Origin of the sequence: Paraburkholderia susongensis (assembly GCF_900177725.1) — a bacterium.
GTDB lineage: Bacteria > Pseudomonadota > Gammaproteobacteria > Burkholderiales > Burkholderiaceae > Paraburkholderia > Paraburkholderia susongensis.
Genome location: NZ_FXAT01000018.1, coordinates 1 through 56,640, shown reverse-complemented (window position 1 = coordinate 56,640; position 56,640 = coordinate 1). Strand labels below are relative to the sequence as shown.

Genomic DNA, 56,640 nt, shown 5'->3' with positions numbered 1-56,640 from the left:
TTTTTTTATCCGGAGATTCCGCGCGTTTTTCTCAAGCCGGAAAATCCGTGCGGCCAACAGGTCTTGAATGACGTAAGAATTACGCCGCATAAAAAGAAACCCGGCGCGAAGCCGGGTTTCAAAAAGGACGGGTAACGAACCGATTCAGACGGGTGCCTGAATGTTCGATGCCTGTTTGCCTTTCGGGCCTTGCACGACCTCGAAGGTGACCTTCTGGCCTTCCTTGAGCGTCTTGAAGCCATTCATCTGGATCGCCGAGAAGTGTGCAAACAGGTCCTCGCCACCCTCGTCAGGCGTGATGAATCCGAAACCCTTTGCGTCGTTAAACCATTTGACCGTACCAGTTGCCATTTCCAACTTCCCCTGTAACTCATGTCACTACCACGAGCCCTCGAAAAGCCACGACCGCGTGAAGCAGCCGCTCCCTCCTCACAAGCTCACCATCGGCATTTTTTCGAAATTATGGCTTGGTGAAAAAAGTGCCAGCTTGATTGTTGGGGCTCTTTATTCGAGTGTCAAGAAAATTTTGAGATGCCGTTGCCGCGTTGCAAACAGGCCGCTTTCCAGGGTTTTTCCCGCTTCCGTTATGTGCGGTTGCGCAAGCGGCGCGTCTTGAAAAGTCGCATAATCGACCCACATGCCGGACTGTGGGCGAGCCGCCGGAACCGGCCGCGGCGAGCGCTCCCAACCGGCTGCGGCAGGTTATGCGATACTCGATCCGACCGCGGTGCAACACGCACCGCGCAGCATGACAGGATAGGGGCCGGCTCCGCAATCGGCCCGTCGAAAACGCGCGGGCCCGGGCATTCATGACCATGTCGTGACTGACCGGCCGCAGCGAACGGGCTCATCGGCCGCGGGCCGGGTTTTGACAGGATTGCGGGCCTGTCCTAGTTGTTTAGAATGGGTGTATGGCGATTATCCCGGACAAGCAGGACGGCACCGTACTGGAGCGGCAGGAGCAGAAACTCAAGCCGCCGTCCATGTACAAGGTAGTGCTGCTGAATGACGACTTCACGCCGATGGAATTTGTCGTGATGATCGTGCAGGAATACTTCAATAAAGATCGTGAAACCGCAACGCAGGTTATGTTGAAGGTACATCGCGAAGGCAGGGGAGTTTGTGGGGTCTATACGCGGGACATCGCGTCGACCAAAGTCGAGCAAGTCGTTACCCACGCACGGCAGGCCGGGCATCCGCTGCAGTGTGTGATGGAGGAAGCATGATTGCCCAGGAACTGGAAGTCAGCCTGCACATGGCGTTCATGGAAGCGCGCCAGGCAAGGCACGAGTTCATAACGGTCGAACATCTTTTGCTCGCCCTGTTGGATAACCCGACGGCGGCGGAGGTGTTGCGTGCATGCGCGGCCAATATCGAGGATCTGCGCCAGAACCTGCGCAACTTCATTCATGACAACACGCCGACCGTGCCGGGCACGGACGACGTCGACACGCAGCCCACGCTTGGTTTCCAGCGTGTGATCCAGCGCGCGATCATGCATGTGCAGTCCACCTCGAATGGCAAGAAGGAAGTGACCGGCGCCAACGTGCTGGTTGCGATCTTCGGCGAGAAGGATTCGCATGCGGTGTACTACCTGCAGCAGCAGGGCGTCACGCGTCTGGACGTGGTCAATTTCATCTCGCATGGCATCGCCAAGACGAGCAGCACCGACCCCGCGAAGGCGAGCGACGCGAATGCCGAGGCCGACGAGGCCGCCGCGCAGAAAGAAACGCCGCTCGCCCAGTTCACGCAGAATCTGAACCAGATGGCGAAGGACGGCCGCATCGATCCGCTGATCGGGCGCGAGTCGGAAGTCGAGCGCGTGGTGCAGGTGCTGTGCCGCCGGCGCAAGAACAATCCGCTGCTGGTCGGCGAGGCGGGAGTGGGCAAGACCGCGATCGCCGAAGGGCTCGCCTGGCGCATCACGCGCGGCGAAGTGCCGGACATTCTCGCGGATGCGCAGGTGTACTCGCTCGACATGGGCGCGCTGCTCGCCGGCACCAAGTATCGCGGCGACTTCGAACAGCGCCTGAAGACGGTCCTGAAGGAGTTGAAGGAGCGTCCGCACGCGATCCTGTTCATCGACGAAATCCATACGCTGATCGGCGCGGGCGCCGCATCGGGCGGCACGCTTGATGCGTCGAACCTGCTCAAGCCGGCGCTCTCGTCGGGCACGCTCAAGTGCATCGGCGCGACCACCTTCACCGAATATCGCGGCATCTTCGAAAAAGACGCGGCACTCTCGCGCCGGTTCCAGAAGGTCGACGTGACCGAGCCGACCGTCGAGCAGACAGTGGCGATCCTGCGCGGCCTGAAGTCGCGCTTCGAGGAGCACCACGGCGTCAAGTATTCGTCGGGTGCGCTGTCGGCGGCGGCTGAGCTGTCGGCGCGCTTCATCACGGACCGTCACTTGCCGGACAAGGCGATCGACGTGATCGACGAAGCGGGCGCGGCGCAGCGCATTCTGCCGAAGTCGAAGCAGAAGAAGACCATCGGCAAGAACGAGATCGAGGAAATCATCTCGAAGATCGCGCGCGTGCCGCCGCAAAGCGTGTCGCAAGACGATCGCAGCAAGCTGCAAACGCTCGACCGCGACCTCAAGAGCGTGGTGTTCGGGCAGGACCCGGCGATCGACGCGCTGTCGGCCGCGATCAAGATGGCGCGCGCGGGCCTCGGCAAGCTCGACAAGCCGATCGGCGCGTTCCTGTTCTCCGGGCCCACGGGTGTCGGCAAGACGGAAGTGGCGAAGCAGCTCGCGTTCACGCTCGGCATCGAGCTGATCCGCTTCGACATGTCGGAATACATGGAGCGTCACGCGGTGAGCCGGCTGATCGGCGCGCCGCCGGGCTACGTCGGTTTCGACCAGGGCGGCTTGCTGACCGAAGCCGTCACGAAGAAGCCGCACTGCGTGCTGCTGCTCGACGAAATCGAGAAGGCACATCCGGACATCTTCAACGTGCTGCTGCAGGTGATGGACCACGGCACGCTGACGGACAACAACGGCCGCAAGGCGGATTTCCGCAACGTCATCATCATCATGACGACGAACGCGGGCGCCGAGGCGATGGGCAAGTCGGTGATCGGCTTCACGAACCGCCGCGAGGTGGGCGACGAGATGGTCGACATCAAGCGCATGTTCACGCCGGAGTTCCGTAACCGTCTCGACGCGACGATCAGCTTCCGTGCGCTCGATGAAGAAATCATCATGCGCGTGGTCGACAAGTTCCTGATGCAGCTGGAAGATCAACTGCACGAGAAGAAGGTCGACGCGCTCTTCACCGACGCGCTGCGCAAGCATCTCGCCAAGCACGGCTTCGATCCGCTGATGGGCGCGCGGCCGATGCAGCGCCTGATCCAGGACACGATCCGTCGCGCGCTCGCCGACGAGCTGCTGTTCGGCAAGCTCATGAACGGCGGTCGCGTCACGGTCGACGTCGATGCGGAAGACAAGGTGCAGTTGACGTTCGACGAACATCCGGCGCCGCGCAATCCGAATCCGGAAGCGGTGGAAGTCGAGTAAGACGTGAGGGCGGCGTTGCTTGATGCCGCTTGATGTCGCTTAAGACCAGCTTGATGCTGGTCGAACCGGAAGCAGAACGGCGCGGGTTTTATCCCGCGCCGTTTTTTTTACGCTTTGGTTTTCCGCTGGCGGTGCGCGCTAAAAAACGCAGCCGCCGCCGAAGCAAACCATCAATGCTTGCCGGTGCTGCCAAACCCGCCCGCACCGCGCACACTTTCCTCGAAGTCATCGACGATATTGAACTCGGCCTGCACGACCGGCACGATCACGAGTTGCGCGAGGCGTTCCATCGGATTCAGCACGAACGTCGTTTCGCCGCGATTCCATGTCGAAATCATCAATTGCCCCTGGTAATCGGAATCGATCAGGCCGACCAGATTGCCGAGCACGATCCCATGCTTATGGCCGAGGCCCGAGCGCGGCAGAATCATCGCGGCATAACTGGGATCGCCGACGTGAATCGCAAGACCGGTCGGCACCAGCGCTGTTTCGCCGGGCTTGAGCGTCAACGGTTCGTCGAGGCAGGCGCGCAGATCGAGGCCGGCGCTGCCGGTCGTCGCATAAGCCGGGAGCTGTTCGCGCATGCGTTGATCGAGAATCTTCAGGTCGAGTTTCATTCAGGTTCGGTAGTTGGGTTGGGGTAGTCGTTGGAGCGGGCGGCGCGCCGGCAAAGGCGCCGTCAGGCCGCCGTATTCGAGCCGAGCTGGAACGCCTCGGCGAGAAGTTCATAGGAGCGCAGCCGCGCGCGATAGCTGCCGGCGACCGTGAGCACCATCAGTTCGTCGGCCTGGAACTGCTCCTGCAAGGCCGTGAGCCGCTCGACGACGCTCCCCGGCGTGCCGATGATGCTGCGCGGTTTTTCCCGATCGATCACGAGTTGCTCACGCTCGCCGTATTCCTGTGCGACGCCCTGTTCGATCGTCGGAATCGGCTCGTTGAGGCCGTACGCCATCTGCACGCGACGCAGATCGACGGCTTTTTCGAGGTCGGCCGCTTCCTGCTCGGTATCCGCGCAGATCACGAAAACCGCCGCGGCGAGATACGGTTGCGACGCTTCCTGGCTCGGCTGGAAACGCTCGCGATACGCGAGCGCGACCTGCTTGCCGAAATGCGCGTTGATGAAATGCGCGAACGAAAAGCGCAGGCCGAGCTGTGCCGCAAGCAGGCCGCCGAATTCGCTGGAGCCGAGCACCCACAACTGCGGGTGCGTGTCGATTTGCGGTTGCAGCAGCACGCCTTGCGCGAGGTGGTCGGCGGGGAGCGCGCCGTGCATGAGCCCGAGCAGATCGGCCACCTGTTGCGGGAAAATTTCGCCGCGATTGTAGGCGCCGGCGGCCACCGCCTGCGCGGTGCGCATGTCGCCGCCCGGCGCGCGTCCGACACCGAGGTCGATGCGGTTCGGGAACAGCGCCTCGAGCATCATGAACTGCTCGGCGACCTTGAACGGGCTGTAGTACGGCAGCATCACGCCGCCGGAGCCGAGGCGAATGCGTTTGGTCACGCTGCCGAGGCGCGCGAGCATCACTTCGGGGCAGGGGTTCGACACGCCACGCAGGCCGTGGTGCTCGGCGCACCAGTAGCGCGTGTAGCCAAGGTCGTCGGCGAGTTGCGCGAGGTCGACGGTGGCGGCGATTGCGTCCACCACCGAATGCCCGGCGATCACCGGCGTTTGATCGAGCACGGAAAGCAGCGTCATGTCAGTAGTGCTCCGGATGATTCCGTTCGCAAGACAACGTGGGCGGTGGCCGTGAGAGCACGCCGCCTGCTTTAGCGAAACGGACTGGTGTCGGGCAGGCGCTTGGCGATTTCGGCGATCAGCGTGCGCGCGAGCGTCTGCTTGTCGGCGCGCGGTAGCTTCGTGGTGCTGCCTGCTTCGAACAGGATCACTTCGTTGTCGTCGAGCCCAAAGGTGAGTGGGCCCAGATTGCCGATCAGGAGCGGCACGTTCTTGCGCGCGCGCTTTTCCTCGCCGTGGATTTCGAGGTTGTCGCTTTCCGCCGCGAAGCCGACCGCGAACGGCCGCTTCGGCAGCTTCGCGACCGCGGCGAGGATGTCCGGATTCTCGACGAACGAGAAGCCTGGCAGCGTGCGCTCGGCGGTCTTCTTGATCTTCTGCTCGCTGACGTGATCGACGCGCCAGTCGGCCACCGCCGCGACGCCGATAAAGACGTCCGTGCCGGCGACCGCGCGCATCACCGCATCGTGCATCTGCTGCGCGGTTTGCACGTCCTCGCGGACCACGCCCCAAGGCGTTTCGAGCGCGACGGGGCCGGCGACCAGATGCACCTCGGCGCCGGCCTGCTGCGCGGCGCGCGCGAGCGCGAAGCCCATCTTGCCGCTCGAACGGTTCGTGATGCCGCGCACCGGGTCGAGCGGTTCGAAGGTCGGCCCGGCGGTCAGCAGCACGCGCCGGCCGGACAGGATCTTCGGCGCGAAGAACGACGCGATCGCTTCATAAGTCGCCGCCGCTTCGAGCATGCGCCCGTCGCCGATTTCGCCGCAGGCCTGCGGGCCCGAATCGGGGCCGAGCACGGCAATGCCGTCCGCGCGCAATTGCGCGACGTTGCGCTGCGTCGCCGGGTTCTGCCACATCTGCCGGTTCATCGCCGGCACGACGAGCAGCGGACAGTCGCGCGCGACGCACAGCGTCGAGAGCAGGTCGTCGGCCATGCCGTGCGCGAGTTTGGCGAGGAAGTCGGTGGAGGCGGGCGCGATCACGATCGCATCGGCTTCACGCGACAGATCGATATGCGCCATGTTGTTCGGCACACGCCCGTCCCACTGGCTCGTGTAGACGGGACGGCCCGAGAGCGCCTGCATCGTGATGGGGGTGATGAACTGCGTGGCCGCTTCGGTCATGACGACCTGCACGGTTGCGCCCGCCTTGGTCAGCAGACGCGTGAGTTCGGCGATCTTGTAGCAGGCGATGCCGCCCGTCATGCCGAGGACGAGGTGTTTGCCTGCGAGTTCAGCGGTTGCCAACGAAAGCCTCCGACAAAGCATGGTGGCGCGCGACGGCGCGAGGGCGTTGCACCTCACCGCCGCGCCTTTCAGGCCGGACGCGAGGCGCGGCTTTCGGGACCGCGGCAGCGCCTCACATCAGGGACGCCGGCGACGTCAGCGTGTTCCGCGTACGCGCCGCAACTCGTCGAGCACGAGCAGGATCGCGCCGATCGTGATCGCGCTGTCGGCGAGATTGAACGCCGGCCAGTGCCAGCCGCCCACGTGAAAATCGAGGAAGTCGATCACGTGGCCGTACATGAGTCGGTCGATCACATTGCCGAGCGCGCCGCCGAGAATCAGCGCAAGCGCCGTGCAGAACATCTTCTGCCCGCTGTGGCGCTTGAGCAGATAGCAGATCACCAGCGCGGCGACCACGCCGAGCGCGGTGAACGCCCAGCGCTGCCAGCCGCCCGCCATCGCGAGGAAGCTGAACGCGGCGCCGCGGTTGTACACGACGATCAGGTTGAAAAACGGCGTGATCTCGTGCGGCACACCGTAGGCAAACACCTTGCGGACCGCGATTTTCGTCAACTGGTCGAACAGGATGACGATCAGCGCGATGCCGAGCCAGGGTGCCAGCGAGCTGCTTCGGGCCGATGTTTTCGACATGCTTCCCGCCATTATGCCGCGCTCCTCGTTTCGCCATTGCCGAACAGATTGCTGAAGCAGCGGCCGCACAGCGACGGATGCTCGGCGTTCGCGCCGACGTCCGCACGGTAGTGCCAGCAGCGCTCGCACTTCAGATACTTCGAGGCGATCACTTCGACGCCTTCGTCCGCTTCGCTGTCGACCTTTGCGACGCTCGCCGCGGAAGTAATCAGCACGAACTTGAGGTCGTCGCCGAGGCTCGCGAGGGCGTCGTAACGCGCGCCGCTCGCGCGGATTTCGACCTCCGCCTGCAACGACGAGCCGATCAGGTTCGCGACGCGTGCTTCTTCGAGCGCCTTGGTCACGTCGCCGCGAACCGCGCGCAGGAGCGTCCACTTGTCGAGCAGCGCGCCCGCGTCCGGCACGGCCGGGTACGCGTGGTACGTCTCGGTGAAGATCGTCTCGCTGTTGGGCTGGAACACCTTCCACGCTTCTTCCGCGGTGAACGACAGGAACGGCGCCATCACGCGCAGCAGGCCGTGCGCGATGTGATAGAGCGCGGTCTGCGCCGAGCGGCGCGCGACCGAATCCGCAGCCGTGGTGTACAGGCGGTCCTTCAGCACGTCGAGATAGAAGCCGCCGAGGTCTTCCGAGCAGAACGTCTGCAGCTTCGCGACGACCGGGTGGAACTCGTACTTCTCGTAGTGCGCGAGGATGTCGTTCTGCAGGTTCGCCGACAGCGCCACTGCATAGCGGTCGATCTCGAGCCAGTCTTCAACCGGACGGGCATGCTGCGCGAAGTCGAAGTCCGACAGGTTCGCGAGCAGGAAGCGCAGCGTATTGCGGATCCGGCGATAACCCTCCGTCACGCGCTTGAGAATTTCCTCGGAAATCGCGAGTTCGCCCGAGTAATCGGTCGAGGCAATCCACAGGCGGATGATTTCCGCGCCGAGGCGGTTCGCCACTTCATGCGGATCGATGCCGTTGCCGAGCGACTTGCTCATCTTGCGGCCCTCACCGTCGACGGTGAAGCCGTGGGTGAGCAGCGCGTTGTAGGGCGGGCGGCCGTCGAGCATCGACGCGGTCAGCAGCGACGAGTGGAACCAGCCGCGGTGCTGGTCCGAGCCTTCGAGGTACAGGTCGGCGGGGAACTGCAGTTCGTCCTTGTGCGAGCCGCGCAACACGTGCCAGTGCGTCGTGCCCGAGTCGAACCACACGTCGAGCGTGTCGCGGTTCTTTTCATACATATTGGCGTCGTCGCCGATCAGCTCGCGCGGATCGAGCGTTTGCCACGCCTCGATGCCTTCCTTCCCGACGCGCTGCGCGACCTGTTCGAGCAGCTCCAGCGTGCGCGGATGCAGCTCGCCGGTTTCCTTGTGCACGAAGAACGCCATCGGCACGCCCCATTGGCGCTGGCGCGACAGCGTCCAGTCCGGGCGGTTCGCGATCATGCTGAAGAGGCGTTGCTTGCCCCACGACGGATAGAACGCGGTGTTCTCGATGCCTTCGAGCGCGGTTTCGCGCAGTGTCTTGTCGCTGTCGTTGGGCTTCACGTCCATGCCGGCGAACCACTGTGACGTCGCGCGGTAGATGATCGGCGTCTTGTGGCGCCAGCAGTGCATGTAGCTGTGCGTGTACTTCTCGGTGCGCAGGAGCGAGCCCGCGCCTTGCAGCGCCTCGATGATCTGCGGATTGGCGGCCCAGATCGACAGGCCGCCGAACAGCGCGAGCGATTCGATGTAGCGGCCGTCGCCCATCACCGGATTGATGATGTCCGAGTCCGACATGCCGTGCGCCTTGCACGACACGAAGTCTTCCACGCCGTACGCGGGCGACGAGTGCACGACGCCCGTGCCGGTTTCGGTCGTCACGTAGTCGCCGAGATAAACCGGCGCGGTGCGCTTGTAGGCCGGATGCGCGGACGCGAGCGGGTGGTTGAAGCGCAGGTTCACGAGCTTTTCGCCCGGCGTCGTGGCGACGACCGTGCCTTCGAGGCCGTACAGCTTCAGGCAGGCTTCGACGCGTTCCTCGGCGAGGATCAGGAGGCCGCGCGGCGTATCGACGAGCGCGTAGACGATTTCCGGGTGCAGGTTCAGCGCCTGGTTGGCGGGGATCGTCCACGGCGTGGTGGTCCAGATCACGATGCCGCCTTCGTTGCGCGGCAGCGCGGCGAGGCCGAAGGCCTGCGCGGTCTTCTCCGGCTCGGCGAAGCCGAACAGCACGTCGATGGTCGGATCGGTCTTGTCCTTGTACTCGACTTCCGCTTCAGCGAGCGCCGAGCCGCAGTCGAAACACCAGTTGACCGGCTTCAGGCCGCGGAACACGTAGCCCTTTTCCATGATCTTCGCGAGCGCGCGGATTTCTCCGGCTTCGTTCGCGAAGTTCATCGTCTTGTACGGATTGTCCCAGTCGCCGAGCACGCCGAGACGCCGGAAGCCGACCTTCTGCTTCTCGATCTGCTCGGTCGCGTAGGCGCGCGCCTTTTGCATCACTTCGGCGGCGGGCAGCGACTTGCCGAACTGCTTTTCGATCTGGATTTCGATCGGCATGCCGTGACAGTCCCAGCCCGGCACGTAGACCGCGTCGAAGCCCGCGAGGTTGCGCGCCTTTACGATCATGTCCTTCAGGATCTTGTTCACCGCGTGGCCGAGGTGGATGTCGCCGTTCGCATAGGGCGGGCCGTCGTGCAGGATGAACTTCTTGCGGCCCTTCGAGGCGGCGCGGATCTTCTCGTAGACCTTGCGTTCCTGCCATTCCTTGACCCATTGCGGCTCGCGCTTGGGCAGGTCGCCGCGCATCGGGAACGGCGTGTCGAGCAGGTTGACCGGGTAGCGTGACTGCGGTTTCGAATCGGCTTTCTTGTTGCTCATGATGTGGATGGCGGTGAATTCGTTCTATGCGCAGCGAGGGCGCGGATTGCGCGCGATGCGCGAGGAGCGTGGGACGCGCCCGGCAGGCAGCTCGCGTGAGTCACGCAACGCCTTTCGATGCGCGCGGCGACGGTTCATGCGGCGCTCAGCACGCTCGCGTGGACCGCGGCGGTTATCTAATTCGGTCGGTGGCCGACGTGGCGAAACCGGTGGAACGGCTGCCCGGCGTGCCGGCGCCGACTGCGGCGAACCACGCGCGCGCATTGGCGACGTCGCGCGCGATCGCGGCGGTCAGCGTTTCGAGGTCGATGTACTTCTCCTCGTCGCGCAGCTTCTTCAGAAATTCGACGCGCACGAGTTTGCCATACGCGTCGCCGTGCCAGTCGAGCAGATGCACTTCGAGCAGCACGCGGCCGGAATCGTCGACGGTGGGACGCAGCCCGAGGCTCGCGACGCCCGGCAGCGGCTCGTTGGCGAGGCCATGCACCTGCACGACGAAAATGCCGCCGAGCGCCGGGCGCTTGTGCGCGATCGGCAGATTGAGCGTGGGAAAGCCGAGATCGCGGCCGAGCTTCATGCCGTGCACGACATGGCCGCTGATCAGATAGTCGCGGCCGAGCGCGGCGCGCGCCGAATCGAGGTCGCCCGCGACGAGCGCCGCGCGCACGCCCGAGCTGGAGATGCGCGCGCCCGACGGGTCGGCGACCGTCGCCATCTGTTCGACTTCGAAGCCGTACTGCTGGCCGGCGGCCTTCAGCGACGCGAAATCGCCGGCGCGCTTCGCGCCGTAGCGGAAGTCGTCGCCGATCATGACCCAGCGCGCGTGCAGCCCGTTGACGATGATCCGCTCGACGAACGCATCCGGTGACTGGCTCGCGAACGTGTGATTGAAGTGCTCGACGACGACCCGGTCGACCCCGTTGGTGCGCAGCGCCTCGAGCTTGTCTCGCAGCATCGCGATGCGGGGCGGCGCGCCGGCCGGATTGAAGAACTCGCGCGGGTGTGGCTCGAAGGTCATCACGCAGACGGGCAGGCCGCGTGCGTTTGCGGCTGCGCGCACGTGGGCGAGCAGAGCCTGGTGGCCGCGGTGGACACCGTCGAAGTTGCCGATGGTCAGCGCGCAGGGCGCGCGGCTCTCGGCATTGGGAAGACCGCGGAAGACTCTCACGATAGCGGGTTGCAGCGGCTGCTGCGGTTGCAATAGGGGCGCGGCCGGGATGCCGCAAAACACTCGATTATAAACGCTTGGCGCAACAGACGGCTGCGCCGTCGCTGTCCGCCTGTGGCCGAATGATAAAATCCGCGCATGAAAAAACTCGTCATCCTGATTTCCGGGCGGGGCAGCAATATGGAAGCCATCGTGCGCGCCTGTGCGAGCGAAGGCTGGCCGGCGCAGGTCGCCGCCGTGATTGCCAACCGTCCCGATGCCGCGGGGCTTGCGTTCGCGGCGTCGCGCGGTATCGCCACGGCGGTGGTCGATCACCGCCAGTTTCCGGATCGCGACAGCTTCGACGCCGCGCTCGCCGAGCAGATCGACATTTTCGGGCCGGACCTCGTGACGCTCGCGGGCTTCATGCGAGTGCTCACGGCGCGTTTCGTCGACCATTACGCCGGGCGGATGCTGAACGTGCATCCGTCGCTGCTGCCGAGCTTTCCGGGCCTCAAAACCCACCAGCAGGCGCTCGACGCCGGCGTGCGTCTGCACGGCGCGTCGGTGCATTTTGTCACGTCACAGCTCGATCACGGGCCGATCGTCGCGCAGTCGGCGGTGCCGGTCGTGGCGGGCGACACCGCGGCGACGCTCGCCGCACGCGTGCTCGCCACCGAGCACATCATTTATCCACGCGCGGTGCGCTGGTTCGTCGAAGGGCGTCTCGCCCTCGAGGACTCGCGCGTCACGCTTACGCCGCCGGAGCCGCAATGGCTCTTTGCCGGTCACACCGCCGGAGAGGGCGCATGAGATTGCATGGTTTCCTGATTGGACAAACTGAAACGCTGCTGGCCGAAGTGCTGCGGCTGAACGGTCCCGCCGACGCCACCACGAGCCGCTTTTTCCGCGCGCATCCGAAGCTCGGGCACGGCGAGCGCGGCGTGATCGCCGAGGCGGTGTTCGCGGCGCTGCGCCGCCGGATGGAATTCGCCCACCTCGCCGAAAGCGGCTCCGGCAGCCCGGCGCGGCGCATGGCGCTGCTCGGTCTGATGCAGACGGCCGGGCGCAACGCGCTCAAGCCGTTCATCACCGAAGCCGAGGCGACGTGGCTCGAGCACGTGTCGAAGATCGACCCGGAAAGCCTGCCGCTGCGGATTCGCCTGAATCTGCCCGACTGGATCTGCCAGGCGCTCAGCACGCAATTCGAGGCCGCCGAGCTCGCGCAACTGGCCGCCGCGCTGAACTATCCGGCGCCGCTCGACTTGCGCGCGAACCCGATCAAGGCGAGCCGCGACGACGTGCTCGGCGCGCTCTCGAAAGCCGGCATCGAGGCCGGCGCGACACCGTTCGCGCCGCTCGGCGTGCGCGTGGTCGGCAAGCCGGCGTTGACGAAACTCGACGCGTTCCAGCAGGGCTGGCTCGAAGTGCAGGACGAGGGCAGCCAGCTGCTGTGCTCGCTGGTCGCGCCGCGGCGCGGCGAGATGATCGTCGATTTCTGCGCGGGCGCGGGCGGCAAGACGCTCGCGCTCGGCGCGGCGATGCGCTCCACCGGCCGGCTCTACGCATTCGACGTCTCCGAGCGGCGCCTCGCCAAGCTCAAGCCGCGCCTTGCGCGCAGCGGCCTGTCGAACGTGAATCCGGTGCTGATCGACAGCGAGCACGATGCGAAGATCAAGCGTCTGGCCGGCAAGATCGACCGCGTGCTCGTCGATGCGCCGTGCAGCGGCCTCGGCACGCTGCGCCGCAATCCGGACCTGAAGTGGCGCCAGTCGCCGGAGTCGGTTGCCGAGCTGGCGCCGAAGCAGGCGTCGATTCTGGCGAGCGCGGCGCGTCTCGTGAAGAAGGGCGGGCGTCTTGTCTACGCAACCTGTTCGATCCTCGAAGCGGAAAACGAGACGGTCGTGCAGCAGTTCCTCGCCGACCATCCGGACTTCGCGCTCGTACCGGCGCGCGACGTGCTCGCCGAGCAGCGCATCGAACTCGAAATGGGCGACTATCTGAAGCTGTGGCCGCACCGCCACGCCACGGACGGCTTCTTCGCCGCCGTGCTGGAGCGCCACAGCTAGGCGCAACCGGCTTCACACTGGCGCGTGGGTTCGTTTGCGGGCCCGGCGCGCCGGCCATTTCGGCGAGATCACACACACGAGTCTTCCTCTCGTCGGGCCGGCGGGCGGCACAATGCCGCATGCGGCAACAATGACCGATTCCAATGCCGTGCCCGCTTTCCCGTCCGCTTCCTTGCCCGACACCGCGCTCGGGCAGGCGGGCGGCACCTCGAACGGTGTTCGCTGACAGGCAGGACGCACCGCCGCAGGAGCCGAAAGTGTTCTGCGGCGGTGCCATCCTCTTGATATCACACAAAAAATCCCTATTTGTTACAAACACTTGGAACGCTTCGAGTAGAATATCGTCCAACCTCGCGATATGCTTTCACTTTCTTGACACACGCGGTGCGTGTGCTCCGTGTCTCTCGTTCTGCAGGTAACTTACCTTGTTGAATTCTTTGCTCGATTTTCTTGCCCACGGCCTGTTGCACTTCTCATGGTGGCAACTCGTCGTGTACACGCTCATCGTGACGCACATCACGATTATCGGCGTGACCGTCTATCTGCATCGCTGCCAGGCGCACCGCGCGCTGGAGCTGCATCCCATTGCGAGTCATTTTTTCCGCTTCTGGCTGTGGATGACCACCGGCATGCTGACCGGCCAGTGGGCCGCGATTCACCGCAAACACCACGCGAAGTGCGAGACCGAGGAAGATCCGCACAGCCCGCAGACGCGCGGCATCTGGAAGGTGCTGCTCGAAGGCGCGGAACTGTATCGCACCGAAGCGAAGAACGAAGAAACGATGCGCAAGTTCAGCCACGGCACGCCGAACGACTGGATGGAGCGCAACGTCTACACGAAATACCCGATTCTCGGCGTGAGCCTGATGATGGTGCTCAACGTCGCGCTGTTCGGCGTCGTCGGCCTGACCATCTGGGCGGTGCAGATGATCTGGATTCCGTTCTGGGCGGCAGGCGTGGTCAACGGCCTCGCGCACTTCTGGGGCTATCGCAATTTCAATTCGTCGGATGCGAGCACCAACATCTTCCCGTGGGGCATCATCATCGGTGGCGAAGAGCTGCATAACAACCACCACACCTACGCGACGTCGGCCAAGCTGTCGAACAAGTGGTACGAGTTCGACATCGGCTGGATGTATATCCGCATCATGTCGGCGTTCCGTCTCGCCAAGGTGAAGAAGGTCGCGCCCACGCCGCGTCTGACCACCGGCAAGCTCGTGCTCGATCAGGACACGCTGCAGGCCGTGCTCGCGAACCGCTATGAAGTGATGGCGCGTTACGGCAAGGCGCTCAAGCGCGCGTATCGCCAGGAGCTTGCGCATCTGAAGGAAGTCGGCTCGCGCGAAAAGTATCAACTGATGCGCGGTGCGCGCAGCTGGTTCCACAAGGAGGAAGCGGGCCTGAACGAGCCGCAGAAACGCCAGTTGCCGCAGATTTTCGCGAACAGCCAGAAGCTGAAGACCTACATCGACATGCGCAACGAACTCGCGTCAATGTGGGAGCGCTCCAACGCATCGCGCGAACAACTGCTCGCGCAATTGCAGGACTGGTGCCACCGCGCGGAGCAGAGCGGCATCAAGGCGCTGCACGATTTCGCGATGCGACTGCGTCGCTATGCTTGAGCGCGAAGAAATCCATTAAAATTTAGGAACGTCACAAAACCCCGCGTTGGCGGGGTTTTGCTTTTTGGGGCCGCGAAAAGCAGTAGTGCGGTAGCGAATGTAGTGCGCGACCGGCAATCTGTGGCGGCCAAGCGAGGACAGAGGAGATCATGGAGCAGCAGGCGATCAGGACCGTCGAATACGACCGGCCGCAGGCACAAGGCACGACATGCGGGATCGGGCAGGCATGGGCGAAGGTGCCCGAGATGCCGTCGGCGGCAGAAAAGGTGGCGCTGAAGGCACGCATTCGCGTGTTACTCGAACGCGAGAAGGCGGTGCTCGTTGCGCACTATTATGTCGACGCAGAATTGCAGGAGCTTGCCGACGAAACCGGCGGCTGCGTGGCCGATTCGCTGGAAATGGCGCGCTTCGGGCGCGATCACGATGCGCAAACGCTCGTGGTGGCCGGGGTGCGCTTCATGGGCGAGACGGCGAAAATCTTGAGTCCCGACAAGCGCATTCTGATGCCGGATCTGGACGCGACCTGTTCGCTCGATCTCGGCTGCCCGGTCGGCGAGTTCTCGGCTTTCTGTGACGCGCACCCGGAGCGCACGGTGGTCGTGTACGCGAACACGAGCGCGGCAGTGAAGGCGCGCGCCGACTGGATGGTGACGTCGTCGATCGGACTCGAGATCGTTGCCGACCTGCACGCGCGCGGCGAAAAAATCATCTGGGCGCCGGATCGTCATCTCGGCAGCTATATCCAGAACAAGACCGGCGCGGACATGCTGATGTGGCAAGGCTCGTGCCTCGTGCACGACGAATTCAAAGGCATCGAACTCGATCTGCTGCGCGCCGACTATCCACACGCGAAGGTGCTCGTGCATCCGGAGTCGCCGGCCAATGTAGTCGCGCAGGCGGACGTGGTCGGCTCGACCACGCAGTTGATCGACGCCGCGCAGAAGCTCGACGCCACGCATTTCATCGTCGCGACCGACCTCGGCATCCTGCACAAGATGCAGCTCGCCGCGCCGGGCAAGACGTTGATCGCCGCGCCCACGGCCGGCAACAGCGCGACCTGCAAGAGCTGCGCGCATTGCCCGTGGATGGCGATGAACGGCCTCGCGAATCTGGCCGACGTGCTCGAGCGCGGGCACAACGAGATTTTCGTCGATCGTGCGATCGGCGAACGCGCGCGCTTGCCGATCGATCGCATGCTGGACTTCGCGGCGCGTCACAAGAAGCGTGTGCAGGCGAGTGGCGATCTTGCGCGCGATACGCAACTGTATTCGAACGTGGGGGCAGCGTAATGACAGCGGTTGAAAACGCGCCTGAGCAGGCAGTGGAGCGCGAGCGCTTCGAGGCGGTGTCGCCGCTCTTCGCGGAGATTCGCGCGCAATACGGCACCGCGTTCGATGCGGCTCTCGCGCGCAACGTCGCCGATGCGCTCGCGGAAGACATCGGCACCGGCGATCAGACTGGCCGCCTCGTTCCCGCCGACGATATCCGCAACGCGCGCATCATCGTGCGCGAGGATGCGGTGCTGTGCGGCGTGCCGTGGTTCAACGCGGTGATGCGCGAAGTCGATCCGCGTATCGAGGTTGCATGGCGTTACCACGAAGGTGAGCGCATGAGCGCGGACACGCCGGTGTGCGATCTGCGCGGGCCGGTGCGTGCGTTGCTGACCGCGGAGCGCAACGCGATGAATTTCCTGCAACTGCTGTCGGGCGTAGCGAGCGCGACGCGCCGTTATGTCGACGCGATCGCTCATACGCGTACGCGCGTGCTCGACACGCGCAAGACGCTGCCGGGCTTGCGGCTCGCGCAGAAATACGCGGTGCGCGTGGGCGGCGGCGCGAATCAGCGGCTTGCGTTGTACGACGGGATTCTGATCAAGGAAAACCACATTGCCGCCGCGGGCGGCGTTGGCGCCGCGATGGATGCGGCGCTCGCGCTGAATGCGGGCGTGCCGATCCAGATCGAAGTCGAAACGCTCGAGCAACTCGAAACCGCACTGGCACACCGTGCGCAGTCCATTCTGCTCGACAACTTTTCGTTCGACATGATGCGCGCCGCGGTTCGTATGACGGCGGGGCGGGCGGTGCTCGAGGTGTCCGGCGGCGTGAACTTCGAAACCGTGTGCACGATTGCGGAAACGGGCGTCGATCGCGTGTCGATCGGCGCGCTGACCAAGGACGTGCGCGCGACGGATTACTCGATGCGGCTCATCTGACGCGAGCGCCCCAACGTATCAGCGCTTGCGACTGCAGAACGAGGCCATTGCCGGAGGTTTGCGGCAATGGCCTCGTCGCTTTCGCCTGCTTTTGCCTGCTCTCGCTTTCACTGTAGCGATCGCCTCAGTTGCTGGTTAAGTGAGCGCTCCGGCGCTCGCTCACGTGTTGCGCTTGCGCACATACTCAGGCGAAAGTACCGTCGGCAGCGCTTTGGGGAGAGTAGCCGGCCAGTCGCGGCTGAAATGCAGCCCGCGGCTTTCGCGCCGCAAGCGCGCGCCTTCGACGATCAGCGACGCGACGTCGACCAGATTGCGCAGCTCCAGCAGATCGCGGCTCACCTTGAAGTTCGCGTAGTACTCGTGGATCTCGTCGCGCAGCAGCGTAAGCCGGTGCCTGGCGCGTTCGAGCCGCTTGTCGGTGCGCACGATGCCCACGTAATTCCACATCAGCCGGCGCAGTTCGTCCCAGTTGTGCGCGACCACGACTTCCTCGTCCGGATCGGACACGCGGCTCTCGTCCCAATCCGGCAGCGGCGCATGCACGGCGGCGCCAAAGCCTTCCGCTTCGATCGCTTCGGCGGCCGACCGGCCGATCACGAGGCACTCGAGCAGAGAGTTGCTGGCAAGCCGGTTCGCGCCGTGCAGGCCTGTGCAGGATGTCTCGCCGACGGCATAGAGTCCCGCGAGATCGGTGCGGCCCGCGAGATCGGTGACGACGCCGCCGCATGTGTAGTGCGCGGCCGGCACGACCGGAATCGGCTCTTTGGTGATGTCGATGCCGAATTCGAGGCAGCGGGCAAGGATGGTCGGAAAGTGCTCGTGCAGGAACTCAGGCGATTGATGGCTGATGTCGAGATACACGCAATCGATGCCGCGCTTCTTGATCTCGAAGTCGATCGCGCGGGCGACGATATCGCGCGGCGCCAGTTCCGCGCGCTCGTCGTGGTTCGGCATGAAGCGCGTGCCATCCGGCAGCTTCAGGATGCCGCCTTCGCCGCGCACTGCTTCCGAAATCAGAAACGACTTCGCGTACGGGTGGAACAGGCAGGTCGGATGGAACTGGATGAACTCCATGTTCGAGACGCGGCAACCGGCTCGCCATGCCATGGCGATGCCGTCGCCAGTGGCGGTGTCGGGGTTCGTGGTGTACAGATAGACCTTGCCGGCGCCGCCGGTGGCGAGCACCGTATGCGGTGCTTCGATCGTCACGGTGCGGCCGCTCTGCAGATCGAGTGCGTACAGGCCGTGGCAACGGCGGCCGGGCAGGCCGAGGCGCTCGGACGTGATCAGGTCGACGGCGTGGTGATCTTCGAGCAGCGTGATGTTCGGGTGGTGGCGCACCTGCTCGCTGAGCGTGGCGACTACCGCGTGTCCGGTCGCATCCGCGGCATGAATGATCCGGCGATGGCTGTGGCCGCCTTCGCGCGTGAGGTGAAAACCGAGCTCGGCGGCGTCGTCTTTCGTGAACGGAACACCCTGTTCGATCAGCCATTCGATCGCGGCACGCCCATGTTCGACGATGAAGCGCGTCGCCGCTTCGTCACATAGACCGCCGCCGGCGACTAGCGTGTCGCGCACATGATTGTCGATGCTATCCGCGGAATCCAGTACCGCGGCGATGCCGCCTTGCGCCCAGTCGCTGGCGCCCTCGGTCAGTGATCGTTTGGCGATCACCGCGACCCGCCGCGTTTGCGCGAGATTGAGCGCGACGCTCAAGCCAGCCAGACCGCTACCGACAATCGCCACATCGAATTCCATTACCTGCATCTCCGTCTTTCGTTTTGCGATGACGACGCACGAATCGCGCGCCGCTAAAACGACAAAGGATACGCGTCGAGACGAGCGAGCGAAAGCTGGCCGAACGGAATAGGGTGGTTCGTGCGGGAGAAGGGTGGGGAGGGTGGGGATGACCGATAGCCGGGGCGACGCTACCACGAGTAGCAGGCCAACCACGCTGCACAGTCAGCGCGGATGTGTCCGCGCAAAAACAAAAGCCCCGCACGAATGCGGGGCTTTCTTGCACATTTGCCTTCGTCAGGCAGAGGAGCCTCGATCTTATTTGATCTTGGTTTCCTTGTAGTCAACGTGCTTGCGGATGACCGGATCAAATTTCTTGATCAGCATCTTTTCCGGCATGTTGCGTTTGTTCTTCGTGGTCGTGTAGAAGTGACCCGTGCCTGCGGTCGATTCCAGCTTGATCTTGTCGCGTGCGCCCTTTGCCATGATTTACTCCTTAGGCTTCACCGCGTGCGCGCAGGTCTGCGAGCACAGCGTCGATACCGTTCTTGTCGATCAGGCGCAGGCCGGCGTTCGAAATACGCAGACGCACCCAACGGTTTTCGCTTTCCACCCAGATGCGGCGGCTTTGCAGGTTCGGCAGGAACCGGCGCTTGGTCTTGTTGTTCGCGTGGGAAACGTTGTTGCCGCTCATCGGCGCTTTCCCAGTTACTTGGCATACGCGTGCCATGAGAGCACTCCTAATACGCTAATTCTGAGTTCGAACGCCGTGAAAGTTTCCCGAAAAGAGCCGCGCTGAAGTTGAGCCTGAGGACTCGTGACTGCAGCCGCCTGACCTTTGCGGAACGCCTCGATGGCTTCGGAACAGGGGGTTGGAAATAGGCAAACCGGAATTCTAGCAGAAAAAAAGCCGCAAAATCAAACCTTATTTGCGATGCTAGGCGCGACTGCCTGGCAGCGGCGCGCCCGGCCAGCCGGCGCGCGCGAACGAGTAGACGCTGTCCGCGCCGATGACCAGATGGTCGATCAGCTGTACGTCGATTAGCGCGAGCGCTTCGCGCAGCGTCTGGGTCAGGCGGCAGTCGCTCGCGCTCGGCTGCACGGCGCCGGACGGATGATTATGCGCGACGATCAGACTCGCCGCATTCGCGCTCAACGCCCGCCGCACGATCTCGCGCGGATACACGGCCATGCGCGTGAGCGAGCCGTGCGCGTTTTCCTCGCAGCTTATCAGCCGATGCCGGGCGTCGAGAAAGAGCGATACGAACACTTCCTGCGGCCGCCCGCCGATCAGCAGACGCAAATAGTTCTCGACCGCTTCGGGCGAATTCATCAGGGTTCGCTTGCGCATCTTGTCGACCAGCGAGCGGCGCGCCATTTCCATGATCGCGAGCAGCTGCGCCTTTTTTGCCGGCCCGATGCCGCGGATGCCGTCGAAGTCCGAGTAGGTCGCGTCGAGCATCGCGCGCAGCGAGCCGAAGCGTTCGAGCAGCGCCCGCGCGACGCTGAACACGTCGTGGTCGGGCAGGCCGGTGCCGAGCACCAGCGCGATCATCTCGGTGTCGGACAGTACCTTGGCGCCCTGATGGATCAGCCTCTCGCGCGGCATGTCGCGCTTGTGCCATTTGCCGCGCAGGAGTCGCGGCCGAGGGCGCGCAGCGGCGCCGGCAGTCCCGGCGGCCACAGCAGTCCCGGCCGCTCCCGCGGCCTTGGCGCGGGCCCGAGTCTTCGGCTGTGCCGTTGGCGCAGGTGTTTCGTCGATTGTGCTTACAAAATCGGCCATATATACATAGTCCTTCGCTTCGGGTTGACGGCGCATGCGGCGCGCCGCGCCGCCGGGGCCACACCGCCTCGCGCGCGACGGACTCAAGCCGGCGCCCGCTAGGTGGCTTACAATAGACGCTTTGCGCACGGCACCACGACGGTCTGCCACACGCGTCGACTGCGCCCGCGGCGCACGCGTGCAGCGCGCCTAGACTGAGCGAGCATTGCATGAGCATCATCGACATTTCCGAGGTGAAACCCGGTTCACACGTCACGCTGCATTACCGGCTTTCCCTTGCCGATGGCGCCGAAGTCATCAATACCTTTAGCGACAAGCCGGCCACGCTGCTGCTCGGCGCCGGTCAACTGGCGCCGCCGCTGGAAGATATTTTGCTGGGTTTGAAGGTGGGCCACCATTCGACCTTTCAGCTAGCGCCGGGGCAGGCGTTCGGCCCGCGCAATCCAGAGTTGATCCAGCGCGTGTCCCTCGCCACGCTGCGGGAGAACAGCATGATCGGCGAGGATTTTTCGCCGGGTGATCTGGTCGAATTCAACGCGCCGGGCGGCGGGCGCTATGCCGGCGTGCTCAAGGAAGTTGGCGAAACGTCGGCCCTGTTCGATTTCAATCACCCGCTTGCCGGCCAGGCGCTGGCGTTTGAAGTGAAAATCATCGGGATTCTGTAAACATGAGCATTACGGATACGACTCTTGCCGAGGCCGAGATCCTGCTGGCGCAGCCACGCGGATTCTGCGCCGGCGTCGATCGGGCGATCGAGATCGTCGAGCGGGCCATCAAGCTGCATGGCTCGCCGATCTACGTGCGTCACGAAATCGTCCATAACGTCTATGTGGTCGAAGATCTGCGCAAGAAGGGAGCGATCTTCATCGAGAGCCTGGACGAAGTGCCCGCGGGCAACACGGTTATTTTCAGCGCGCATGGCGTGTCGAAGGCCGTGCGTTCGGAGGCGGAGTCGCGCGGGCTGCGGGTGTACGACGCCACCTGTCCGCTCGTGACCAAGGTGCACATCGAAGTCGCGAAGATGCGCCAGGACGGCTTCGACATCGTGATGATCGGCCACAAGGGCCACCCGGAAGTCGAGGGCACGATGGGCCAGGCGGCCGAGGGCATGCATCTGGTCGAGGACATCGAAGACGTGCAGGCGCTGCGGCTGGCCGATCCCGAGCGGATCGCGTTCGTCACGCAAACCACGCTGTCGGTCGACGACGCGGCCGAAATCATCGGCGCGCTGAAGGCCAAATATCCGTCCATCCGGGAGCCGAAGAAGCAGGACATCTGCTACGCCACGCAGAATCGTCAGGACGCCGTGAAATTCATGGCGCCGCAGTGCGACGTCGTGATCGTCGTCGGCAGCCCGAACAGTTCGAACTCCAACCGCCTGCGCGAACTTGCCGAAAAGCTCGGCGTGCCGGCCTATATGGTTGATTCACCGGACCAGATCGATCCGGTCTGGGTCGAGGGCAAGCGCCGCATCGGCGTGACGGCCGGCGCGTCGGCGCCGGAAGTGCTGGCGCAGGCGGTCATCGCGCGCTTGCGCGAGCTGGGCGTGCGCAACGTGCGCGCGCTCGAAGGCATCGAGGAAAACATCGCGTTTCCGCTGCCGCGCGGGCTCGGCTTGCCAGCCTGACAATCCGTTTGCTTTGCTGAAAGGAAAGCGCACCCGAGGGTGCGCTTTTTTTATACCTCTGATCCGGCGAATCCCTTCTTAAATAAGTGCCCGATCAAATCGATCGATCAATTTCCGTGGGCTTGCGCACAATTTATTTTGATTTGTGATCCGGTGTTTTATTGATTTTCGATCAATGCATCCCCGTTTTAAGCTGGTGCAAATCGCTGGTGCCAATTCACCGAGCACTTAATTAGTGCGTTGTATCTAATGGGCGCAAAAATGTCATATGTGACGCAAAGCCCGGCGCACCCGGCTCCTGGGCCAAACGGCCCACAACACTTGATGCCAGGGGGCTTGCCGATGGTGCAACTGGTGCACGAAAAAGAATCGCAACCCGGTTGCGCCTTATAGCGTATTTCGTTCTCAAAATACGGTTGCAATGCAGGAAAACCCTGCCGGTTCAACAATATTGCCAGCCATAAAATTGGAGTTACAATGCGCGCGTTCTCAAGGCCGTAGGGTCCTGAACAGTGGATTTTGCAAGGCGCAGGAGACCTTACTTGATGCGAGTCAAATTTGCTTACGCCGTGTCCATCGCGGCCGCGGTTGCGATGTTGACCGCGTGCGGCAAGAAACAGGACGGCGAAGCGGGAGCGGGAGCGGGCGCATCGGCGGCTTCGGCCGCGGCGGTGGCCGCCGCGAGCGAAGCGACTATCGTAAAGATCGGTCATGCGGCTCCGTTGACGGGCGGCATCGCGCATCTGGGTAAAGACAATGAAAATGGGGCGCGCCTCGCGGTCGAGGAAATCAATGCGCAGGGTCTGACGATCGACGGTCACAAGATCCAGTTGCAGCTCGACGCGCAGGACGACGCGGCGGACCCGAAAACGGGCACCGCCGTCGCGCAGAAGCTGGTGGACGATCATGTGGTCGCGGTGATCGGGCACCTGAACTCGGGAGTGTCGATTCCGGCGTCGAAGATCTATAGCGACGCGAGCATCGTCGAGATCTCGCCGTCGTCGACCAATCCGGCGTACACGCAGCAGGGGTTCAAGACGACTTACCGTGTGGTCGCCACCGACGCGCAACAGGGTCCGGCGCTCGCCAATTACGCCACGAAGGCGCTGGGCGCCAAACGCATCGCGGTAGTGGACGATGCGACCGCCTACGGCAAGGGTCTCGCGGACGAGTTTGCGAAGACGGCCGAGGCAGGCGGAGCGAAGATCGTCGCGCGGGAGGCGACGAACGACAAGGCCACGGATTTCCGGGCCATTCTCACGAAGATCAAGAGTGTTCAGCCGGACGTCATCATGTTCGGCGGCATGGACGCGACGGGCGGGCCGTTTACGAAGCAGGCGGCCGCGCTCGGTATCAGGGCAAAAATCCTTGGCGGCGACGGTGTGTGTACCGACAAGGTGGGGGAGCTGGCGGGTAGCGCCGTGCAAAACCTGGTCTGTTCGGAAGCAGGACTCGCGCTTTCGAAAATGGACAAGGGAGCGGACTTCGAAAAGAAGTACGAGGACCGCTTCCACACACCGGTGCAGATTTACGCGCCGTTCACGTATGACGCTGTGTACGTGATCGTCGATGCAATGAAGCGCGCGAATTCGATCGAGGCGCCCAAGGTGCTGGCTGCGATGCCTTCGACCGATTACAACGGAGTAATCGGTCACATCGCGTTCGACGACAAGGGTGATTTGAAAGAGAGCGCCATTACGCTTTACGACTTCAAGGACGGCAAGAAAGCGGTTCTCGACGTCGTAAAGATGTGATGACGGGAAGTACAGCCTGACGGCACCGAACCCATCCAACGGTGCCGTTTTTGCATCCGCCCAAGGCGAGCCCGCGACCGCATCACGGTTGCAAAGGCAAACCGGCGGCGGATAACCCTTACCGGTCTTTTACATCAGTACCCGCAGTGCCGTTGAGATTCCGTAGCGCATCACCGCCCACCGGCAGATGAAAAACGCGAATCCAGTCGCACGGGCTAAGGAGCATTAAATGGATATCTTCATCCAGCAGATCCTGAATGGACTTGTGCTTGGCAGTGTCTACGCCATCATCGCACTAGGCTATACGATGGTTTACGGCATTCTGGGCATCATCAACTTCGCTCATGGCGATGTGTTGATGGTGGGCGCGATGGTCGCGCTCTCAGCCATAGGCGTGCTGCAGAACCACTTCCCCGGCCTCGGCAACGTGCCGACGCTCATCATCGCGTTGATCATCGCGGCAGTGGTCTGCTCGGTGGTCGGCTACACGATCGAGCGCGTGGCCTACCGGCCGTTGCGGCGCGCGCCGCGTCTCGCGCCGCTGATCACCGCGATCGGTGTGTCGATCCTGCTGCAGACCCTTGCGATGATGATCTGGTCGCGCAACCCGCTGCCGTTCCCGCAGCTGTTGCCCACTGACCCGATCAACGTGATCAAGGCCACCGACACGACGCCTGGCGCCGTGATCTCGATGACCGAAATCGTGATCATAGTGGTGGCGTTCCTCGTGATGGGCGGCCTGCTGCTGCTCGTGCACAAGACCAAGCTCGGCCGCGCGATGCGCGCGATCGCCGAGAACCCGGGCGTCGCGAGTCTGATGGGCGTGAACCCGAACTTCGTGATCTCGGCGACCTTCATGATCGGCTCGGCGCTGGCCGCTCTCGCCGGCGTGATGATCGCGTCCGAATACGGCAACGCGCACTTCTACATGGGCTTCATCCCCGGCCTGAAGGCCTTTACCGCGGCGGTGCTCGGCGGTATCGGCAATCTTGGCGGCGCGATGGTGGGCGGCGTGCTGCTCGGCCTGATCGAGCAACTGGGCGCGGGCTACATCGGCAACCTCACGGGCGGTGTGTTCGGCAGTAACTATCAGGACGTGTTCGCATTCATCGTGCTGATCGTCGTGCTGGTGTTCCGACCGTCGGGCCTGCTCGGCGAACGCGTGGCGGATCGCGCCTGATCCCGGGAGAAATAAACATGACCTCAATTCAACCGATCGAGCCGTCCACGACGCTCATCCCCGAAAAGAACCTGACGAAAACGCTGGCGATCGGCATCGTCACAGCCATCTTTGTGATCGCGGCGCCGATGGTCATCGGCGCCGCGGGCGGCAACTACTGGGTCCGCGTGCTCGACTTCGCGATGCTGTACGTGATGCTTGCGCTGGGTCTCAATGTGGTGGTCGGCTTCGCCGGCCTGCTGGATTTGGGCTACATCGCGTTCTACGCGATCGGTGCATACACGGCCGCGCTGCTCAGTTCGCCGCACCTGACCACGCAGTTCGACTGGATCGCGCACCTCGCGCCGAACGGCCTGCACATGCCGATCTGGATCATCGTGCCGATCGCGATGGCGCTCGCCGCGATGTTCGGGATTCTGCTCGGTGCGCCGACGCTGCGTCTGCGCGGCGACTACCTCGCGATCGTGACCCTCGGCTTCGGGGAAATCGTGCGGATCTTCATGAACAACCTCGACCGTCCGGTGAATATCACCAACGGCCCGAAGGGGATCACGGGGATCGATCCGGTGTCCGTTGGCGGCTTCAGCCTCGCGCAGACGCATACGCTGTTCGGCGTGCAGTTCCCGTCGGTCTACCTGTACTACTACCTGTTCGTGTTGTGCGCGCTGTTCGTGATCTGGACCTGTACGCGTTTGCAGCATTCGCGCATCGGCCGTGCATGGGCCGCGATCCGCGAAGACGAAATCGCCGCGAAAGCCATGGGCATCAACACCCGCAACGTGAAGCTGCTCGCGTTCGCGATGGGCGCGTCGTTCGGCGGCCTGTCGGGTGCGATGTTCGGTTCGTTCCAGGGCTTCGTGTCGCCGGAATCGTTCACGTTCTGGGAATCGGTCGTGGTGCTCGCGTGCGTCGTGCTCGGCGGCATGGGCCACATTCCTGGCGTGATTCTCGGCGCGGTGCTGCTCGCCGTGTTCCCCGAGTTCCTGCGCTCGACGATGGGTCCGCTGCAGAACATGATCTTCGGCCATGAAATCGTCGACACCGAAGTGATCCGTCAGTTGCTGTACGGTCTCGCGATGGTCGTCATCATGCTGTACCGCTCGGAAGGCCTGTGGCCCGCGCCGAAGCACGAAGACAAGATTGCGAAGCTGGCGAAGCGCAGCGGCAAGAAGCCGGTGCGCGCATAAGGGACGGGGAGAAAAGATATGAGCGATAACATTCGTCTGTCCGTGAAGGGTGTGAACAAGCGCTTCGGCGGTCTGCAGGCGCTCTCCGAAGTCGGCCTGCAGATCCGCGCGGGCGAGATCTACGGCCTGATCGGCCCGAACGGCGCCGGCAAGACGACGTTCTTCAACGTCATCACGGGTCTGTACACGCCGGATTCGGGTGAGTTCAAGCTCGACGGCGTGGAATACACGCCGACGGCCGTCTATCAGGTCGCGAAGGCGGGCATCGCGCGCACGTTCCAGAACATCCGTCTGTTCGGCGGCATGACCGCGCTCGAAAACGTGATGGTCGGCCGCCACGTGCGCACGAAGCATGGCCTCATCGGCGCAGTGTTCCAGACGCCGGCTGAGCGCCAGGAAGAGCGTGAAATCAAGGAGCGCGCGCTCGAACTGCTCGACTACGTCGGCATCACGCAGTACGCGGATTACACGTCGCGCAATCTGTCGTATGGCCACCAGCGCCGCCTCGAAATCGCGCGCGCGTTGGCGACCGATCCGAAGCTGCTCGCGCTCGATGAACCGGCGGCCGGCATGAACGCGACCGAAAAGGTCGAGCTGACCAAGCTGCTCGACAAGATCCGCGCGGACGGCAAGACGATCCTGCTGATCGAGCACGACGTGAAGCTCGTGATGGGTCTGTGCAACCAGATGACAGTGCTCGACTACGGCAAGGTGATTGCCCAGGGTCTGCCGCAGGACGTGCAGAAGGATGCGAAGGTGATCGAAGCTTATCTGGGTGCGGGAGTCCACTGATGTCCACGACGCAAGCAATGTTGAAAATCAAGGGCCTGCAGGTCAACTACGGCGGCATCCAGGCGGTCAAGGGCATCGATCTCGAGGTCGGGCAGGGCGAGCTCGTCACGCTGATCGGCGCGAACGGTGCCGGCAAGACCACGACGATGAAAGCGATCACGGGTCTGAAGGCGTACGGCGCCGGCGACATCGAGTACATGGGCCAGTCGATCAAGGGCCTGCCCGCGCATGAACTGCTCAAGCGCGGTCTCGCGATGGTGCCGGAAGGGCGCGGCATTTTCGCGCGCATGTCGATCGTCGAGAACATGCAGATGGGCGCGTATCTGCGCACGGACGCGGACGGCATCAAGTCCGACGTCGAGCGCATGTTCGGCTTCTTTCCGCGCCTGAAGGAGCGCGCGGCGCAATACGCGGGCACGCTCTCGGGTGGCGAGCAGCAGATGCTCGCGATGGCGCGCGCGATCATTTCGCGCCCCAAACTGCTGCTGCTCGACGAACCGTCGATGGGTCTTTCGCCGATCATGGTCGAGAAGATCTTCGAAGTGGTGCGCTCGATTTCGTCCGAAGGCATGACCGTGCTGCTGGTCGAGCAGAACGCGCGCCTTGCTTTGCAGGCAGCGAACCGCGGCTACGTGATGGACTCGGGTCTGATCACGATGTCGGGCGACGCGAAGCAGATGCTCGATGATCCGAAGGTGCGGGCTGCTTACCTCGGTGAATAAGTGAGAATGAGCCGGACCCGATAGTCCGGCCGCGTCGCCAACCGTAGCTGTAGCGACAGAAGAAAAGGCCGCATGCGTTCACCAACGCATGCGGCCTTTTTGCTTGTTTTTGCATTCAGGCTCAGGCGCGGAAGTCACGCCGCAAGCAGCGCTTCACTCCTGCACAGCCGGCGCTGCGTCCGCGAATTCGCCGAGCCGTTTGCCGAGGCTGATCACCGCGTCGGCGCGATAACCGAGTGCCTCGTAAAAGGCGCGCACTTCAGCCTTCGCGGATAGCACCTGCAGATTCAGCTTCGGACAACCCAGCTTCGTCAGCGCGTTTTCGACGTGTGCAACGAGCCGTGTGCCGATGCCATGACGTCGCAGCGATTCGTCGACCGCGAGCGAATACAGCCAGCCGCGGTGTCCGTCATAGCCGCCCATCACGGTGCCGACGACGCGTGCGCCGAGCACCGCGACGAAGAACAGCTCCGGTTGCGTCGCGAGCTTGTTCGCGATCGACAGATGCGGATTGCGCTGCGGCCGTGTCACGTCCCGGTACTCGGGAAACGCTTCCTGCCACAGCGCGACGACCGCATCGGTGTCGCTCGCGTCGAAGCGGCGGATCGATAGCGTCGTGTTCGTCGTCATCGGTGCGTTCCTCGTCGGTTACAGCGAGTCGAGAACCGAGCGCAGCATCGCCAGCATCTGGTCGATCTCTTCGGTCGTCACGTTCAGCGCCGGCATGAAGCGCAGCAGGTTCGGACGCGCCGCGTTGAGCAGCACGCCATCAGGCTGCATATCGCGCGCCTTCTCGACGATCTGGTTGCCGATGTCCTTGCCGAGCAGCAGCGCGCGCAGCAGACCTTCGCCGCGCTCGCCCTTGAAGCCGCGCTCTTCGGACAGTTCGAGCAGCTTCGCGCGCAGGTATTCGCCGCGCGCCTGCACGCCTTCGAGGAAGCCCGGCGCCGTCAGTTGCGAGATCACCGAATAGCCGACCGCGGTCATCAGCGGATTGCCGTTGTAGGTGCCGCCCTGATCGCCCGCTTCGAACACGGCGATTTCCGCCTTCGAGAGCAGCGCCGCGAGCGGCACGCCGCCGCCGATGCCCTTGCCGAGCGTCATGATGTCCGGCTCGATGCCCGACAGTTGATGCGCGAACAGCGCGCCCGCACGGCCGCAGCCGCTCTGCACTTCATCGACGATCAGGAGCAGGTTGTGCTTTTTCGTCAGCTCGCGCAGTTGCTGCATGAATTCGCGCGTGGCGGGAATCACGCCGCCTTCGCCCTGAATCGGTTCGAGCATCACCGCAACCGTCTTCGCGCTGATGAGCTTTTCCACCGATGCGATGTCGTTCAGGTCGGCCTTCGGGAAACCCGGCACCTGCGGCGCGTAGATCGTGTCCCAACCGGGCTTGCCGCTCGCCGACATCGTCGCGATCGTGCGGCCGTGGAAGCTGTGGTCGAACGTGATGATCTCGAACGCGCCGTCCTTGAACTTCTTGCCCCACTTGCGCGCGAGTTTGATCGCGCCTTCGTTCGCCTCGGCGCCGCTGTTCGCGAAGAACACTTTGTCGAAGCAGCTGTGCTGCGTGAGCAGACCCGCGAGCTTCGCCATCGGCTCGTTGTAGAACGCCGGCGACGGGTTGATGAGCAGCTTGGCCTGGCTGTTCAGCGCTTCGATCATGCCGTCGTTGCAGTGGCCGAGGCTGTTGACCGCCCAGCCCTGGATGAAATCCAGATAACGCTTGCCGTTGTTGTCGTAAATCCACGAGCCCTTGCCGTGTGTGAACACGACGTCGGGCCGGTTCGTGATGTACATCAGCGAATCGATCGGGTACTCATTGAAATTCATGACGGCAGGCTCCAGGCAAAAGGTAAGGAAGCACGGTGAATGGAAATGGCGGGTTGGCCGGTGCGAAGGTATAGGAAACGGCGGCCGGAAAAACAGAAAAGCCACGGCATGCCGTGGCTTTCATGATTCGAACAGCTTGCGCCTGTGCGGCGCGAATCCGTGACGAAGCCAGCGGCGTCCCTAAGGAAGCGGCGAGCGGCGACGTCGGAGTTCGGACTGGATGCGGTTCATGCGCGAAAGAATACGATAAGAAAAGCGCCGGTGTAAACCATCAATTTGCATGACGCCGCAACGAAGCAGATTTTTGAGCGCCTGCCTCGATGCTGACACGTTCGGCGCGCACGGCCCGCACGGCGTGCCGTGCGTTCGGTCGGACTGCGCGATCAGACCGCGTTCGCGAGATCGGCCGCGCTCGTGAACGAGTCCGCGTAGAACTCGTCTTCCGGCAGCTTGTGATGCTGCGTGAAATCGCGCTGAGCCGATTCGACCATCACCGGCGCGCCGCACGCATAGACCTGATAAGCCGACAGATCGGGCAGGTCCTCGATCACCGCGCGATGCACGAAGCCCGTGCGGCCGGTCCATGCGTCGCTCGCGTCGGGCTCGGAGAGCACCGGCACGAACCTGAAGTTCGGAATCTCGCGCGCCCATTGTTCGGCGAGTTCGAGCAGATAGAGGTCTTTCTTGCGGCGCGCGCCCCAGTAGAGCGTGATTGGCCGCGTGATGTTCTTGAACACCACATGCTCGACGATCGCCTTCAACGGCGCGAAGCCGGTGCCCGACGCGAGCAGCACGATCGGCTTGTCCGAGTCTTCGCGCAGGAAGAACGTGCCGAGCGGTGCTTCGAAGCGCAGGATGTCGCGCTCCTTCATCGTGTTGAAGACGTGATCGGTGAACGCGCCGCCGGGCATGTGGCGGATGTGCAGCTCGATCGGGCCTTCGGTGTGCGGCGCGTTCGCCATCGAATAGCTGCGGCGTTTGCCGTCTTTCAGAATGAATTCGAGGTACTGGCCGGCCAGATATTGCAGGCGCTCGTTGGCGGGCAGTTGCAGCTTCACGACGATCACGTCGTCGGCGCGGCGCTCGATCGCGCTCACGCGGCACGGCAGCTTCTTGACCTGCACGTCGCCGACGCCGGCTACTTCGCGGATGTCCACTTCGAGATCGGAGCAGGCGGTCGCGCAGCACAGGAGCGCCATGCCGCGCGTCTTTTCGTCGTTCGACAATGCCGACGACGAATGCGCGCGCTGTTCGATTTCGCCGCTCACGACGGTACCCTTGCACGAACCGCACGCGCCGTTCTTGCAGCCGTACGGCAGGCCGATGCCTTGACGCAGGGCGGCGGAGAGCACCGGTTCGTCCTGTTCCACCTGAAACTGCCGGCCGCTTTGCCGGAGCGTGACGTTAAATGCCATAAAGTTGTTCGAAATCGAAAAGTCGGAATCGTTATCGGACCCGCCGGATCAACCGTGCGGTACCTGCCGCATGTGACGGCTACAATGCGTCCACCATGAAAGCGACACGAAACTTCCGCCGGCCGCGCGTGCTGATCGTTGGATGCGGCGACGTCGGCATGCGCTGCGTGCCCTTGCTGCAACCGCGCGCGCATGTCTTCGCCTTGACGAGCCACGCGCAGCGTTGCGCCGAACTGCGCGCCGCGGGCGCGACGCCGCTTGTCGGCGATCTCGACGAGCGCCGCAGCCTCAAACGGCTCGCGGGCCTCGCGCCGACGGTGCTGCATCTCGCGCCGCCGCAGAAGTCCGGCGACGACGACCGCCGCACTCGCGCATTGCTTGCGGCGCTCGGTGCCGCGCGCGGTGCAGCGGGTCGCATGGGTCACATGGGCCGCAGTACCGTGGGCCATATGGCCGCTGCCGCGATGGGTCCGGCCGTCGCTCCAATCGCACGAATGCGCCGTGCGCGCGCTTCATGTCTGGATGCTGAAACACCCGGTATTGTACCCGACAGGGTACGCTGGGCCGCCGCTGCGCGCGCACCGGTGCGCCACGCGCCGCACATCGTTTACGCGAGCACGACGGGCGTCTACGGCGACTGCGGCGGCGCGTGGATCGACGAAACACGCGCGGCGAGGCCGGCCAATGCGCGCGCGAAACGGCGCGTGTCGGCGGAGCAGCAGTTGCGGCGCGCGACCGCGCGCGGTGTGGTCGCTGTGAGCATCGCGCGGATTCCCGGCATCTATGCGCGCAACCGCCTGCCGCTCGCGCGGCTCGAGAAAGGCACGCCGGCGCTCACCGCTGCCGAGGACGTCTACACGAACCACATTCACGCCGACGACCTTGCCGGGATCCTCGTGCGCCTCGCGACGCACGGCAAACCGGGGCGCGTGATCCACGCGTCCGACGATTCGTCGCTGAAGATGGGCGAGTACTTCGATGCGGTCGCCGACGCGTTCGGTCTCGCGCGCGCGCCGCGTATCACGCGCGCGCAGGCCGAGGAGCAGCTCGATCCGAGCTTGCTGTCGTTCATGCGCGAATCGAGACGGCTCGTGAACCGGCGTCTCAAGGAAGAGTTGCGCGTGCGTCTGCGCTATCCGAGCGTCGCGGATTTCTTGCGGGAAGTGTGAGGGTCGCGCAGGGCAAGACGAGGGAGGGGTGCGGGGGAGCGCGGGGGGCGCAACACGAAGACGGCCCTCACGAGGCATCGCTGCCTCGCAAAACCGCTTGCCCGTCGCGCTGGATCAAACGGCCGCCCTGATGCGCCGGCAACACCGGCGCGGCCCGTCCGGCTCAGGTCAGCGCTGGCATCACTTCCAGCAGCAGGAAGCACAGCATCCCGCCAATCAAGGCGCCGATCAGGCTCGGATGATACCTGTGCCGCAGCCGCATGATGACCAGCAATCCGCCGATCAGCAGCAGCGCCAGACAGATAAAGGTAACCATCGCCTGCGAGATCGCGCTCGTGCCGTCGATATGCATGGCGTTCCTCCTTGAAACCTTTGTATTCGTTTGTTTAAACGAGTATAGGGCGACACGTAAGGAACGGCATGCTGCGCTGCAGCGCACGTATGTGCGATACACGCGCCATGCGCGCGGGCTTTTCCCGGCGCATCAAGGGCTTATGCGGGCACTAGCGGCTCAGTAGCGGTTTACCCGCTCAGTAGAGAACCGAGGCCGGTTTCGTCGAGCCATTGCCACGCTCCGGGCGCGAGCGTCGCGGGCAATGCGAGCCCGCCGATCCGCTCGCGATGCAGCGCTTCGCAACGGTTGCCGCAGGCCGCGATCATCCGCTTGACCTGGTGGTATTTGCCTTCGAGCACAGTGAGCGCGAGCGTGTGCGGATCGCGCGCGTGCGCTTCGAGCGCAGCGCTCGGTTTCGTCTCGCCGTGCAGCAGCACGCCGTCGCGCAATGCGTTCAGTTGCGCGTCGTCGAGCGGATGGCGCGTGGTCGCGACATACAGCTTCGGCACCTTGCGTTTCGGCGAGGTGAACTGATGCACGAACTTGCCGTCGTCGGAGAGCAGCAAAAGACCCGTGGTGTCCTGATCGAGGCGGCCCACGCACTGCACGCCGCGCTCGGCGAATTGCGGCGGCAGTAGACTGAACACGCTCAGATGATGCTGCGGATCGCGCGAACATTCGTAGCCGGCCGGCTTGTTCAGCAACAGATACGCGTGCTCGCGATACGGCCACTCGATGCCGTCGACACTAAAGCGCAGCGCGCCGTCGTCGACGGGGAAATCGGCGTCGGCGTCGGTGCACACGGCGCCGCCGATGCTCACGCGCGCATCGCCGATCAATGCGCGGCATTGCCGGCGCGAACCGAAACCTTGAGTGAAGAGAATGCTTTCGAGATTCATGGCGAGCGAAGAATAACACCGCAAGAAGCGGAGCGCCGCGCAACGGCTAAGCGGCGACGATGGACTCCTCATCCTGAACTGCATGAACCCTGGGAGTTCGTCGATGCACGCCACGTCTTCATCCTCTGCCGCGAGCCGTTTGCCCGCCGCGTTCCACCGCCTCGCCTGGTCGAATCTGTGCGCGCAATCGGCCGAGCAGATCAGTCTCGCCGCCGCGCCGCTCGTCGCGGTGTTCGCGCTCAGCGCGAATGCGCGCGACACGGGTCTGCTGCAAACGGCGCAGACACTGCCGTTCCTGCTGCTCTCGATCCCGCTCGGCGTCTGGGCCGACCGCCGCTCGCGCCGCGTGCTGATGACGCTTGCCGAAAGCGTGCGCGTGCTCGCGATGCTGTGCGTGCTGCTGCTCGTTCTCACGCATGCGCTGAGCCTGCCGCTGCTCGCCGCGTTCGGCTTCGTCGCCGCGACCGGCACGGTGGCCTACAACGTCGCGGCGCCTTCGCTCGTCCCGTCGATCGTGCCGCGCGAGGCCTACGCGAATGCGAACGGCCGGCTCGAACTCGCGCGCAGCGTCGCGTATTCGGCGGGACCGGCGGCGGGCGGCTTGCTGGTCGGCTGGATCGGCGCGGGCTGGGCATATGGCGGTGCCGCGGCGTTATCGGCGCTCGCTGTCGCGTTGCTCGCGGGCTTGCGCGAGCCGCCACGCGCCGCCGTGCCGCCGCGTCACTTCATGCTGGAGTTGCGCGACGGCACGCGCTTCGTGTTGCGCGATGCGCTGCTTCTGCCGATGCTCCTCACCGCGGTGTTCTTCAACCTCGGTTTCTTCATTCTGCAAGCGGTGTACGTGCCGTACGCCGTGCATCGGCTCGGGCTCAGCGCGTCGGCGGTCGGCGTGACGCTCGGCGCGTATGGTGTCGGCATGGTCTGCGGCGCGCTCGCCGCGCCCGCGATCGCGCGGCGCCTCGTGTTCGGCCGCATGCTCGTCATCGGGCCGACGTGTGGCCTGCTTGCGTCGCTCGTGATGGTCGCGACGCTTATCGCGCCATCGTTCTGGCTCGCGCTCGCGAGCTTCTTCCTGCTCGGCGTGGGGCCGATCCTGTGGGTCGTCGGCTCGACGACGCTGCGTCAGGCGATCACGCCCGAGCGGATGATGGGCCGCGTGTCGGCGCTCATCAGCACCGCGACCTACGGCGCGCGGCCAGTGGGTGCGCTGCTTGGCGCGGTGCTCAGCGCGCGCTGGAACATCGACGCGTGCCTCGTCGCGGCCGCCCTCGCGTTTCTCGTGCAGGCGCTGATCATTTTCATGTCGCCGGCGGCGCGGCTCGCGAGCATTCCCGAGCAGGGCGCAGCGGCGTGCTGAGACCAAGAACCCGGCGATGAAAATGGATTTTCATCGCCGGTCGAGCGGGCGGAAGCGACAAAGCCCCTTGTCAGAGGGTGTTTTATCGGTAAAAACCCTCAATTCATGAAAATGAATTTTTTCCTGAGCACGTTCTATGTAAATATACTTTCATTCAATTCAGCTGGAACGACCGCGCCTGTCTGCTCGCATGATTCATCACTCATCCGCTGCTTCCAGTCCCGCCGAGCAGGCCATTGCCGCGCGTATCGTCACGGCCATGCCGACCCTCACGCCGATCCACCGGCGCATGGGCGAGTACGTGCTGGCCAATCTGTTTCGCGCGGCGACCATGCGGATCGACGAACTCGCGAGCGTGGTCGGCGCCTCAGTGGCGAGCGCGAATCGCTTCGCCCGCGCGCTCGGCTTCGATGGCTATCCGCAGTTTCGTGAGGCGCTCGTGCGCGGCTTCGAGGCGACGCTCGCGCCGGTCGAACGGCTGCGCAGCGCGCAGGAGTCGCTCGCAGCCGGCGATAACCTGATCGATGCATCGCTCGAACAGGCCATCAACAATCTGCACGCGACGCGCACGTCGATCGATCGCGCCGCGGCCGACGCCGCCGTCGACGCGATCATCACCGCGCGCCGCGTATTCGTGCTCGGCTTCGGCGCGAGCGCGTTTCTCGCGAGCCTGATGGAGCACGGCTTGCTGCCCTATCACGACAACGTGCGCTCGCTCGCGCTGATCGGCGGCCCGTCGCACGCGGCCCGGTATCTGGTCGGTTCGAGCGAAGGCGATCTGGTCATCGGCATCGCGTTTCCGCGCTATGTCGACGACACGATCGAACTCGCGCGCCGTGCGGCCGGGCGCGGCGCGCGCGTGCTCGCGCTCACCGACTCTCCGCGCTCGCCGCTTGCGCAGTTCGCGGACCTCTCGCTGTATGTGCGCACCGACCGGCGGCTCGCGTCGAATGCCGATTCGGCCGTGCTGGCCGTGATCGAAGCGCTGTGCGATGCGGTCGCGTATCGCGCGCAACGCTCGGTGAAAGCGGCCGCCGAGGTCAGCGAATTCGTGCTGCCGTGGCTCGTCGATCCGCAGAGCGGCTCGGCGCACCCAATCGACGAACCGGCGCGCGCCGCGAGCCAGCGCGCACGGACCAAAACAACCCGCACTCCACAATCCAAACGATGAATTCCAACGCAGTCATTGCCATTCATGGCGGGGCAGGGACGATCCTGCGTACGTCGATGTCGGCCAGCGCCGAAACCGAATATCACGCGGCGCTCAACGCGGTGCTGAGCGCCGGCCAGCGCGTGCTCGCCGAGGGCGGGAGCGCACTCGACGCGGTCAGCGAAGCGGTGCGTCTGCTCGAGGACTGCCCGCTCTTCAACGCGGGCCACGGTGCGGTCTACACGGCGGCCGGCACGCACGAACTCGACGCTGCGATCATGGATGGCCACACGCTCGACGCCGGCGCGATCTGCTGCGTGAAGCGCGTGCGCAATCCGGTTCTGGTGGCGCGCCGCGTGCTTGAACGCAGCGAGCACGTGCTGTTCACCGGTGAAGGCGCGGAAGCGTTCGCGGCGGCGCAGGGACTCGAGTTCGTCGATAACGGCTACTTCGATACCGAAGCGCGCTATCGCCAATGGCAACTCGCGCGCGAGCAGCAGCGCCCGATGCTCGATCATGATGGCGCGACGCTCGCCGCGGCCGCCGATGCCACTCCCGATGCCACTTCCAATGCCGCGTCTGAAGCGAAGGGCGATGCCATGCCGCACGAGCCGATCGATCCGAACCGCAAGTTCGGCACGGTCGGCGCAGTCGCACTCGACCGCCACGGCCACGTGGCCGCGGCGACGTCGACGGGCGGCGTCACCAACAAGCAGGTGGGCCGCGTCGGCGACACGCCGCTGATCGGCGCGGGCTGCTACGCGGACGACGCGACTTGCGCGGTGTCGACCACCGGCTCCGGCGAAATGTTCATGCGCATGGTCGCCGCCTACGACGTCGCCGCGCAGATGGCCTACCGCCGGGTCACGCTCGAAGAGGCCGCGCACGACGTCGTGATGAACCGCCTGCCCAGGATCGACGGACGCGGCGGCCTCGTCGCCGTCGACGTGCATGGCAACGTCACGCTGCCGTTCAATACCGAAGGCATGTACCGCGGCTTTGCGCGGCTCGGCGAAGCGCCGGTGACGGCGATCTATCGTTAGCCATTCACCGCTTCGCCACTTCTCCTGAACTCTCGTTAGCCGCGTTCGAATTCAAAGGAATCACCGTGCCGACTTCATCGCACACCGCCCGCCCGCTTATCGAAACCATGCCGCCGCAACGCGTGCTCGCGGTCGACGATCTGACGGTCGCGTTCCGCCGTGGCGGCTCGACCTTCAACGCGGTGCGCAATCTGTCGTTGACGGTCGAGCGTGGCGAGACGCTGGCGATCGTCGGCGAATCGGGCTCGGGTAAATCAGTCACCTCGCTCTCGCTGATGCGCTTGATCGAGCATGGCGGCGGACGTCTCGCCGGCGGCAGCATCGCGTTCCGGCGGCGCGACGGCAGCGTGCTCGATCTCGCGAAAGCTTCGTCCGGCACGATGCGCACGATTCGCGGCGCCGACATCGCGATGATCTTCCAGGAGCCGATGACCTCGCTCAATCCGGTCTTCACGGTGGGCGATCAGATCAGCGAGGCGATTGCGCTGCATCAGGGCAAGAGCCGCGAAGCCGCGCGAGCCGAAACGCTGCGCTTGCTCGAACTCGTGCGGATTCCTGAAGCGAAGCGCGTTGCCGCGCGCTTTCCGCATCAACTGTCGGGCGGCATGCGCCAGCGCGTGATGATCGCGATGGCGCTCTCGTGCAAGCCCGCACTGCTGATCGCCGACGAGCCGACCACCGCGCTCGACGTGACGATCCAGGCGCAGATCCTGCAACTGATCCGCGGTTTGCAGGACGAGATGAACATGGGCGTGATCTTCATCACGCACGACATGGGTGTGGTCGCCGAGGTGGCCGACCGCGTGCTCGTGATGTATCGCGGCGAGAAGGTCGAAGAGGGCGCGGCGGACACGCTGTTCGCCGCGCCCTCGCATCCTTATACGAAGGCGCTGCTCGCCGCGGTGCCGCGGCTTGGCTCGATGCAGGGCACCGATCAGCCCGCGCGCTTTCCGATCCTGAGCGTCGAGGAGGCGGGAGCGAACGGCGCCGATGCGGCCGTGCAGCCCGCCGCCGCGGTCGCCGATGAAGCGCAGCCGCCGGTGAGCGACGAGACGCCGCCGGTTCTGCGCGTGCGCGATCTCGTCACGCGCTTTCCGGTTCGCAGCGGTGTGTTCGGCCGCGTGACGGGCCGCGTGCACGCGGTCGAAAAAGTCAGCTTTGATTTGCGGCCAGGCGAGACGCTCGCGCTCGTCGGCGAATCGGGCTGCGGCAAATCGACCACGGGCCGCTCGCTGCTGCGGCTCGTCGAAAGCCAGAGCGGTTCGATCGAATTCAATGGCAAGGAAATCAGCTCGTTGACGGGGCCCGCGTTGCAGACCTTGCGCCGCGACATCCAGTTCATTTTCCAGGACCCGTTCGCGTCGCTCAATCCGCGTTTGACCGTGGGCTTCTCGATCATGGAGCCGCTGCTTGTGCACGGCGTCGCGCAGGGCGCGCAAGCGCAGGCGCGCGTTGCGTGGCTGCTCGAGAAGGTCGGCTTGCCGGCTGAGGCCGCGCGTCGCTATCCGCATGAATTCTCGGGTGGGCAACGTCAGCGTATCGCGATTGCACGCGCGCTCGCGTTGAATCCGAAAGTCGTGATCGCCGACGAATCCGTGTCCGCGCTCGATGTGTCCGTGCAGGCCCAGATCGTCAATCTGATGCTCGATCTGCAACGCGAACTCGGCGTTGCGTATCTGTTCATTTCGCACGACATGGCGGTGGTGGAGCGCATCAGTCATCGCGTCGCGGTGATGTATCTCGGCCAGATCGTCGAGATCGGTCCGCGTCGCGCGGTGTTCGAGGCGCCGCAGCATCCGTACACGAAGAAGCTCATGAGCGCGGTGCCGGTCGCCGACCCCGCGCGCCGTCACGCGAAGCGCATGCTCGCCGCCGACGACATCCCAAGTCCGATCCGCGCGCTGCACGACGAACCGGTCGTCGCGCCGCTCGTCGCGGTGGGACCGGGTCACTTCGTCGCGCAGCATCGCGTCGGTGGCGCTTACTAAGCAGAACGACTCATTACATTAGACCTTAATCCGTTTCATCTCGCAGCCTGGAGCAACCTCATGAACCTGCTGGTCCCGTCCTTTCCGTTTCGTTTGCGCGCGCTCGTCAGCGGCGGCGCGGTGGTGTTCGCGATGCTCGCGGGCAGTGTGGCGCACGCCGAAACCACGGCCGTGATGGCCGTCGCGTCGACCTTCACGACACTCGATCCGTACGACGCGAACGACACGCTCTCGCAAGCCGTTGCGAAGTCGTTCTACCAGGGACTGTTCGGCTTCGACAAGGACATGAAGCTCGTCAACGTGCTGGCCGACAGCTATGAAGCGAGCCCCGACGCGCGCGTCTACACGTTCAAGCTGCGCCACGGCGTGAAGTTCCAGGACGGCACCGACTTCAACGCGGCCGCGGTGAAGGCGAACTTCGACCGCGTGACCGACCCGGCGAACAAGCTCAAGCGCTACAACATGTTCAACCGCATCGAGAAGACCGAAGTGGTCGATCCGTACACGGTGCGCGTCACGCTGAAAGCGCCGTTCTCGGCGTTCGTCAACGTGCTCGCGCATCCGTCGGCGGTGATGATCTCGCCGGCCGCGCTGAAGAAGTACGGCAAGGACATCGCGTTCCATCCGGTCGGCACGGGTCCGTTCGAACTCGTGAAGTGGGACCCGGCGGGCGACCTGACCGTGAAGAAGTTCGACGGCTACTGGAAGAAGGGCTATCCGAAGATCGACGCGATCGACTGGAAGCCGGTCGTCGACAACAACACGCGCGCCGCGCTCATGCGCACCGGCGAAGCGGACTTCGCGTTCCAGGTGCCGTTCGAGCAGGCCGCGCAGTTGCAGTCGAGCCCGAAGGTCGACCTGATCGCGGCGCCGTCGATCATTCAGCGCTACATCAGCCTGAACATGAACCAGAAGCCGTTCGACAACCCGAAGGTGCGCGAGGCGCTGAACTACGCGATCAACAAGGAAGCGCTGACGAAGGTCGCGTTCGCCGGCTACGCAACGCCTGCCGACGGCGTGGTGCCGCAGGGCGTCGACTATGCGGTCAAGCTCGGCCCCTGGCCGTACGATCCGGCGAAGGCGCGCGAGCTGCTGAAGGAAGCCGGCTACCCGAACGGCTTCGAAACGACGCTGTGGTCCGCGTATAACTACTCGACCGCGCAGAAGGTGATCCAGTTCGTGCAGCAGCAGCTTGCGCAGGTCGGCATCAAGGCCAGTGTAGAAGCGCTCGAAGCGGGCCAGCGCGTCGCCAAGGTGGAGAGCGCGCAGGATCCGGCGAGCGCGCCGGTGCGCATGTACTACACGGGCTGGTCGTCGTCGACGGGCGAAGCCGACTGGGCGATCAGTCCGCTGCTCGCGGGGTACTCGTTCCCGCCGAAGATGGTCAATACCGCCTACTACAAGAACGATGCCGTCGACAACGATCTGAAGCAGGCGCTCGAAACCATCGACCGCACGCAGAAGACCGCACTCTACACCGATGCGCAGAAGCACATCTGGGCCGACGCGCCGTGGATCTTCCTCGTCAAGGAAAAGATCGTGTACGCGCGCAGCAAGCGTCTCTCGGGTGCTTACGTCGCGCCGGACGGCTCGTTCAACTTCGACGAGATCGCGATCAAGTGATAACCGGATTGGTTTCATGCTGAACTTCCTCGTCAAACGTCTCTTTGGCCTGCTGCCGACGCTCTTCATCGTCGCCGTGCTGGTGTTTCTGTTCGTGCATCTGTTGCCCGGCGATCCGGCGCGGCTCGCCGCCGGTCCCGAAGCGGACGAGGCGACCGTCGCGCTCGTGCGCTCCGACCTCGGCCTCGACAAGCCGTTGCCGCAGCAGTTCGTCAACTTCTTCTGGCGTATCGCGCACGGCGACTTCGGCGTGTCGACGCGCAGCAAGCGGCCCGTGAGTCAGGAAATCGCCGAACGCTTCATGCCGACGCTGTGGCTGACGATCGCGAGCATGGTGTGGGCGGTCGTGATCGGCATGGCGCTCGGCATCGTTTCAGCGGTGTGGCGCAACCGCTGGCCCGACCGGCTCGGCATGACGCTCGCGGTGTCGGGCATTTCGTTTCCCGCGTTCGCGCTCGGCATGCTGCTCATGGAGATTTTCTCGGTGAAGCTCGGCTGGCTGCCGATCGTCGGCGACGGTTCGTGGCGCAGCTACGTGCTGCCGTCGCTCACGCTCGGCGCGGCGGTCGCGGCGGTGATGGCGCGCTTCACGCGCGCTTCGTTCGTCGAGGTGATGCACGAGGATTTCGTGCGCACCGCGCGTGCCAAGGGCGTGCCCGAGCGGCTCGTGATCGTCAAGCACTGCCTGCGCAACGCGCTGATCCCCGTCGTCACAATGATGGGTCTGCAATTCGGCTTTCTGCTCGGCGGCTCGATCGTCGTCGAAGTGGTGTTCAACTGGCCAGGGCTGGGGCGCCTGCTCGTCGATGCCGTGGCGATGCGCGACTACCCGATCATCCAGGCCGAGGTGCTGTTGTTCTCGCTCGAATTCATCATCATCAACCTGATCGTCGACGTGCTGTACGCCGTGATCAATCCGACCATCCGTTTCAAGTGAGGCGCGCATGAGCACCACTGCCACCGGGCCGAACGCGGCCAACGCCGCTTCCGCCGAACGTGCGATCCGCACGCCGTGGAGCGAGTTCTGGCGCAAGTTCCGCAAGCAGCACGTCGCGATGGCGGCCGGCGTTTTCGTGCTGCTGCTGATCGTGGTCGCGATCGTCGCGCCGCATATCGTGCCGTACGACCCCGAGAATTTCTTCGACTACGACGCGCTGAACGCGGGACCGTCCGCGGCGCACTGGTTCGGCGTCGATTCATTGGGCCGCGATATTTTCAGCCGCATTCTCGTCGGTTCGCGCATTTCGCTCGAAGCGGGTTTTCTGTCGGTAGCGATCGGTGCGGCGATCGGCACGTTCTTCGGACTGCTCGCCGGTTACTACGAAGGCTGGTGGGACCGCATCACGATGCGCGTCGCCGACGTGCTGTTCGCGTTTCCCGGCATTCTGCTCGCGATCGGCGTCGTGGCGATTCTCGGCAACGGCATGATCAACGTGATCTGCGCGGTGGCGATCTTCAGCATTCCGGCGTTCGCGCGGCTCGTGCGCGGCAATACGCTGATGCTCAAGCAGCTCACGTATATCGAGGCGGCACGCAGCATCGGCGCGTCGGACTGGACGATCATCGTGCGGCACATCCTGCCGGGCACAATTTCGTCGGTCGTCGTGTATCTGACGATGCGGATCGGCACGTCGATCATCACCGCAGCGAGCCTGTCGTTCCTCGGCCTCGGCGCGCAGCCGCCGACGCCCGAATGGGGCGCGATGCTCAACGAAGCGCGCGCCGATATGGTGACCGCGCCGCATATCGCGCTGTTTCCGAGTCTTGCGATTTTCCTGACCGTGCTCGCGTTCAACCTGCTCGGCGACGGTCTGCGCGACGCGCTCGATCCGAAGCTGGATCGACCATGAGTAACGCTAACTATTCCGGTGAGCGTGCGCCGCATATCGGCACGTTGCCGGCCGGACCGCTCGGCACGATCGCCGATGTGGAAGGTGTGAGCGTCGGACATTGCACGCTCGCTGAAGGCGCGCTGCAAACCGGCGTGAGCGTGATCCGTCCGCATCGCGGCGATCCGTTCGCCGACAAGGTGCCCGCGGCGGCGTCGGTCATCAATGGTTTTGGCAAGAGCGTCGGGCTCGTGCAGGTCGAGGAGTTGGGCACGCTCGAAACTCCGATCGCGCTGACCAATACGTTCGGCGTCGGCGCGATCGCGCAGGCGCAGATCAGGGCGGCGATTCGCGCGAATCCGCGCATCGGTCGCGAATGGCCGACGGTCAATCCGCTCGTATTCGAATGCAACGACGGCTACCTGAACGATATTCAGGCACTGGCGGTCACCGAACAGCATTTCAACGAAGCGTTCGACGCCGCGAGTACTGACGTCGCAAGCGGCGCGGTCGGCGCGGGGCGCGGCATGTCGTGCTTCGATCTGAAGGGCGGCATCGGCAATGCGTCGCGTGTGGTGAACGCAGCGGGGCGCGCTTATACGGTCGGCGCGCTGGTGCTCGCGAACTTCGGCCGCTTGCCGATGCTGACGATCGACGGCACGCCGCTCGGCCGTGTGCTCGCGCAGCGCGCGGCCGGGGCCACCACCGTTAATGCCGCTAACGTCACTCACGCCGCCGCAGCCAGCGCGACGGCCGACAAGCCCGAGCAAGGTTCGATCATCATGATCGTCGCCACCGATGCGCCGCTCGACGCGCGCCAGTTGAAGCGCCTGTCGTCGCGCGCGGCGGCGGGTCTCGCGCGCACCGGCTCGGTGTACGGCCACGGCAGCGGCGACATCGCACTGGCGTTTTCCACCGCCTACACCGTGCCGCACGGCGCCGACCGTGTCACGCTGCCGCCGCTCGTCGCCGATCACTGCATGGACCCGCTGTTTCGCGCCTGCGCCGACAGCGTCGAGCAGGCGATCGTCGATGCATTGTGGAGCGCGGAATCCGTGACCGGCCGCGACGGCCACCGGCGTGTTTCGCTGCGCGACAGCGCACCGGACCTCGTCCAACTCCTGAAGACTCCTGAGCAATGAAAGTCCTCATTTCCGCCGATATCGAAGGCGTGGCCGGCGTGTTCCATGCCGAGCAGACACGCGCCGGCAACGGCGAATACGAAGCCGCGCGCCGCTGGATGACGCTCGAAGCCAACGCCGCCATCGAAGGCGCGTTCGCGAGCGGCGCGACCGAGGTATGGGTCAACGATTCGCACGGCGGCTTTCGCAACCTGCTGCCCGATCTGCTCGATCCGCGCGCGCAAGTCGTGCTCGGCAAGCCGCGCACACTCGGCATGATGGCCGGAGTCGAATACGGCGCCGCGCTCGTCTTCATGATCGGCTATCACGCGAAGGCGCAAACACGCGGCATCCTCGCGCACACGATCAACAGCTTCGCGTTCGCGCGCGTCGCGTTCAACGGCGTCGAACTCGGCGAAGCAGGGGTGTACGGTGCGCTCGCCGAAGAATATGGCGCACGCGTCGCGCTTCTATCGGGCGATGACGTATTCGCCGAGGAAACCGCGCCGCGTTTTCCGGGCGCGCGTTTTGTCGTCACGAAGCGCGCGACCGGCAATGCGAGCGGGGTTACGCAGTCGCCCGCGAGCGTGCGCGAGATGCTCCATGCCGCTGCGCGCGACGTGGTCCGTCAGCACATCGATGAGGGGCGGGCGCCGCAGGCGACGCGCGCAGAGGCGCAGCCCGTCGAGTGCGAACTGCGCGTGCAAACGAGCGCGCTCGCCGATCTGTTCTGTCAGTGGCCGACGCTCACGCGCGTCGATGGCGTGACGCTGCGCTTTGACGCGGCGTCGGCCGAACATGCGGTGCGGATGCTCAACTGCCTGTCGGCGATGTCGTTCATGCTGCGCTGAGCGGCCGGCTCGGCTCGCGTTGCGTTCCTGCCTGAAGGTTCACGATCCGTCCGCTTCGCGACGGGAGCCGTCCATCCGCCGCCAGCCACGCGTCTCGGCGCGGCCCACCGTCGTTCCCGGGTACGCACGAGCCGGCTGTGTCTACTGCTGCCGGCTCAACTCGCGCGCGGCGCGATCGATCGCATCGGCTACCGCGCCCGCGTGCGACACCGGCGCGAGGTGGCTCGACGCGACCGGCACGACCTTCGCGCCGATTCGCTCGGCCATCTGCTTCTGCAGCGCCGGCGATACCGCGCGGTCCTTCGTCGTCAGCACGTACCACGACGGTTTCTCTTTCCAGCCGACCTGATCGACCGGTTCGTTGAACGCTTTCGCCGCGATCGGCACCTGCGCGGCGGCGAGTACGCGCGTGACGGTTTCGGGCACGTCGGCCGCGAGGTCGGCGCGATAGTGCGCGCGATCGAGCCACAAAAAGCCGTTGGCGTCCGCGCTGATGTTCTGACCCGCCGGCATCGGCGCCGCGTGCTTCATCACGTCCACCGCCGATTCGTGCAGCTCCGGCGCGAGCGCGGCGACATACACGAGCCCGGCGACGTTCGGCGCATTCGCCGCGACCTCGGTGATGACGACGCCGCCCCACGAGTGCCCGACCAGCAGCACCGGACCGTCCTCGCGCGCGAGCACGCGGCGGGTCGCGGCGACGTCGTCGGCGAGCGAGGTGAGCGGGTTCTGCACTGAGCTCACGTGATAGCCCTTCTGCTGGAGCTTCGCGACGACGCCGTTCCAGCTCGAACCGTCGACGAAAGCGCCGTGCACGAGCACGATGTTGCGCACGGGGCCGGCGAGCGGCATGGCGGGGGGCGTGTTCGGAGCCGAGGCGGCGGCAGTGGGAGCGGCGGTGGCCGCTGGGGGCGCCTGCATGGCGGGCGCGGGAGCAGGCGCCTGCGGCGCGCTCGCTTCCTCGGCCGGCTGGGTGGCAGGCTCGTCGCCGGACTGCGATCCGGCCGGCGGCGTTTCAGCCGATGGAACCGCAGGCGTTGTCTGGGCGAGCGCGCCCGCGCCCGCGAAGCAGAGACACAAAACGGCGGCGCAAAGCAGACGTTTGGGCAACATGCTGAGTCTCCGCAGGCTGAGAGGTCGACTACGGCAACATACCGAAGCCCCACTGTGGTGACAATCACAATCCTCGCGCTTAGGTGCGGCGGAGAACCAACGCGGGTTGCTCCGAATGTCGGAGGATTATCGGCCGGGATAAAATTATGGGTTTTGCCGGGCCGAACCACCACGTCCGGCTGGGTAAGGCTGGGTACTTTACCCAGCGGTCTACATACAGCGATCTCCATACAGCAGGGCGCAATGAATAGTGCACAGCAGCAAGAGGGCCTGAAGCGCGGGCTCAAGAATCGCCACATCCAGTTGATCGCGCTCGGCGGCGCGATCGGCACGGGTCTCTTTCTCGGCTCCGCGAGCGTGTTGCAGGCGGCCGGTCCGTCGATGATTCTCGGCTACGCGATCGGCGGCGTGATTGCCTTCATGATCATGCGCCAGCTCGGCGAGATGGTCGCGCAGGAACCGGTCGCCGGCTCGTTCAGCCACTTCGCGTACAAGTACTGGGGCGACTTCCCGGGCTTCCTGTCGGGCTGGAATTACTGGGTGCTCTACGTGCTCGTGAGCATGGCCGAGCTGACTGCGGTCGGCACTTATGTGCATTTCTGGTGGCCGGGCGTGCCGGCCTGGGTGTCGGCGCTCGTCTGCTTCGCGGCGATCAACGCGATCAATCTCGCCAACGTGAAGGCCTACGGCGAAACCGAGTTCTGGTTCGCGATCATCAAGGTCGTGGCGGTGATCGGCATGATCGTGTTCGGCGCTTATCTGCTCGCGAGCGGACGCGGCGGTCCGCAGGCGACGGTCGCGAATCTGTGGAGCCACGGCGGCTTTTTCCCGCACGGCTTTCACGGGCTCTTCTCGATGCTGGCGGTCATCATGTTTTCGTTCGGCGGGCTGGAGCTGATCGGCATTACGGCTGCCGAGGCCGCCGAGCCGCGCAAGAGCATTCCGAAGGCCGTCAACCAGGTGATCCTGCGGATTCTGATTTTCTACATCTGCTCGCTCGCGGTGCTGCTGTCGCTGTATCCGTGGAACGAGGTGGCGGCGGGCGGCAGCCCGTTCGTGATGATCTTCTCGCAGATCGGCTCGACGCTGACCGCGAACGTGCTCAACGTGGTGGTGCTGACCGCGGCGCTCTCGGTGTACAACAGCGGCGTGTACGCGAATAGCCGCATGCTCTACGGTCTCGCCGAGCAGGGCAATGCGCCGCGCGCGCTGCTGAAGGTCGACCGGCGCGGTGTGCCGTACATGGCGATCGGTTTGTCGGCGCTCGCGACGTTCGCGTGCGTGATTATCAACTACGTGATTCCGGCCGAAGCGCTCGGTCTGCTGATGGCGCTCGTGGTCGCCGCGCTCGTGCTGAACTGGGCGCTCATCAGTCTCACGCATCTGAAGTCGCGCAAGGCGATGATGGCCGCGGGCGAAACGCTCGTGTTCCGTTCGTTCTGGTTCCCGGTCAGCAACTGGATCTGCCTCGCGTTCATGGCGTTGATTCTCGTGATTCTCGCGATGACGCCGGGTCTGTCGGTATCCGTCTGGCTCGTGCCGGCGTGGCTCGTGCTGATGTGGATCGGGTATGTGATCAAACGCCGGCGCGAGCATGCGCGGCGCGGGGTGGAGATGGCGGGGCGTTGAGTGGAGTGGTGTGCGGAGACTTGATACTCGTTGCCGGCTTGCGGATAGTTCGTCGGAGCGAAGCACTTCCGAATCTCGTCCCGCGTGGCCGGCGTGTCTTCGATAGGCTGGCTTTGTGTTGCTCGAAATGGTTTCCATCCTCTCTGCCGAAGCTGATCCTGTAAATCGATGAGGAGCCCCATGGCGTCGTTAGGCGGTAGGGGTTCGACTTGTGGTGACAGGCAAAGACACCTATGAGCACGAACCCCATCTATCACGACGCGGAGATTGGCACTATTGCCTATTCGCGTACTCGCAAGAGCGTGCAACTCGACTTTCAGCAGACGAGTGGTGACGATATTCATCTGACGTTCTCTGGTGTGAGGGCGTTTCGCGTCAATGACTTCGGTTTGCAGAACGTCGTGTCGCGTGTGCTCGTTTCAACGTCGCGCGTGTTCTCAGCGGACGAGGTTCGAGACTATCTGCAATGGGCGCACAGTCAGCACGATTACAAGGCGTCCCTCGCCGATGCCAAAGCAACCGAAATTGAAAGAGCGCTTTCGCAAGGGGCACTTTTTCTGTTTGTCGTCGAGCCGTCGGTCGGCGCGGAAATCGTCATTCTGTGCGAGGGCATGGAGATTACTGTGTAGCCACAGATGCAGTTCTAGCCGACTCTCACAAGTCGGCTTTTTTGTGCATCATCGAAGGCAACGGAGATTTTTGGGCCGTCGCCCATGTACGGACAACCTGTCGCACGGTATTTATTCTGATCGCTGCCGATCCGGGCAGCGGCTTCAGATAGATCGTCGACACACCTATGTCCCTGACTGTATTTGAGATGTGCTCCGTGGAACTGTGCTGTCAGAGACCACTGGGCGCCCGTTATGTTATCTGCGATGAACAGCACTACAAGGTGTGCCTGAGAAAGGCCGCCGACCTCGGGAAGGCCAAAGCAGATACCCGGGAATTTCTCGGTATTGCCGGACTGAACCGTCGCGAGTGGGAGAAGGACGGGAATCTGGTCAGGAGTATCCAGAAGCGTGGCTGGCTGTGGTTGCGTGGTGTTCGGGACCGCAACCCCGACACCGATGGCTGGTGGGTTATCAATGCGCTTCTCTCCGAGGTGCGCAGGGGCTCGCTGCTTGCCATCAAAGGCCCTCGTGCTGACCTGTTTCCACGACCTCACAGCACGCCGTTGAGGACTCTTCCGGCGAGCGCAGTCTATCTCCCGAACGGCAAACCCAGGCTGTCCGGCCAGTATGATCCGGCCATCCGGCAAGGCCGGTTGGTCGCTGCGCGCGCGGCCATGCCTCGCGGCAGCGGCGGCAGTCTGCTCGATGCGACTGGCGCTGGTGCGTTGGCCGGTGACCGCGGCGCGAACGCGGATAGCGCAGATGGTAGCGGCTTGGCCGACGATGGGGGCACCTCAACGCTGCTTGGCGACGCGCAGTCGTTCGAGTACCAGACGAATATACCTGATGGTGACTCATTCGACATTGCCAAAACGCCGAACGATGGCGAGCCTGGTACGTGGTACACGAATCCGGGCAGCGGTCAGATGCGGCTCTTTGGTGATGATGGAAAACCCGTTGTAGACCTGGATTTCGACCATTTTCACAATGGCATGAAACCGCACGCGCATAACTGGAATGGCAGCGCGAGAGACGGTGGGGACATGGTTGTACCTTTCAGTCCCTGGAACCCCTGATGGATGGATCAAGATGAAAATTATCGAACAATACGAATCGTTTCACGACTGGTATCTGCTCGGCATAGCAGCAGACGTGGATAAACAGGTTGTCGAACTTCACCTTATGTTCGACAACAAGAAAGACCGGGTACGGCTGTCGTTTGGCGGGGCTACCCGATGTTGGGCCAACGATTTTCTGATACAGAACATCATGTACTCAATCAAGGTGCTGACCGATTTCAACTCGGACGAGTACCGGAAGGGACTCGCCTTGCTGGACAAATCTTATTCCTGGGGGAAAGGGAAGCCGTTGAAAAACATTGCGTTTGTCCAGGCCACACTAGGCGCTGAATTGCTTATAGAGTTTGATTCTCTTGAAGTAGAACCAGAACCATCTGTTTAGGGTGCTGGAAAACGGGAGGCCGACTCTCGTGAGTCGATTTTTTGTGGGTCATCGAAAATTTTGACGACTACGACAAAACCGCAACGAGCAAGCATTGTTTTCTACGACGAAGAGACAGACCAGATCAAAGTGTGCAATGTACTTCGATCGAAGGTTCAGACCGTGCTCGATCATGCAATGTCGATGCCTGTACCGCCTGAAGCGCAGGAACATTCGGACCAGCCGATCACGAATGAGGATGCACGTCAACTCGACGGAATGATGATGTTGCTTCAAGGCTATGCCAATCCCGAGCTTCGCGAGCGGCTTCAGATCACAACGGCTGAACAGATGAACTGGACGCCGATGAAACCACCCACTGAGTAGTGGGCGCGTCAGCAACGCGCCTTCTTGAGGGTGCGTGCAAGGTCTATCGCCGCCGCGTATTGCCTGGCATTCCTGCAAGACTGCCAAATCGGCTCGCACCGGACCGGAATCGGTCAGGCGTGGCGAAGACAGCTCTCATGCCGCGAAAATCCACATCAACCTCGCGCCAAACGTAGCTCATGAATCAGGTTGATGAGCGCGCGTAACCGCGCCGGTACGAAGCGGTGGCTCGAGTAGTAGAGCCTCAGTCCGCCAAACGACGGGCACCATGGAACCAGCACGGGCTTCAGCGCACCGGACTTCAGTTCTTGCGTGATGAGCCATTCGGTGATGAAGCCGATGCCCAGCCCCAGCAGTACCGCCTGCTTGATCGCGGGCAGCTCGTTGAGCGCCATACGCACGGGCAGATCCATCTGCAGCTTCTGACCGTTGCGCTCCAGTTCCCAGTGATAGATGCCGCCGTGCGACATGCGCATGCCGATGCTCTGGTGCTTGAGCAGGTCGCGCGGATGCCTCGGCGTGCCGTGGCGCTTGAGATACTCGGGCGTGGCCACGACGAGCATGCGGATGTCATGCGAGAGCGGCACGGCGATCATGTCCTGCGGCACCGATTCGGCCAGGCGGATGCCCGCATCAAAACCTTCGGCGACGATATCGATCATGCGTGACTCGCTCACGATGTCGATACGCACCTCGGGGTAGCGCTGTGCATACAGGCTGAAGAGCGGGTCAAGCAGCAGGAATGCCGCACCGTGCGGAGCATTGATGCGCAACGTGCCGCTGGGCGTGTCGGGGCCGGTGCTGGCTTCTTCGCCGGCGCTTTTGATTTCGGCGAGCGCGGGCGCGATGCGCTCCACATAGCGCTGCCCAGCGTCGGTTAACGCCACGCTGCGCGTTGAGCGGTTGAACAACCGCACCTTCAGGCGCGCTTCCAGTCCGGCCACGGCACTGCTCACGGCTGTGGTGGACATGCCCAGTTCCAGCGCCGCACCGCGAAAGCTGCTGCGGCGCGCGACGGCCAGAACCACTTCCAGTTCGGTGATTCCTGTGCGGTGCATGAATTGTCCTGATTTTCCGGATGCCTCATCATAGAAAAGACAGCTTATCAGAACAATAAACCCTCTCTAGACTGCATGGCATAGCGACCCCAAAGGAACTGTCATGCAACGCATTGAACACATCTATATCAACGGCGAATTCGTCACGCCGCACGGCGAGGAATGGTTCGATCTTCACAATCCCAGCACCGAGGAAGTCATCGGCCAGGTTCGCCTGGGCGACGCGCAGGACGCGCAGCGCGCCATCGCGGCGGCCAAGGCAGCGTTGCCAGCCTGGTCATGCACCACGCGCGAGGAGCGCCTCGCCGCGCTCAGGCGCATGCACAAGGCCGTTGCCGCACGCGAGGACCAGTTGATGGAAGCCATCGTCATGGAGTACGGCGCGCCTTTGGTCCGCGGGCGCTGGATGGCGACCTATCCGGCCGATGTCATTGCTCAGGCTATCGACACGCTTGAAGCGTTCGCCTTCGAGGAGCAGGTGGGCACCGCGCGCGTGGTTCTGACGCCCGTCGGCGTGGCCGGCCTGATCACGCCCTGGAACAGCAACGCCGGTTTCATCTGCAACAAGCTCGCTACCGCGCTGGCAGCGGGCTGCACCGCCGTTATCAAGCCCAGCGAGATGAGCGCGATGCAAACGCAGATCGTGATCGAAGCCTTGCACGAGGCGGGCTTGCCGCCCGGCGTGTTCAACATCGTCAATGGTCGGGGCGAGGTGGTCGGTGAAGAAATTGCGCATCATCCCGATATCGCCAAGATCTCGTTCACCGGCTCGTCCGCCGTGGGCCAGCATCTGGTGAGCGCGGGTGCCGCGACCATGAAGCGTGTGACGCTGGAGCTGGGTGGCAAGTCGCCCACCGTAGTGCTGGACGACGCGGACTTTGCGGCCATCATGCCGTTCGTGCTGCAGGCTGGCTTTGCCAACAGCGGCCAGGCGTGCATTGCAGGCACGCGCATCCTCGTGCCGCGCCACCGGCTCGCCGAGTTCGAGCAGGCTGTCCAGGAGGCCGTCCCTCACATCAAGTCCGGTGATCCGCGCGATACCGACACCGCCATCGGTCCGATGGTGAGCGCCAAACAGTGGGAGCGCGTGCAGAACTACATTCGCATCGGCGTGGAGGAAGGCGCGCGGCTGCTGGCGGGTGGCGAAGGCCGGCCCGATGGTCTACAGGCGGGCTGGTTCGTGAAGCCCACCGTATTCACCGACGCCACCAACCAGATGCGCATTGCGCGCGAAGAAATCTTCGGACCCGTGCTGACCATCATCCCTTACGACGACGAGGCCGATGCCATCACCATTGCAAACGATACGCGCTATGGCTTGAGCGCCCTGGTGCTCGGCCAGGACCTTGACCGTTGCGAGCGCGTGGCACGCCGGATCGACTCAGGCCGCGTGCTCGTGAATACGCTGGCCCATGAGCCGCGTGCGCCGTTCGGCGGCTTCAAGCATTCGGGGCTTGGGCGCGAAATGGGCAGGTGGGGGATGAATGCGTATCTGGAGCCCAAGACCTTGTTGATGGGACAGGGGTGAGCGCGGACGTCGGTGCCATTGGCTCCATGTGATCAGTCGCGGCATGCGGCTATGGCACATCGCGTTTTTTCAACACCGCTTTCAGGTCTTGCCGCATCGGTGTCAGGAACTGATTGGCTGGTCCACTATCTTCCTTGCAGCTACCGGCGAAGCATCCTGTTCGGTGATGCCTTCGCCGACGATCATGCTTTGGCCGAGCATGGCTTTAGCGGTGACTCGGCGCAAGTTCTGCCGATAGTTTCTGACCTTCATGCCGCATAGGGGGCGCAGAAGGTGGCAGCGAAGGTCGCTGAACCGAAGATCGACGGCGCGCGGGTCCTTCCTACGAGTGTTCACAAGGCGGGCGCGAAGACACGCGAATATCGGGTAGCTAAGGGTCTATGAAGGTGTTCGCATTGTCGGGTTTGCATCCGTTCCGGGCCGACTGATTTCAGCGTGTACAGGTTTCGGGTGCGAACAATGCGAACCATCATGCAGATGTGTTGTGGCAAATGCGAATATCGCCACGAGTGGATGCTCCGGACGGAATGTGGAACCGTCCGGGTGCAGCGACAAGCCGGTTAGTCGCGCAAAAGACCTCTCAACTCGTCAAAAAACGAAGCGGTTGTGTAGCCCCATAAAATTGGATTGAAATCAAATCCGTATGCAGCATAGAATTTTTCATCAAGATTTTCACCTGCTTCTTGTTCGAATTTGTCTATTTCACATAACATGTCTGCAATCTCCTGAGGAGAACTGTCTCTCTTGAAGCAAGATACAACTTCCTCCAGGGTATCACCCCAAAGATCGCTGTCCTGGTTGAGATATCCCCCGAAAAGGACGTAGAACTGGGGATATGATTCTTCGTTCATCATTTCAGTAGATAAGACGTCAAAACGTAATATGGCATTCCATTGTATTCTTCAAGTTTAATGACAATCCGAATCGTACTCATGTCCTTTAATTCCCCGCTTGCTCGAATAACTCCATAGCCCACTTTTCGTTCGACATCCTGAATTAGGACCAGAGGTCGCTTCGATTCTGATTGAGCCCAACTCCTGATTTGCAGCGTGTTGGACTCCATCACCCTGGAGATCGCCCATTCCGCCGCCGGTAAATCTCGAAACGACGATACCACGTCTCTTTTGGGTTCCAGGCGCAGCCTCTCCCGTAACTGCTCTGCGGTCCTCCCTACATGCTTCTCTATCGTGTGCCCTCCGAGCCTTGGGTTGAGCGCTTTCGCCTCGTGCATTTGCAGATTGATCCGGCCCATCGTCACGCTGGCGGCGCGCGCAGCCTTGATTGAGCCAGCGAAGCCGAACGGCACGACGATATCGAGCGAGAGGCCGATATTGTTCGCCATGTCGGGGCTGACCTTCATCGCTTCGGCCAGCTTCGCCGTTCCCCGCAGCGTCAGAGTAGCCGTGTCCTGTCCCGTCCATACCTGCCGAAAGCCGGCCGCCGCCGTATCCGAGCCGTGCACGCCAAATGCAATGCGCCCTGCCTTGCTGGCCATCGTCGGGTCCGGCAGCACACAAAGCGCGGCGGCTCCGGCCATCTCCAGCACGCCGCCGACGACCTGAAGGCCACCCCAGAGCCTGTTGGACGCCATCTCCGACCGGCTGATCGACTGGCGGGTCAGCACCGCCGCCAATTGGGGAGCGCTGAGCACGACACGCATGCCGTCCGAATCCTGTTGATACAACATTTCGTAATCCTCTGTAGCTGTCGGGGAGCAGTTAACCTAGCAGGCGAATACAGGGACACGGAATGGGCGATGGATGATTTTGGGCTTTCGCTATGTCAACAAAAGTCAATACATGCTCACGCTGGAATTCACGCCGTGATACACCGGCGCAAGCAGATGGCACGAGCGGTCCAGCGCGCCACACAGGGGGCGCAGAAGGTTGCGGTGAGGGTCGCTGAACCGAAGGCCGACGGCGCGGGTTCTTCCCGAGGGCATTCGCAATGCGGGCGCGAAGACACGCGAATATCGGGTAGCTAGGGTGCGTGAGGGTGTTCGCGTTGTCGGGTTCGCATCCGTTCTGGGCCGAGTGATTTCAGTACGTGCAAGTTCGGGTGCGAACAATCATGGATATGTCTTAGGGCAAATGCGAACATCGCCGCGCGTGGATGAACCGGACGACATGGAACCGTCCTGGCGCAGTGATAAGCGGACTACTCGCTCAGAAGGCGTCTCAGTTCGTCAAAAAATGAGGCCGTAGTGTGGCCCCACGGCTCGGGAGAAAATTCATGCCCGTACGTTTTATCGAACGCGATGTCCAGATCATGCGGGTGACTCCTCTGGAACCTGTCGATTTCCGCGAGCATTAGCTTATGGTCAGCGAGCGGGCTATCTCTTTTGTAGCAGGCAACGATGGCAGGAATGGTATCGCCCCATATGTCAAAGTCCTGATTCAGATAGACCCCGAACAGTTGGTTAAGCTCAGGATATTCAGAATGATCCATCGTTAAATCTCAGAATAGGGATGCCGTCATAACATAGTACGGCATACCGTTATAGGTCTCATATCCCACGTCTCGTGTTAGTTCAAGTGGTTTGGATCGTGCCGTAGATTGTGTCCATGCTTGGATGCGAGACGCGTTGTGCTGCATGACCTCTGAAATCGCCCACTCTGCAGATTCGATGCTCCTGAACGACGAAACAGTTGTTCTTTTCGGTTCGTGTTTCAGACGGTTCCTGAGCCATGTTTCGTCCTTTTCAACGTGCTTCAGGATGGTGTGTCCTCCAAGCTTTGGATTAAGGGCCTTCGCTTCGTGATCCATCAGCTTGATCCGGCCCATCGTGATCTCGGATGCCCGTACCGCCTTGATCGACCCGGCAACGCCCACCGACACAGCGATATCGAGCGACAGACCGATATTGTTCGCCATGTCGGGGCTGACCTTCATCGCTTCGGCCAGCTTCGCCGTTCCCCGCAGCGTCAGCGTAGCCGTGTCCTGTCCCGTCCAGACCTGCCGCAGGCCGGCCGCCGCCGTATCCGAGCCGTGCACGCCAAATACAATGCACCCTGCCTTGCTGGCCATCGTCGGGTCCGGCAGCACACAAAGCGCGGCGGCTCCGACCATCTCCAGCACGCCGCCGACGATCTGAAGGCCGCCCCAGAGCCAGTTGGACGCCATCTCCGACCGGCTGATCGACTGGCGGGTCAGCACCGCCGCCAATTGGGGAGCGCTGAGCACGACACGCACGCCGTCCGAATCCTGTTGATACGACATTTCGCAATCCTCTGTAGCTGTTGGGAAGCAGCTAACCTAGCCGGCGAACACAGGGGCACGGAATGGGCGATGGATGATTTTGGGCTTTCGCTATGTCAACAAAAGTCAATATATGTTCACGCTCGAATGCACGCCTTGGTGCGTATGGACGGGCGGGTTAGTGCCGGTTCTGTCCCACAGATCAATGTTTTTTGCGCAGTCAGGCCGGTGTGCAGACGTGTTTTGCCTATGCTTCCATTATCGAGCGGCGCTTCCAGGCAGACTGCCCCGCCGCGGGCCGTTAGGCTACCGTCCGGTCGTGATCGGAATAACTCCGGCCCCAGCCTTGATCTGGTCAAGCCAGAAAAGCATCGAAGGCCCGTGACATCTCGCCGACCTTGGCGGGTTCGGTGATCGAGGCGAAATGCGTTGCCCGCGCGGGCGGTATCGCGCTGACGAGATCGCGTGCTGGATCGCCTTGCAATAGCCTTCCTTGATCGCATGGCGGAATACGCGGCTGATCTAACTGGCCGCGTTCCTCCATCCACGCGAGCGCAAGGCTCTTTTCCTTTCCGGCGAAGTGGTACCTGAAAATCCATCGCTTGCTGCCCGATGGCGTGACAAGCAGGGGGCCGCCGCCGTCATATAGCTTCTGCTATTTTTCTCCCGGCCTGGCGTTACGGAGCGTGACGTCGGACAGCGCCATATTTGCTCCTTCCGCTTTGCGCTACTGCGAAGGGCGCTTTCTGGCCGCTGCGCGCTCGGTGCACGCGAACCCGCGAACGAACCCCTAATGGGGGTTGTTATCGGTGATGAACCATTAGAGGCTATAGAAAACAGAAAACCCGCTCAGCGTTATCTGGTGGGGTTGTGTCGTGAACTGTTGAAATCGGTTGGAGGGTATTTGGTGCCCAGGGCCGGAATCGAAAAATACCACCGGGCGTGGCTGCTAGTTTATTGACACGCTCTTGGTCGGTTCGCATATGTCTCAAGTCGAGACTTCGCTTGGGACCAATTTGGCCGTATGCGACGATTTCCTTGATTGAAAAGGGCGGTCGCGGGTGCGACGCACACCTGCCGACAGTGCTCAATGCATGCAGGCTGTCGTTTGTGTAACGTGAAGATTGGTCGCGTTGAAGACGCAGTGCATAGTGACCGCCGATAGTCTGAAAAGCAGAGCACTAGCGGCTTTGGGAAACACGCCCCCCTGCCGGCCTGCGACTGCGCTTGCGAACGGCAGCTTCGTCCGCC

Annotated in this window: 53 protein-coding genes and 1 pseudogene; 31 read left to right on the top strand and 23 right to left on the bottom strand. The window is 63.4% G+C overall.

All coding sequences use genetic code 11. From position 1 onward, the window contains the following. Positions 1–144: 144 nt before the first annotated feature. Positions 145–351, bottom strand: a complete 207-nt coding sequence (locus tag B9Z01_RS32075) for a cold-shock protein (protein ID WP_018421595.1) — start codon at positions 349–351, stop codon at positions 145–147. Between the two features lie 560 nt (positions 352–911). Here B9Z01_RS32075 and clpS point away from each other — a divergent pair. Further along, a complete protein-coding gene (gene clpS / locus B9Z01_RS32070; protein WP_008919570.1) occupies positions 912–1,226 on the top strand; it encodes an ATP-dependent Clp protease adapter ClpS in 315 nt (104 codons plus the stop codon). Further along, a complete protein-coding gene (gene clpA / locus B9Z01_RS32065) occupies positions 1,223–3,520 on the top strand; it encodes an ATP-dependent Clp protease ATP-binding subunit ClpA (protein WP_085489569.1) in 2,298 nt (765 codons plus the stop codon). Before clpS ends, clpA begins: the two co-directional genes overlap by 4 nt. Positions 3,521–3,690: 170 nt before the next feature. Here the strand turns inward: clpA and dut are convergent, their stop codons facing one another. From dut to B9Z01_RS32035, 6 genes are all read right to left on the bottom strand, one after another. Further along, entirely contained in the window at positions 3,691–4,137 is a 447-nt protein-coding gene (gene dut, locus B9Z01_RS32060; protein ID WP_085489568.1) for a dUTP diphosphatase, read from the bottom strand. A gap of 62 nt (positions 4,138–4,199) precedes the next feature. After that, positions 4,200–5,216 carry an LLM class flavin-dependent oxidoreductase gene (locus B9Z01_RS32055; protein WP_085489567.1) on the bottom strand — a complete coding sequence of 339 codons (1,017 nt, stop codon included), beginning with the start codon at positions 5,214–5,216 and terminating at the stop codon, positions 4,200–4,202. 71 nt (positions 5,217–5,287) lie between these two features. Beyond that, positions 5,288–6,502: a bifunctional phosphopantothenoylcysteine decarboxylase/phosphopantothenate--cysteine ligase CoaBC gene (gene coaBC / locus B9Z01_RS32050; RefSeq protein WP_085489566.1), complete on the bottom strand. Its 1,215-nt coding sequence runs from the start codon at positions 6,500–6,502 to the stop codon at positions 5,288–5,290. 135 nt (positions 6,503–6,637) lie between these two features. After that, complete coding sequence (gene lspA, locus B9Z01_RS32045) at positions 6,638–7,144, bottom strand: signal peptidase II (RefSeq protein WP_085489565.1); 507 nt, start codon at positions 7,142–7,144, stop codon at positions 6,638–6,640. Next, complete coding sequence (ileS, locus tag B9Z01_RS32040) at positions 7,144–9,981, bottom strand: isoleucine--tRNA ligase (RefSeq protein ID WP_085489564.1); 2,838 nt, start codon at positions 9,979–9,981, stop codon at positions 7,144–7,146. The genes lspA and ileS overlap by 1 nt, the downstream gene beginning before the upstream one ends. 172 nt (positions 9,982–10,153) lie before the next feature. Then, a complete protein-coding gene (locus B9Z01_RS32035) occupies positions 10,154–11,149 on the bottom strand; it encodes a bifunctional riboflavin kinase/FAD synthetase (RefSeq protein ID WP_085489638.1) in 996 nt (331 codons plus the stop codon). 138 nt (positions 11,150–11,287) lie between these two features. Here B9Z01_RS32035 and purN point away from each other — a divergent pair, with 138 nt between their 5' ends. From purN to nadC, 5 genes are all read left to right on the top strand, one after another. Then, positions 11,288–11,941: a phosphoribosylglycinamide formyltransferase gene (purN, locus tag B9Z01_RS32030; protein WP_085489563.1), complete on the top strand. Its 654-nt coding sequence runs from the start codon at positions 11,288–11,290 to the stop codon at positions 11,939–11,941. After that, on the top strand, positions 11,938–13,197 hold the full coding sequence (locus B9Z01_RS32025) for an RsmB/NOP family class I SAM-dependent RNA methyltransferase (RefSeq protein ID WP_085489562.1): 1,260 nt from the start codon (positions 11,938–11,940) through the stop codon (positions 13,195–13,197). Before purN ends, B9Z01_RS32025 begins: the two co-directional genes overlap by 4 nt. 425 nt (positions 13,198–13,622) lie before the next feature. After that, the gene (locus tag B9Z01_RS32020) at positions 13,623–14,819 is read left to right on the top strand and encodes a DesA family fatty acid desaturase (RefSeq protein WP_085489561.1); all 1,197 of its coding nucleotides are present in this window, start codon (positions 13,623–13,625) and stop codon (positions 14,817–14,819) included. A gap of 149 nt (positions 14,820–14,968) precedes the next feature. Beyond that, positions 14,969–16,108: a quinolinate synthase NadA gene (gene nadA / locus B9Z01_RS32015; RefSeq protein WP_085489560.1), complete on the top strand. Its 1,140-nt coding sequence runs from the start codon at positions 14,969–14,971 to the stop codon at positions 16,106–16,108. Further along, positions 16,108–17,031 carry a carboxylating nicotinate-nucleotide diphosphorylase gene (gene nadC, locus B9Z01_RS32010; RefSeq protein WP_085489559.1) on the top strand — a complete coding sequence of 308 codons (924 nt, stop codon included), beginning with the start codon at positions 16,108–16,110 and terminating at the stop codon, positions 17,029–17,031. The genes nadA and nadC overlap by 1 nt, the downstream gene beginning before the upstream one ends. Before the next feature lie 159 nt (positions 17,032–17,190). On the opposite strand, the gene nadB is transcribed toward nadC, so the two are convergent. The 4 genes from nadB to radC form a co-directional block, all read right to left on the bottom strand. Further along, on the bottom strand, positions 17,191–18,789 hold the full coding sequence (gene nadB, locus B9Z01_RS32005) for an L-aspartate oxidase (protein WP_085489558.1): 1,599 nt from the start codon (positions 18,787–18,789) through the stop codon (positions 17,191–17,193). A gap of 297 nt (positions 18,790–19,086) precedes the next feature. Continuing rightward, positions 19,087–19,254 (bottom strand): 50S ribosomal protein L33, encoded by a 168-nt coding sequence (gene rpmG, locus B9Z01_RS32000; protein ID WP_008919555.1) that lies wholly within the window; start codon positions 19,252–19,254, stop codon positions 19,087–19,089. Positions 19,255–19,264: 10 nt separating this feature from the next. Then, complete coding sequence (gene rpmB / locus B9Z01_RS31995; protein WP_006050117.1) at positions 19,265–19,498, bottom strand: 50S ribosomal protein L28; 234 nt, start codon at positions 19,496–19,498, stop codon at positions 19,265–19,267. A 207-nt stretch (positions 19,499–19,705) separates the two neighbouring features. Next, complete coding sequence (gene radC, locus B9Z01_RS31990; protein WP_085489637.1) at positions 19,706–20,551, bottom strand: RadC family protein; 846 nt, start codon at positions 20,549–20,551, stop codon at positions 19,706–19,708. Positions 20,552–20,760: 209 nt separating this feature from the next. Between radC and B9Z01_RS31985 the strand changes: the two genes are divergently transcribed. The 7 genes from B9Z01_RS31985 (at position 20,761) to B9Z01_RS31955 (ending at position 27,813) form a co-directional block, all read left to right on the top strand. Then, positions 20,761–21,216, top strand: a complete 456-nt coding sequence (locus B9Z01_RS31985; protein WP_011489621.1) for an FKBP-type peptidyl-prolyl cis-trans isomerase — start codon at positions 20,761–20,763, stop codon at positions 21,214–21,216. 2 nt (positions 21,217–21,218) lie between these two features. Further along, positions 21,219–22,178, top strand: a complete 960-nt coding sequence (gene ispH / locus B9Z01_RS31980; protein ID WP_085489557.1) for a 4-hydroxy-3-methylbut-2-enyl diphosphate reductase — start codon at positions 21,219–21,221, stop codon at positions 22,176–22,178. 545 nt (positions 22,179–22,723) lie between these two features. Continuing rightward, positions 22,724–23,932, top strand: coding sequence for a branched-chain amino acid ABC transporter substrate-binding protein (locus tag B9Z01_RS31975; protein WP_085489556.1), 1,209 nt, complete (start codon positions 22,724–22,726; stop codon positions 23,930–23,932). A 229-nt stretch (positions 23,933–24,161) separates the two neighbouring features. Next, a complete protein-coding gene (locus B9Z01_RS31970) occupies positions 24,162–25,112 on the top strand; it encodes a branched-chain amino acid ABC transporter permease (protein WP_085489555.1) in 951 nt (316 codons plus the stop codon). 17 nt (positions 25,113–25,129) lie between these two features. After that, on the top strand, positions 25,130–26,299 hold the full coding sequence (locus B9Z01_RS31965) for an ABC transporter permease subunit (protein ID WP_085489554.1): 1,170 nt from the start codon (positions 25,130–25,132) through the stop codon (positions 26,297–26,299). An 18-nt stretch (positions 26,300–26,317) separates the two neighbouring features. Beyond that, entirely contained in the window at positions 26,318–27,091 is a 774-nt protein-coding gene (locus B9Z01_RS31960; RefSeq protein ID WP_085489553.1) for an ABC transporter ATP-binding protein, read from the top strand. A gap of 17 nt (positions 27,092–27,108) precedes the next feature. Continuing rightward, on the top strand, positions 27,109–27,813 hold the full coding sequence (locus tag B9Z01_RS31955) for an ABC transporter ATP-binding protein (protein WP_143809123.1): 705 nt from the start codon (positions 27,109–27,111) through the stop codon (positions 27,811–27,813). A 153-nt stretch (positions 27,814–27,966) separates the two neighbouring features. Here the strand turns inward: B9Z01_RS31955 and B9Z01_RS31950 are convergent, their stop codons facing one another. The 3 genes from B9Z01_RS31950 to B9Z01_RS31940 form a co-directional block, all read right to left on the bottom strand. After that, entirely contained in the window at positions 27,967–28,443 is a 477-nt protein-coding gene (locus B9Z01_RS31950) for a GNAT family acetyltransferase (protein ID WP_085489551.1), read from the bottom strand. 18 nt (positions 28,444–28,461) lie between these two features. Then, entirely contained in the window at positions 28,462–29,646 is a 1,185-nt protein-coding gene (locus B9Z01_RS31945) for an acetylornithine transaminase (RefSeq protein ID WP_085489550.1), read from the bottom strand. A gap of 383 nt (positions 29,647–30,029) precedes the next feature. Beyond that, positions 30,030–31,061, bottom strand: coding sequence for a CDP-6-deoxy-delta-3,4-glucoseen reductase (locus B9Z01_RS31940; protein WP_085489549.1), 1,032 nt, complete (start codon positions 31,059–31,061; stop codon positions 30,030–30,032). 95 nt (positions 31,062–31,156) lie between these two features. Here B9Z01_RS31940 and B9Z01_RS31935 point away from each other — a divergent pair, with 95 nt between their 5' ends. After that, complete coding sequence (locus B9Z01_RS31935) at positions 31,157–32,230, top strand: Rossmann-fold NAD(P)-binding domain-containing protein (RefSeq protein WP_085489548.1); 1,074 nt, start codon at positions 31,157–31,159, stop codon at positions 32,228–32,230. Between the two features lie 163 nt (positions 32,231–32,393). On the opposite strand, the gene B9Z01_RS31930 is transcribed toward B9Z01_RS31935, so the two are convergent. Continuing rightward, positions 32,394–32,582, bottom strand: a complete 189-nt coding sequence (locus tag B9Z01_RS31930; RefSeq protein ID WP_085489547.1) for a hypothetical protein — start codon at positions 32,580–32,582, stop codon at positions 32,394–32,396. A 170-nt stretch (positions 32,583–32,752) separates the two neighbouring features. Next, complete coding sequence (locus B9Z01_RS31925; protein ID WP_085489546.1) at positions 32,753–33,463, bottom strand: pseudouridine synthase; 711 nt, start codon at positions 33,461–33,463, stop codon at positions 32,753–32,755. A 103-nt stretch (positions 33,464–33,566) separates the two neighbouring features. On the opposite strand from B9Z01_RS31925, the gene B9Z01_RS31920 reads away from it, so the two are divergent. From B9Z01_RS31920 to B9Z01_RS31880, 9 genes are all read left to right on the top strand, one after another. After that, positions 33,567–34,820: an MFS transporter gene (locus B9Z01_RS31920; RefSeq protein ID WP_085489545.1), complete on the top strand. Its 1,254-nt coding sequence runs from the start codon at positions 33,567–33,569 to the stop codon at positions 34,818–34,820. Between the two features lie 190 nt (positions 34,821–35,010). After that, positions 35,011–35,991 (top strand): MurR/RpiR family transcriptional regulator, encoded by a 981-nt coding sequence (locus B9Z01_RS31915; protein ID WP_085489544.1) that lies wholly within the window; start codon positions 35,011–35,013, stop codon positions 35,989–35,991. Beyond that, the gene (locus B9Z01_RS31910) at positions 35,988–37,013 is read left to right on the top strand and encodes an isoaspartyl peptidase/L-asparaginase family protein (RefSeq protein WP_085489543.1); all 1,026 of its coding nucleotides are present in this window, start codon (positions 35,988–35,990) and stop codon (positions 37,011–37,013) included. The genes B9Z01_RS31915 and B9Z01_RS31910 overlap by 4 nt, the downstream gene beginning before the upstream one ends. 107 nt (positions 37,014–37,120) lie before the next feature. Continuing rightward, positions 37,121–39,001 (top strand): dipeptide ABC transporter ATP-binding protein, encoded by a 1,881-nt coding sequence (locus B9Z01_RS31905; RefSeq protein WP_338047435.1) that lies wholly within the window; start codon positions 37,121–37,123, stop codon positions 38,999–39,001. A gap of 60 nt (positions 39,002–39,061) precedes the next feature. Next, complete coding sequence (gene gsiB, locus B9Z01_RS31900) at positions 39,062–40,624, top strand: glutathione ABC transporter substrate-binding protein GsiB (protein WP_085489541.1); 1,563 nt, start codon at positions 39,062–39,064, stop codon at positions 40,622–40,624. A 16-nt stretch (positions 40,625–40,640) separates the two neighbouring features. Further along, positions 40,641–41,561: a glutathione ABC transporter permease GsiC gene (gene gsiC / locus B9Z01_RS31895; protein WP_085489540.1), complete on the top strand. Its 921-nt coding sequence runs from the start codon at positions 40,641–40,643 to the stop codon at positions 41,559–41,561. A 7-nt stretch (positions 41,562–41,568) separates the two neighbouring features. Continuing rightward, a complete protein-coding gene (gsiD, locus tag B9Z01_RS31890) occupies positions 41,569–42,474 on the top strand; it encodes a glutathione ABC transporter permease GsiD (RefSeq protein WP_085489539.1) in 906 nt (301 codons plus the stop codon). Next, positions 42,471–43,595, top strand: coding sequence for a DmpA family aminopeptidase (locus B9Z01_RS31885; RefSeq protein WP_085489538.1), 1,125 nt, complete (start codon positions 42,471–42,473; stop codon positions 43,593–43,595). Before gsiD ends, B9Z01_RS31885 begins: the two co-directional genes overlap by 4 nt. Further along, positions 43,592–44,425: a M55 family metallopeptidase gene (locus tag B9Z01_RS31880; protein ID WP_085489537.1), complete on the top strand. Its 834-nt coding sequence runs from the start codon at positions 43,592–43,594 to the stop codon at positions 44,423–44,425. The genes B9Z01_RS31885 and B9Z01_RS31880 overlap by 4 nt, the downstream gene beginning before the upstream one ends. A gap of 141 nt (positions 44,426–44,566) precedes the next feature. Here the strand turns inward: B9Z01_RS31880 and B9Z01_RS31875 are convergent, their stop codons facing one another. Continuing rightward, on the bottom strand, positions 44,567–45,538 hold the full coding sequence (locus B9Z01_RS31875; RefSeq protein WP_085489536.1) for an alpha/beta fold hydrolase: 972 nt from the start codon (positions 45,536–45,538) through the stop codon (positions 44,567–44,569). 243 nt (positions 45,539–45,781) lie between these two features. On the opposite strand from B9Z01_RS31875, the gene B9Z01_RS31870 reads away from it, so the two are divergent. From B9Z01_RS31870 to B9Z01_RS31850, 5 genes are all read left to right on the top strand, one after another. Continuing rightward, positions 45,782–47,167: an amino acid permease gene (locus B9Z01_RS31870; protein ID WP_085489535.1), complete on the top strand. Its 1,386-nt coding sequence runs from the start codon at positions 45,782–45,784 to the stop codon at positions 47,165–47,167. A gap of 233 nt (positions 47,168–47,400) precedes the next feature. After that, positions 47,401–47,796 carry a hypothetical protein gene (locus B9Z01_RS31865; RefSeq protein ID WP_085489534.1) on the top strand — a complete coding sequence of 132 codons (396 nt, stop codon included), beginning with the start codon at positions 47,401–47,403 and terminating at the stop codon, positions 47,794–47,796. Between the two features lie 167 nt (positions 47,797–47,963). Beyond that, a complete protein-coding gene (locus tag B9Z01_RS31860) occupies positions 47,964–48,854 on the top strand; it encodes a hypothetical protein (RefSeq protein ID WP_085489533.1) in 891 nt (296 codons plus the stop codon). A gap of 13 nt (positions 48,855–48,867) precedes the next feature. Continuing rightward, positions 48,868–49,239, top strand: coding sequence for a hypothetical protein (locus B9Z01_RS31855; RefSeq protein WP_085489532.1), 372 nt, complete (start codon positions 48,868–48,870; stop codon positions 49,237–49,239). Positions 49,240–49,401: 162 nt separating this feature from the next. Further along, positions 49,402–49,605, top strand: coding sequence for a hypothetical protein (locus B9Z01_RS31850; RefSeq protein WP_244196206.1), 204 nt, complete (start codon positions 49,402–49,404; stop codon positions 49,603–49,605). A gap of 155 nt (positions 49,606–49,760) precedes the next feature. On the opposite strand, the gene B9Z01_RS31845 is transcribed toward B9Z01_RS31850, so the two are convergent. Beyond that, positions 49,761–50,663 (bottom strand): LysR family transcriptional regulator, encoded by a 903-nt coding sequence (locus B9Z01_RS31845; RefSeq protein ID WP_085489530.1) that lies wholly within the window; start codon positions 50,661–50,663, stop codon positions 49,761–49,763. Between the two features lie 103 nt (positions 50,664–50,766). Here B9Z01_RS31845 and B9Z01_RS31840 point away from each other — a divergent pair, with 103 nt between their 5' ends. Together B9Z01_RS31840 and B9Z01_RS35215 are read left to right on the top strand one after the other, a co-directional pair. Further along, a complete protein-coding gene (locus B9Z01_RS31840; RefSeq protein ID WP_085489529.1) occupies positions 50,767–52,191 on the top strand; it encodes an aldehyde dehydrogenase family protein in 1,425 nt (474 codons plus the stop codon). 51 nt (positions 52,192–52,242) lie between these two features. Further along, positions 52,243–52,452 carry a hypothetical protein gene (locus B9Z01_RS35215; RefSeq protein ID WP_143809120.1) on the top strand — a complete coding sequence of 70 codons (210 nt, stop codon included), beginning with the start codon at positions 52,243–52,245 and terminating at the stop codon, positions 52,450–52,452. A 299-nt stretch (positions 52,453–52,751) separates the two neighbouring features. Here the strand turns inward: B9Z01_RS35215 and B9Z01_RS31830 are convergent, their stop codons facing one another. The 5 genes and pseudogenes from B9Z01_RS31830 to B9Z01_RS36960 form a co-directional block, all read right to left on the bottom strand. After that, positions 52,752–53,042: a contact-dependent growth inhibition system immunity protein gene (locus B9Z01_RS31830; protein ID WP_244196205.1), complete on the bottom strand. Its 291-nt coding sequence runs from the start codon at positions 53,040–53,042 to the stop codon at positions 52,752–52,754. Then, positions 53,042–53,878 (bottom strand): RNase A-like domain-containing protein, encoded by an 837-nt coding sequence (locus B9Z01_RS31825; protein ID WP_085489526.1) that lies wholly within the window; start codon positions 53,876–53,878, stop codon positions 53,042–53,044. The genes B9Z01_RS31830 and B9Z01_RS31825 overlap by 1 nt, the downstream gene beginning before the upstream one ends. A gap of 470 nt (positions 53,879–54,348) precedes the next feature. Beyond that, positions 54,349–54,639 (bottom strand): contact-dependent growth inhibition system immunity protein, encoded by a 291-nt coding sequence (locus tag B9Z01_RS31820; RefSeq protein ID WP_085489525.1) that lies wholly within the window; start codon positions 54,637–54,639, stop codon positions 54,349–54,351. A 9-nt stretch (positions 54,640–54,648) separates the two neighbouring features. Next, positions 54,649–55,410, bottom strand: a complete 762-nt coding sequence (locus B9Z01_RS31815) for an RNase A-like domain-containing protein (RefSeq protein WP_085489524.1) — start codon at positions 55,408–55,410, stop codon at positions 54,649–54,651. Positions 55,411–55,753: 343 nt separating this feature from the next. Continuing rightward, positions 55,754–55,911: pseudogene (locus tag B9Z01_RS36960) on the bottom strand (integrase); the annotation flags it as partial. Positions 55,912–56,640: the final 729 nt, after the last annotated feature.

Coding starts and splice junctions, on each gene's coding strand:
- nadB (WP_085489558.1), bottom strand. CDS start 18,789: ATGGAATTCGATGTGGCGATTGTCGGTAGCGGTCTGGCTGGCTTGAGC.
- radC (WP_085489637.1), bottom strand. CDS start 20,551: ATGGCCGATTTTGTAAGCACAATCGACGAAACACCTGCGCCAACGGCA.
- nadC (WP_085489559.1), top strand. CDS start 16,108: ATGACAGCGGTTGAAAACGCGCCTGAGCAGGCAGTGGAGCGCGAGCGC.
- B9Z01_RS31845 (WP_085489530.1), bottom strand. CDS start 50,663: ATGCACCGCACAGGAATCACCGAACTGGAAGTGGTTCTGGCCGTCGCG.
- B9Z01_RS31915 (WP_085489544.1), top strand. CDS start 35,011: ATGATTCATCACTCATCCGCTGCTTCCAGTCCCGCCGAGCAGGCCATT.
- B9Z01_RS31815 (WP_085489524.1), bottom strand. CDS start 55,410: ATGTCGTATCAACAGGATTCGGACGGCGTGCGTGTCGTGCTCAGCGCT.
- B9Z01_RS31925 (WP_085489546.1), bottom strand. CDS start 33,463: ATGAATCTCGAAAGCATTCTCTTCACTCAAGGTTTCGGTTCGCGCCGG.
- B9Z01_RS31875 (WP_085489536.1), bottom strand. CDS start 45,538: ATGTTGCCCAAACGTCTGCTTTGCGCCGCCGTTTTGTGTCTCTGCTTC.
- B9Z01_RS31985 (WP_011489621.1), top strand. CDS start 20,761: ATGAGCATCATCGACATTTCCGAGGTGAAACCCGGTTCACACGTCACG.
- gsiC (WP_085489540.1), top strand. CDS start 40,641: ATGCTGAACTTCCTCGTCAAACGTCTCTTTGGCCTGCTGCCGACGCTC.
- B9Z01_RS31935 (WP_085489548.1), top strand. CDS start 31,157: ATGAAAGCGACACGAAACTTCCGCCGGCCGCGCGTGCTGATCGTTGGA.
- B9Z01_RS31860 (WP_085489533.1), top strand. CDS start 47,964: ATGTCCCTGACTGTATTTGAGATGTGCTCCGTGGAACTGTGCTGTCAG.
- B9Z01_RS31865 (WP_085489534.1), top strand. CDS start 47,401: ATGAGCACGAACCCCATCTATCACGACGCGGAGATTGGCACTATTGCC.
- B9Z01_RS31830 (WP_244196205.1), bottom strand. CDS start 53,042: ATGAACGAAGAATCATATCCCCAGTTCTACGTCCTTTTCGGGGGATAT.
- B9Z01_RS32055 (WP_085489567.1), bottom strand. CDS start 5,216: ATGACGCTGCTTTCCGTGCTCGATCAAACGCCGGTGATCGCCGGGCAT.
- B9Z01_RS31910 (WP_085489543.1), top strand. CDS start 35,988: ATGAATTCCAACGCAGTCATTGCCATTCATGGCGGGGCAGGGACGATC.
- B9Z01_RS31965 (WP_085489554.1), top strand. CDS start 25,130: ATGACCTCAATTCAACCGATCGAGCCGTCCACGACGCTCATCCCCGAA.
- clpS (WP_008919570.1), top strand. CDS start 912: ATGGCGATTATCCCGGACAAGCAGGACGGCACCGTACTGGAGCGGCAG.
- B9Z01_RS31970 (WP_085489555.1), top strand. CDS start 24,162: ATGGATATCTTCATCCAGCAGATCCTGAATGGACTTGTGCTTGGCAGT.
- rpmB (WP_006050117.1), bottom strand. CDS start 19,498: ATGGCACGCGTATGCCAAGTAACTGGGAAAGCGCCGATGAGCGGCAAC.
- B9Z01_RS31960 (WP_085489553.1), top strand. CDS start 26,318: ATGAGCGATAACATTCGTCTGTCCGTGAAGGGTGTGAACAAGCGCTTC.
- B9Z01_RS32025 (WP_085489562.1), top strand. CDS start 11,938: ATGAGATTGCATGGTTTCCTGATTGGACAAACTGAAACGCTGCTGGCC.
- purN (WP_085489563.1), top strand. CDS start 11,288: ATGAAAAAACTCGTCATCCTGATTTCCGGGCGGGGCAGCAATATGGAA.
- rpmG (WP_008919555.1), bottom strand. CDS start 19,254: ATGGCAAAGGGCGCACGCGACAAGATCAAGCTGGAATCGACCGCAGGC.
- B9Z01_RS31950 (WP_085489551.1), bottom strand. CDS start 28,443: ATGACGACGAACACGACGCTATCGATCCGCCGCTTCGACGCGAGCGAC.
- ispH (WP_085489557.1), top strand. CDS start 21,219: ATGAGCATTACGGATACGACTCTTGCCGAGGCCGAGATCCTGCTGGCG.
- B9Z01_RS31885 (WP_085489538.1), top strand. CDS start 42,471: ATGAGTAACGCTAACTATTCCGGTGAGCGTGCGCCGCATATCGGCACG.
- B9Z01_RS32075 (WP_018421595.1), bottom strand. CDS start 351: ATGGCAACTGGTACGGTCAAATGGTTTAACGACGCAAAGGGTTTCGGA.
- gsiB (WP_085489541.1), top strand. CDS start 39,062: ATGAACCTGCTGGTCCCGTCCTTTCCGTTTCGTTTGCGCGCGCTCGTC.
- B9Z01_RS31955 (WP_143809123.1), top strand. CDS start 27,109: ATGTTGAAAATCAAGGGCCTGCAGGTCAACTACGGCGGCATCCAGGCG.
- B9Z01_RS35215 (WP_143809120.1), top strand. CDS start 52,243: ATGGCACATCGCGTTTTTTCAACACCGCTTTCAGGTCTTGCCGCATCG.
- gsiD (WP_085489539.1), top strand. CDS start 41,569: ATGAGCACCACTGCCACCGGGCCGAACGCGGCCAACGCCGCTTCCGCC.
- lspA (WP_085489565.1), bottom strand. CDS start 7,144: ATGGCGGGAAGCATGTCGAAAACATCGGCCCGAAGCAGCTCGCTGGCA.
- B9Z01_RS31855 (WP_085489532.1), top strand. CDS start 48,868: ATGAAAATTATCGAACAATACGAATCGTTTCACGACTGGTATCTGCTC.
- clpA (WP_085489569.1), top strand. CDS start 1,223: ATGATTGCCCAGGAACTGGAAGTCAGCCTGCACATGGCGTTCATGGAA.
- B9Z01_RS31975 (WP_085489556.1), top strand. CDS start 22,724: ATGCGAGTCAAATTTGCTTACGCCGTGTCCATCGCGGCCGCGGTTGCG.
- B9Z01_RS31880 (WP_085489537.1), top strand. CDS start 43,592: ATGAAAGTCCTCATTTCCGCCGATATCGAAGGCGTGGCCGGCGTGTTC.
- B9Z01_RS31870 (WP_085489535.1), top strand. CDS start 45,782: ATGAATAGTGCACAGCAGCAAGAGGGCCTGAAGCGCGGGCTCAAGAAT.
- B9Z01_RS31840 (WP_085489529.1), top strand. CDS start 50,767: ATGCAACGCATTGAACACATCTATATCAACGGCGAATTCGTCACGCCG.
- B9Z01_RS31920 (WP_085489545.1), top strand. CDS start 33,567: ATGCACGCCACGTCTTCATCCTCTGCCGCGAGCCGTTTGCCCGCCGCG.
- B9Z01_RS31825 (WP_085489526.1), bottom strand. CDS start 53,878: ATGTTGTATCAACAGGATTCGGACGGCATGCGTGTCGTGCTCAGCGCT.
- B9Z01_RS31940 (WP_085489549.1), bottom strand. CDS start 31,061: ATGGCATTTAACGTCACGCTCCGGCAAAGCGGCCGGCAGTTTCAGGTG.
- B9Z01_RS31820 (WP_085489525.1), bottom strand. CDS start 54,639: ATGGATCATTCTGAATATCCTGAGCTTAACCAACTGTTCGGGGTCTAT.
- dut (WP_085489568.1), bottom strand. CDS start 4,137: ATGAAACTCGACCTGAAGATTCTCGATCAACGCATGCGCGAACAGCTC.
- ileS (WP_085489564.1), bottom strand. CDS start 9,981: ATGAGCAACAAGAAAGCCGATTCGAAACCGCAGTCACGCTACCCGGTC.
- B9Z01_RS31945 (WP_085489550.1), bottom strand. CDS start 29,646: ATGAATTTCAATGAGTACCCGATCGATTCGCTGATGTACATCACGAAC.
- B9Z01_RS31905 (WP_338047435.1), top strand. CDS start 37,121: ATGCCGCCGCAACGCGTGCTCGCGGTCGACGATCTGACGGTCGCGTTC.
- B9Z01_RS31930 (WP_085489547.1), bottom strand. CDS start 32,582: ATGCATATCGACGGCACGAGCGCGATCTCGCAGGCGATGGTTACCTTT.
- nadA (WP_085489560.1), top strand. CDS start 14,969: ATGGAGCAGCAGGCGATCAGGACCGTCGAATACGACCGGCCGCAGGCA.